At 48.0% G+C, this 56438-nt stretch carries 58 protein-coding genes, 1 tRNA gene, 1 pseudogene and 1 other annotated feature (1 of these 61 cut by a window edge); of the genes and pseudogenes, 25 read left to right on the top strand and 35 right to left on the bottom strand.

The genetic code is table 11. The features are described from left to right. Together S7335_RS11010 and S7335_RS11005 are read right to left on the bottom strand one after the other, a co-directional pair. A protein-coding gene (locus S7335_RS11010; RefSeq protein WP_006457454.1) for an FIST signal transduction protein crosses the window boundary here: on the bottom strand, positions 1-946 show its 5' portion. The gene continues 209 nt to the left of window position 1, outside the view; 946 of the gene's 1155 nt are visible here — the first part of the coding sequence; the start codon lies at positions 944-946; its stop codon lies beyond the left edge, outside the window. Positions 947-1255: 309 nt separating this feature from the next. Next, the gene (locus S7335_RS11005) at positions 1256-3883 is read right to left on the bottom strand and encodes a M1 family metallopeptidase (RefSeq protein WP_006453744.1); all 2628 of its coding nucleotides are present in this window, start codon (positions 3881-3883) and stop codon (positions 1256-1258) included. A gap of 201 nt (positions 3884-4084) precedes the next feature. Here S7335_RS11005 and S7335_RS10995 point away from each other — a divergent pair, with 201 nt between their 5' ends. Further along, positions 4085-5098, top strand: a complete 1014-nt coding sequence (locus S7335_RS10995; protein WP_038016107.1) for a class I SAM-dependent methyltransferase — start codon at positions 4085-4087, stop codon at positions 5096-5098. Positions 5099-5590: 492 nt separating this feature from the next. Here the strand turns inward: S7335_RS10995 and S7335_RS10990 are convergent, their stop codons facing one another. Beyond that, positions 5591-6730: a hypothetical protein gene (locus S7335_RS10990; protein WP_006456998.1), complete on the bottom strand. Its 1140-nt coding sequence runs from the start codon at positions 6728-6730 to the stop codon at positions 5591-5593. A gap of 400 nt (positions 6731-7130) precedes the next feature. On the opposite strand from S7335_RS10990, the gene S7335_RS10985 reads away from it, so the two are divergent. Next, on the top strand, positions 7131-7616 hold the full coding sequence (locus S7335_RS10985) for a hypothetical protein (protein WP_006456833.1): 486 nt from the start codon (positions 7131-7133) through the stop codon (positions 7614-7616). A gap of 472 nt (positions 7617-8088) precedes the next feature. On the opposite strand, the gene S7335_RS10980 is transcribed toward S7335_RS10985, so the two are convergent. Continuing rightward, positions 8089-8709: a class I SAM-dependent methyltransferase gene (locus S7335_RS10980; RefSeq protein WP_006455262.1), complete on the bottom strand. Its 621-nt coding sequence runs from the start codon at positions 8707-8709 to the stop codon at positions 8089-8091. Positions 8710-8934: 225 nt separating this feature from the next. On the opposite strand from S7335_RS10980, the gene argF reads away from it, so the two are divergent. Continuing rightward, positions 8935-9858, top strand: a complete 924-nt coding sequence (gene argF / locus S7335_RS10975; RefSeq protein ID WP_006453808.1) for an ornithine carbamoyltransferase — start codon at positions 8935-8937, stop codon at positions 9856-9858. A gap of 23 nt (positions 9859-9881) precedes the next feature. Here the strand turns inward: argF and S7335_RS10970 are convergent, their stop codons facing one another. Both S7335_RS10970 and clpS read right to left on the bottom strand, forming a co-directional pair. After that, positions 9882-10772 (bottom strand): CPBP family intramembrane glutamic endopeptidase, encoded by an 891-nt coding sequence (locus S7335_RS10970; protein WP_006457232.1) that lies wholly within the window; start codon positions 10770-10772, stop codon positions 9882-9884. A gap of 7 nt (positions 10773-10779) precedes the next feature. Beyond that, the gene (gene clpS / locus S7335_RS10965) at positions 10780-11073 is read right to left on the bottom strand and encodes an ATP-dependent Clp protease adapter ClpS (protein WP_006456131.1); all 294 of its coding nucleotides are present in this window, start codon (positions 11071-11073) and stop codon (positions 10780-10782) included. A 311-nt stretch (positions 11074-11384) separates the two neighbouring features. Between clpS and S7335_RS10960 the strand changes: the two genes are divergently transcribed. From S7335_RS10960 to S7335_RS10945, 4 genes are all read left to right on the top strand, one after another. Beyond that, a complete protein-coding gene (locus tag S7335_RS10960) occupies positions 11385-11810 on the top strand; it encodes a hypothetical protein (RefSeq protein ID WP_006454583.1) in 426 nt (141 codons plus the stop codon). Positions 11811-12366: 556 nt separating this feature from the next. After that, complete coding sequence (locus S7335_RS10955) at positions 12367-12690, top strand: STAS domain-containing protein (RefSeq protein ID WP_038016101.1); 324 nt, start codon at positions 12367-12369, stop codon at positions 12688-12690. Between the two features lie 133 nt (positions 12691-12823). Then, positions 12824-15574, top strand: a complete 2751-nt coding sequence (locus tag S7335_RS10950) for a TIGR03960 family B12-binding radical SAM protein (protein ID WP_006457097.1) — start codon at positions 12824-12826, stop codon at positions 15572-15574. Between the two features lie 143 nt (positions 15575-15717). Then, positions 15718-16431: a hypothetical protein gene (locus S7335_RS10945; RefSeq protein ID WP_157620180.1), complete on the top strand. Its 714-nt coding sequence runs from the start codon at positions 15718-15720 to the stop codon at positions 16429-16431. A gap of 249 nt (positions 16432-16680) precedes the next feature. On the opposite strand, the gene S7335_RS10935 is transcribed toward S7335_RS10945, so the two are convergent. From S7335_RS10935 to S7335_RS10915, 5 genes are all read right to left on the bottom strand, one after another. Continuing rightward, entirely contained in the window at positions 16681-18021 is a 1341-nt protein-coding gene (locus S7335_RS10935) for a four-carbon acid sugar kinase family protein (RefSeq protein ID WP_006453998.1), read from the bottom strand. A 3-nt stretch (positions 18022-18024) separates the two neighbouring features. Next, positions 18025-20229 (bottom strand): hypothetical protein, encoded by a 2205-nt coding sequence (locus S7335_RS10930; protein ID WP_006453772.1) that lies wholly within the window; start codon positions 20227-20229, stop codon positions 18025-18027. A gap of 136 nt (positions 20230-20365) precedes the next feature. Beyond that, positions 20366-21607 (bottom strand): Zn-dependent hydrolase, encoded by a 1242-nt coding sequence (locus S7335_RS10925; protein WP_006455445.1) that lies wholly within the window; start codon positions 21605-21607, stop codon positions 20366-20368. Positions 21608-21694: 87 nt separating this feature from the next. After that, positions 21695-23107: a uracil-xanthine permease family protein gene (locus S7335_RS10920; protein ID WP_006456109.1), complete on the bottom strand. Its 1413-nt coding sequence runs from the start codon at positions 23105-23107 to the stop codon at positions 21695-21697. A 254-nt stretch (positions 23108-23361) separates the two neighbouring features. Further along, on the bottom strand, positions 23362-23568 hold the full coding sequence (locus tag S7335_RS10915; protein WP_006455767.1) for a hypothetical protein: 207 nt from the start codon (positions 23566-23568) through the stop codon (positions 23362-23364). 156 nt (positions 23569-23724) lie between these two features. On the opposite strand from S7335_RS10915, the gene hpxO reads away from it, so the two are divergent. Together hpxO and uraH are read left to right on the top strand one after the other, a co-directional pair. After that, positions 23725-24888 (top strand): FAD-dependent urate hydroxylase HpxO, encoded by a 1164-nt coding sequence (gene hpxO, locus S7335_RS10910; RefSeq protein WP_006456147.1) that lies wholly within the window; start codon positions 23725-23727, stop codon positions 24886-24888. A 10-nt stretch (positions 24889-24898) separates the two neighbouring features. Further along, positions 24899-25255 (top strand): hydroxyisourate hydrolase, encoded by a 357-nt coding sequence (gene uraH / locus S7335_RS10905; protein ID WP_006453451.1) that lies wholly within the window; start codon positions 24899-24901, stop codon positions 25253-25255. A 309-nt stretch (positions 25256-25564) separates the two neighbouring features. On the opposite strand, the gene S7335_RS10895 is transcribed toward uraH, so the two are convergent. Next, a complete protein-coding gene (locus S7335_RS10895; protein WP_006454195.1) occupies positions 25565-26515 on the bottom strand; it encodes a LysR family transcriptional regulator in 951 nt (316 codons plus the stop codon). Positions 26516-26569: 54 nt separating this feature from the next. Continuing rightward, positions 26570-28531, bottom strand: coding sequence for a squalene--hopene cyclase (gene shc, locus S7335_RS10890; RefSeq protein ID WP_006454298.1), 1962 nt, complete (start codon positions 28529-28531; stop codon positions 26570-26572). Positions 28532-28601: 70 nt separating this feature from the next. On the opposite strand from shc, the gene S7335_RS10885 reads away from it, so the two are divergent. Together S7335_RS10885 and S7335_RS10880 are read left to right on the top strand one after the other, a co-directional pair. Further along, entirely contained in the window at positions 28602-29789 is a 1188-nt protein-coding gene (locus tag S7335_RS10885) for a glycosyltransferase (RefSeq protein WP_006454585.1), read from the top strand. 59 nt (positions 29790-29848) lie between these two features. After that, positions 29849-30328, top strand: coding sequence for a hypothetical protein (locus tag S7335_RS10880; protein WP_006456015.1), 480 nt, complete (start codon positions 29849-29851; stop codon positions 30326-30328). 28 nt (positions 30329-30356) lie between these two features. On the opposite strand, the gene rplL is transcribed toward S7335_RS10880, so the two are convergent. The 8 genes from rplL to rplS all read right to left on the bottom strand — a co-directional run bounded on the left by rplL (position 30357) and on the right by rplS (position 34992). Beyond that, complete coding sequence (gene rplL / locus S7335_RS10875; protein WP_006456793.1) at positions 30357-30740, bottom strand: 50S ribosomal protein L7/L12; 384 nt, start codon at positions 30738-30740, stop codon at positions 30357-30359. Positions 30741-30922: 182 nt separating this feature from the next. Next, positions 30923-31444, bottom strand: coding sequence for a 50S ribosomal protein L10 (gene rplJ / locus S7335_RS10870; RefSeq protein WP_006456500.1), 522 nt, complete (start codon positions 31442-31444; stop codon positions 30923-30925). Positions 31445-31484: 40 nt separating this feature from the next. Continuing rightward, positions 31485-31689 (bottom strand) — a sequence feature (ribosomal protein L10 leader region). Between the two features lie 182 nt (positions 31690-31871). Then, positions 31872-32600, bottom strand: coding sequence for a 50S ribosomal protein L1 (rplA, locus tag S7335_RS10865; RefSeq protein ID WP_038016093.1), 729 nt, complete (start codon positions 32598-32600; stop codon positions 31872-31874). A 187-nt stretch (positions 32601-32787) separates the two neighbouring features. Continuing rightward, entirely contained in the window at positions 32788-33213 is a 426-nt protein-coding gene (rplK, locus tag S7335_RS10860) for a 50S ribosomal protein L11 (RefSeq protein WP_006456636.1), read from the bottom strand. A 67-nt stretch (positions 33214-33280) separates the two neighbouring features. Then, a complete protein-coding gene (nusG, locus tag S7335_RS10855; protein WP_006457642.1) occupies positions 33281-33937 on the bottom strand; it encodes a transcription termination/antitermination protein NusG in 657 nt (218 codons plus the stop codon). A gap of 130 nt (positions 33938-34067) precedes the next feature. After that, positions 34068-34325: a preprotein translocase subunit SecE gene (gene secE / locus S7335_RS29480; protein WP_006454267.1), complete on the bottom strand. Its 258-nt coding sequence runs from the start codon at positions 34323-34325 to the stop codon at positions 34068-34070. Between the two features lie 93 nt (positions 34326-34418). Next, positions 34419-34491 (bottom strand) — tRNA-Trp (locus tag S7335_RS10845). A 138-nt stretch (positions 34492-34629) separates the two neighbouring features. Continuing rightward, complete coding sequence (gene rplS, locus S7335_RS10840; RefSeq protein WP_006456480.1) at positions 34630-34992, bottom strand: 50S ribosomal protein L19; 363 nt, start codon at positions 34990-34992, stop codon at positions 34630-34632. A gap of 285 nt (positions 34993-35277) precedes the next feature. On the opposite strand from rplS, the gene map reads away from it, so the two are divergent. Continuing rightward, entirely contained in the window at positions 35278-36108 is an 831-nt protein-coding gene (gene map / locus S7335_RS10835) for a type I methionyl aminopeptidase (protein ID WP_006456237.1), read from the top strand. A gap of 90 nt (positions 36109-36198) precedes the next feature. On the opposite strand, the gene S7335_RS10830 is transcribed toward map, so the two are convergent. Both S7335_RS10830 and rph read right to left on the bottom strand, forming a co-directional pair. Next, positions 36199-37293 carry an energy transducer TonB gene (locus S7335_RS10830; RefSeq protein ID WP_006454158.1) on the bottom strand — a complete coding sequence of 365 codons (1095 nt, stop codon included), beginning with the start codon at positions 37291-37293 and terminating at the stop codon, positions 36199-36201. 306 nt (positions 37294-37599) lie between these two features. Beyond that, positions 37600-38325 (bottom strand): ribonuclease PH, encoded by a 726-nt coding sequence (gene rph, locus S7335_RS10825; RefSeq protein WP_006453500.1) that lies wholly within the window; start codon positions 38323-38325, stop codon positions 37600-37602. 234 nt (positions 38326-38559) lie between these two features. Here rph and S7335_RS10820 point away from each other — a divergent pair, with 234 nt between their 5' ends. Further along, positions 38560-39138 (top strand): cob(I)yrinic acid a,c-diamide adenosyltransferase, encoded by a 579-nt coding sequence (locus S7335_RS10820; RefSeq protein ID WP_038016089.1) that lies wholly within the window; start codon positions 38560-38562, stop codon positions 39136-39138. A gap of 4 nt (positions 39139-39142) precedes the next feature. Further along, positions 39143-39742, top strand: a complete 600-nt coding sequence (gene dcd, locus S7335_RS10815) for a dCTP deaminase (protein WP_006456799.1) — start codon at positions 39143-39145, stop codon at positions 39740-39742. Between the two features lie 45 nt (positions 39743-39787). On the opposite strand, the gene fabG is transcribed toward dcd, so the two are convergent. Continuing rightward, positions 39788-40537 carry a 3-oxoacyl-[acyl-carrier-protein] reductase gene (gene fabG / locus S7335_RS10810; protein ID WP_006454579.1) on the bottom strand — a complete coding sequence of 250 codons (750 nt, stop codon included), beginning with the start codon at positions 40535-40537 and terminating at the stop codon, positions 39788-39790. A gap of 235 nt (positions 40538-40772) precedes the next feature. On the opposite strand from fabG, the gene trxA reads away from it, so the two are divergent. The 4 genes from trxA (at position 40773) to S7335_RS10790 (ending at position 43919) form a co-directional block, all read left to right on the top strand. After that, positions 40773-41102 (top strand): thioredoxin, encoded by a 330-nt coding sequence (gene trxA / locus S7335_RS10805; RefSeq protein WP_006457623.1) that lies wholly within the window; start codon positions 40773-40775, stop codon positions 41100-41102. Positions 41103-41169: 67 nt separating this feature from the next. Beyond that, positions 41170-41727: a 2-amino-4-hydroxy-6-hydroxymethyldihydropteridine diphosphokinase gene (gene folK, locus S7335_RS10800; RefSeq protein WP_006456325.1), complete on the top strand. Its 558-nt coding sequence runs from the start codon at positions 41170-41172 to the stop codon at positions 41725-41727. A 99-nt stretch (positions 41728-41826) separates the two neighbouring features. Further along, positions 41827-42378 (top strand): NUDIX hydrolase, encoded by a 552-nt coding sequence (locus S7335_RS10795; protein ID WP_006455481.1) that lies wholly within the window; start codon positions 41827-41829, stop codon positions 42376-42378. A gap of 98 nt (positions 42379-42476) precedes the next feature. After that, a complete protein-coding gene (locus S7335_RS10790; protein ID WP_006454715.1) occupies positions 42477-43919 on the top strand; it encodes an FAD-binding domain-containing protein in 1443 nt (480 codons plus the stop codon). Positions 43920-43924: 5 nt separating this feature from the next. On the opposite strand, the gene S7335_RS10785 is transcribed toward S7335_RS10790, so the two are convergent. Both S7335_RS10785 and S7335_RS10780 read right to left on the bottom strand, forming a co-directional pair. After that, positions 43925-45433 (bottom strand): hypothetical protein, encoded by a 1509-nt coding sequence (locus tag S7335_RS10785; RefSeq protein WP_006454269.1) that lies wholly within the window; start codon positions 45431-45433, stop codon positions 43925-43927. Between the two features lie 148 nt (positions 45434-45581). Further along, positions 45582-45836 (bottom strand): GlsB/YeaQ/YmgE family stress response membrane protein, encoded by a 255-nt coding sequence (locus tag S7335_RS10780; protein WP_006454358.1) that lies wholly within the window; start codon positions 45834-45836, stop codon positions 45582-45584. A 423-nt stretch (positions 45837-46259) separates the two neighbouring features. Between S7335_RS10780 and psaI the strand changes: the two genes are divergently transcribed. Continuing rightward, entirely contained in the window at positions 46260-46430 is a 171-nt protein-coding gene (psaI, locus tag S7335_RS29475; protein ID WP_006453433.1) for a photosystem I reaction center subunit VIII, read from the top strand. A gap of 152 nt (positions 46431-46582) precedes the next feature. Here the strand turns inward: psaI and S7335_RS10770 are convergent, their stop codons facing one another. The 6 genes from S7335_RS10770 to S7335_RS10750 all read right to left on the bottom strand — a co-directional run bounded on the left by S7335_RS10770 (position 46583) and on the right by S7335_RS10750 (position 49228). Further along, entirely contained in the window at positions 46583-46702 is a 120-nt protein-coding gene (locus S7335_RS10770; RefSeq protein WP_006454752.1) for a photosystem II reaction center protein J, read from the bottom strand. A gap of 84 nt (positions 46703-46786) precedes the next feature. Further along, the gene (locus tag S7335_RS26805) at positions 46787-46909 is read right to left on the bottom strand and encodes a photosystem II reaction center protein L (RefSeq protein ID WP_006453488.1); all 123 of its coding nucleotides are present in this window, start codon (positions 46907-46909) and stop codon (positions 46787-46789) included. 21 nt (positions 46910-46930) lie between these two features. Then, on the bottom strand, positions 46931-47065 hold the full coding sequence (gene psbF / locus S7335_RS10765) for a cytochrome b559 subunit beta (RefSeq protein WP_006455065.1): 135 nt from the start codon (positions 47063-47065) through the stop codon (positions 46931-46933). Positions 47066-47114: 49 nt separating this feature from the next. Continuing rightward, entirely contained in the window at positions 47115-47357 is a 243-nt protein-coding gene (gene psbE / locus S7335_RS10760) for a cytochrome b559 subunit alpha (protein WP_006455529.1), read from the bottom strand. A gap of 203 nt (positions 47358-47560) precedes the next feature. Then, the gene (locus tag S7335_RS10755) at positions 47561-48595 is read right to left on the bottom strand and encodes a photosynthesis system II assembly factor Ycf48 (RefSeq protein ID WP_050765832.1); all 1035 of its coding nucleotides are present in this window, start codon (positions 48593-48595) and stop codon (positions 47561-47563) included. A 192-nt stretch (positions 48596-48787) separates the two neighbouring features. Continuing rightward, positions 48788-49228: a rubredoxin gene (locus S7335_RS10750; RefSeq protein WP_083785069.1), complete on the bottom strand. Its 441-nt coding sequence runs from the start codon at positions 49226-49228 to the stop codon at positions 48788-48790. A 306-nt stretch (positions 49229-49534) separates the two neighbouring features. Between S7335_RS10750 and ndhC the strand changes: the two genes are divergently transcribed. The 4 genes from ndhC (at position 49535) to S7335_RS10730 (ending at position 52398) form a co-directional block, all read left to right on the top strand. Continuing rightward, positions 49535-49897, top strand: coding sequence for a photosynthetic/respiratory NAD(P)H-quinone oxidoreductase subunit C (ndhC, locus tag S7335_RS10745; protein WP_006456561.1), 363 nt, complete (start codon positions 49535-49537; stop codon positions 49895-49897). Between the two features lie 20 nt (positions 49898-49917). Continuing rightward, positions 49918-50646 carry an NADH-quinone oxidoreductase subunit NuoB gene (gene nuoB, locus S7335_RS10740; protein WP_006453827.1) on the top strand — a complete coding sequence of 243 codons (729 nt, stop codon included), beginning with the start codon at positions 49918-49920 and terminating at the stop codon, positions 50644-50646. 5 nt (positions 50647-50651) lie between these two features. Continuing rightward, entirely contained in the window at positions 50652-51185 is a 534-nt protein-coding gene (locus tag S7335_RS10735) for an NAD(P)H-quinone oxidoreductase subunit J (RefSeq protein ID WP_006455466.1), read from the top strand. A gap of 205 nt (positions 51186-51390) precedes the next feature. Continuing rightward, positions 51391-52398 (top strand): phosphodiester glycosidase family protein, encoded by a 1008-nt coding sequence (locus S7335_RS10730; RefSeq protein WP_006457048.1) that lies wholly within the window; start codon positions 51391-51393, stop codon positions 52396-52398. A 32-nt stretch (positions 52399-52430) separates the two neighbouring features. Here S7335_RS10730 and S7335_RS10725 read toward each other — a convergent pair whose 3' ends face one another. Then, complete coding sequence (locus S7335_RS10725) at positions 52431-53120, bottom strand: 4'-phosphopantetheinyl transferase superfamily protein (RefSeq protein ID WP_006454265.1); 690 nt, start codon at positions 53118-53120, stop codon at positions 52431-52433. Positions 53121-53228: 108 nt separating this feature from the next. On the opposite strand from S7335_RS10725, the gene S7335_RS10720 reads away from it, so the two are divergent. Next, complete coding sequence (locus S7335_RS10720) at positions 53229-54578, top strand: proton extrusion protein PcxA (RefSeq protein ID WP_006453377.1); 1350 nt, start codon at positions 53229-53231, stop codon at positions 54576-54578. An 80-nt stretch (positions 54579-54658) separates the two neighbouring features. On the opposite strand, the gene psbM is transcribed toward S7335_RS10720, so the two are convergent. Continuing rightward, on the bottom strand, positions 54659-54769 hold the full coding sequence (gene psbM, locus S7335_RS10715) for a photosystem II reaction center protein PsbM (RefSeq protein ID WP_038016085.1): 111 nt from the start codon (positions 54767-54769) through the stop codon (positions 54659-54661). A 132-nt stretch (positions 54770-54901) separates the two neighbouring features. Next, positions 54902-55321 carry a 2Fe-2S iron-sulfur cluster-binding protein gene (locus S7335_RS10710; protein WP_006454650.1) on the bottom strand — a complete coding sequence of 140 codons (420 nt, stop codon included), beginning with the start codon at positions 55319-55321 and terminating at the stop codon, positions 54902-54904. A 397-nt stretch (positions 55322-55718) separates the two neighbouring features. On the opposite strand from S7335_RS10710, the pseudogene S7335_RS10705 reads away from it, so the two are divergent. Beyond that, positions 55719-56438: pseudogene (locus tag S7335_RS10705) on the top strand (photosystem II chlorophyll-binding protein CP47); the annotation flags it as partial.

Raw genomic sequence — 56438 nt, 5'->3', positions numbered from 1 at the left:
CTGGAGCTTTCCCTGGATAGGAGGCTAAAGCCTGCTGAGTGGATTCTCTAGAGGCTCTAAGAATATCATCATGGCTTGTGTCAGTGATATGTACGATAGATTCTTTTGGAACATCTCCAAAAAAGGTGATGCTACCAGTTGTTGAATCGTATATTCCACTAGGAGCTCGCATATAGTAGCGATCGCTATCAGCATCCAGCAAAGCGAGCGGATATTCTGAAGACGGCGGCAAACTACCTAGATACCGCTGATAGAACGTTAGGGCCGGTTGATTGTCGATCTCATAGACTACGTTGTTCTGCGCTCTAGTGACCTTGCCGGCTTTACCGATAGGCTGCCAACCGCTAGCAACCCCATGAGAAAATAGAATCGGCCCTGAGAATAGTAAGATAGGCACTGCATCGCTGCATACTTCAGATTTGAAGAACTGATAAGTTTGTTGGGATCGCCACTGGTCAGCAGTCAATCCTCCGAAAATTGGCACTTGCGTTCCCAAAGATCCCTTTAAGCTTTCCAAAATCATCCAACTATCACTGGTCAAGCTTTCTGGAAGACTAATGCAAAATTGAATATCTTCTGTATGAGAGCTGCTAGCCTGCTGAACAGCATTTTGAGTCGCGGCGTTCACATCTTTTGAGACGTTACGACCCATACCCGCACTGATCGTAATCGTATCTGAGCAAAAGACAGCCAGTGTAAGTGAGTCCTGCTCAAATCCCAGCACAGAGGATATCTCTCCGTCGGTGGTACCGCCAATTAGTTCGATATCTGGAAAGGCCGCTGCAATCTCCTGAAGGACTCGAGTATGCTCAAAATTAATCGCGGCAAACAGTAAGCCTGCCAGTGGCAAGTCTCCAGCTAGCGCTACGTGTAGTTGCTCTAATATATCTGCGATCGCCGCTCGGGAATCAGGATCATTACTATGACCAACGACAAGTTTCAACATGGACCTTTAGATGGGCACTAATGAGGTTGGTCTGAGTATTCCCTCCATATCTAGTGGGGTAAACTAACGATCTGTTAGCCTGCAAAGATAGCGTTCCTTAGTTGCATACTCACAAAGAAGGCTATGCGGACGAGGAACGCTAGTCACCTGACCTATTGTTTCGAATGCTTGCAGACAGAGAACTATCCCCTAGCTAAGGTCTCTAGCTAAGGAACGAACGCTATAGAGACCCTTTTGCAGAGATGTCTATTGCTCGGTAAAGCCAAGATAGCTTCAGGTAAGCAGCGTGTTATCTCCAGTGCGCCTTCTTTAGTTCTTTGATTTTGCTTCTAGTGTTTCTAGTCGGCTCTTGAGATCCTTGTTAGTTTGTTTAACCTCATCAAGTTCTTGACGTAAGTCAGCGATCGCACCGTCCGAATCAATCTTCTTTTGCACTTTTTGCGCCGCTTCGTCTGCCCGCCGTTTTACCCGTCCATCGGGGCTATGGTCCGCCAGCGTACGTAAAATAGCAACCGCACCGCTTACTTCCATCTGAGCTAGTGCGCCCACCGTAGCTACTTGCGTAAGAAAGAAATCCTCTCTTGCTAGTGCCGCTAGTCTCTCTAGTATTTTTTCTGTTGCAATTTTTTCCTGGCCAGTAGAGATCGTGCCCAATGCTCGAATGGCCGCTAATCTCAGTGGCTGTGGAACACCTAGCTCAGTGTAAGGAAGCAACAGATCTAACGCTGCCTCAGAGCTTTTGAACTGGCTAAGTCCGGCGATCGCCCCGCTTCTGACCACTTCATTCCACCCGGCTCTCTCTTTTAGAACCATATCTAGCAGCTTCAAAGTCTTCTTTTCTTTGTCCTTGCCATCAAGCGTTGCCGTACCGACTTTGCCAAGCGATCGCACTGCACTAGCCTCTACGTAATAGCTTTCGTCCCCTTTTTCAACCACACTTTTCAATGCCTTGTAGCTATCTGTTGTTTTCACTTTGCCTAAAGCGGTGACTACTGCGCGTCGCACTTTTGGATGCTTGTCTTTTAACCCTTTGGTCAGCGCCGCTTCTGCTTGTGCTAGCTGCACCGAACCTAGCTGTTCAGCGACCTCTGCTCGCACCGCCCAAAACGGCTCATCCTTCAATGCCTGCTCTAGGCTAGCGACAGCCTCCAAGCTTCCTTTTTTCGCCAGTGCTTCGGCTGCCAACAGTCTAGAGATCGGGTCAGGATCAGCCTGCAGCTGTGCCTTCAGCTCTGCTATTGGGTAAGCCAATTCAACCGTTTTCAGCAGATGATTGCCGACATCAAAGCTCACAAAGTCGGGTTTCGCTTCCAGCGGGAAATACAGGGCCTGCTCTCGTTCGTGCACTCGCACCTTGAAAATCTTTAGCTCTGGCTTTGTGTCTTTTGCCCCCGCTTTTAGATAGCCAAATCCAATCGGCACCTTCAGATCAAACAGACCTTCTTGTACCTGCGACTTGCCATCTTCTACCTGAGTCTGAGTGACGGTTAGTTTGGCTAGATTACTATCGCTATCCCAGCTATAGCCAACCTTATAATCAGGATGACCTCCCCGATACACATATTGATCGAACAAAAACCTTAGATTGCGCCCGGTGGCCTTATCGATGGCCCGCAGCAGATCAACTGTTTCAACCGTACTGTGCGCATTGTCTTCTAACAGTGTCCGCATGGCTCTAGTGAATAATTCATCCCCTAGCTCCATCCGAATCATGTGATACACACAGGATCCTTTCTCGTAGATATGTCGATCGTACAGCTCAATTGCCTCGCGGTAGATATGAGTCACGAGGGGGCGGCGATAGCGACTCTTATCTTCACTCAGGTAGGCACGAGCGTGATTGAGATGGTAATAAAACGCCTCATCTTGTCCTTGGGTCTTTTCTATCCACAGTACTTCTGAATAAGTAGCAGCGCCCTCTTTCACCCATGCCTGTGACCAGTGATTAATCACAATCAAATCACCAAACCATTGATGAGCCAGTTCGTGAGCGACCAGAGTTTCAGCTCGCAGATTGTCAATCGCTGCTCTTTGATCGATTAGGCAGCGATCGGTTAGCAGCGTGGTAGTGGTGTTCTCCATACCACCAAAGATAAAGTCGCTAACGCACACCTGATCGTACTTGGAGAACGGGTAAGTGTAGCCGAACCAACTGCTAAGTGCATCTAGCATTTGAGGCGTTTTGCCCATCGTTAGCTTGGCCTCTACCTCGCGCCCTTGCTCAAAAAAGTAGCGAACAGGTCTGCCTTGCCATTCATCTTCAATCTCATCGAATTCGCCAATCGCTAGCGTCATCAGATAGCTAGGATGCGGCTTGTCTAGTTTCCAGTGATAGATCGTGTTGGTGCCTTTGCTCTTCGTAGAGACCAGTTCACCATTAGAAACTACTTTGAATTTCTGAGGGACCTGAGCGCGAATCTCAGAGGTAGCAAGCTGCCCTGGATAATCAAAGCAAGGGAACCAAAAACGGGAATCTTCATCTTCTCCTTGAGTCCAGATCTGAGTGGGTTTGTCAGGATAGTGCTGATCTGGACCGACAAAGTAGAGGCCACGCTGTGGATTTTCGACGGCGTAATCAATGGTCAATGTGAAGGATTTGTCTGCGGTTGTCGGGGTTTTAAGCACGACTTTTAGCTGCTGGCCGTCGTAGTCAAACGATTGCTTAATCTTGCCGACTTTGACGGACTTGATGTTGAGATCTACAGCGTCCATCGTGAGGCTGCTAACGCCATCAACAACTGGCTTGATAGTGACGCTGCAACTGCCACTGTAGCTCTTCTTTGGGACATCGAAGACAAGGTCTAGCGCAATATGTTCTACTTGACCAGGTCGATCAGGGTTGTAATGAGGGTAGGCACCGGGTAGCTCAAACGTTTTCCGACCAGCTTGATCGAGTAGGCGCTCGTAGATATTTTCCATGGTGAAGTCGTGAAGCATTATTAGCCTAAATTAACGTTTTCTTGAACGTTTATGGCTGAGAATTCTTTTTGTAAGGGTTTATTCCAGCTCGCTATCGACTGAACACCAAACTTGATAGGCTCGTAAAGATAATACGGGTGAGCTAGGCTGCTGCGTTTCTTCGAAAATTTGCTTACGGTCTTTTTACTTTCAATCTTTGCTGCTGATAGGTATTGCTCTATGAACACGGCTACGACATCTCTCTCGGATTCTTTGAAGATCTCTTTGGTCAATGGACTGTTGAGTGTGAAGCCTTTAGCAAAGTTTGCCAGGCAAAGAGCTCGCAAGATGATGATGGACCGAGCGGAAACAATCGGAGTGTATTGGCGAGATGAGGTCAAGGAACTAGAGAGGCGAAGTGATGAATCTGCGCAAAGCTCAAGCCCGCTACCAGCAGGCCAGCTAGCAAGGGAAAAGATCAATCCAATTTGGGAGGAAGAGCTAAGAGCGATCGCAGATCCGACTATTGACTACCCACCTTATTACACCACCAAGTTTCATGCCTATGACGAAGGTAATCTAGGATGGCTGCCGGCAATGGAAGTTGATGCGGCTGCGCGAGCTGTACATGCCCAAATTTGGACGGATGAACGCTCAGGCATCAACGGGGATAAAAGTTTACGAGCTAGCTATCACCAGATTTTGAAGGAGTATTTCGACGAGATATCAGCGGAAACTCCTAAAGACATTGTTGACTTGGGATGTGGTATTGGCATGAGCAGCGTAGCTATTGGAGAAGCCTTTCCGAACGCCCGGGTCACTGGGATTGAACTCTCGCCTTATTTCTTAGCGGTAGGCCAATACCGACTAAAGCAGCTAGAGAAGACTGGATCTGTTCATTGGAAGCACGCGGCGGCTGAAAATACAGGGCTAGATGCAAGTTCTGCAGACTTAGTTTCCGCGTTCCTAGTCTTTCATGAGCTGCCCAGCTCTGCGGCTAAAGACATCATCGCCGAAGCAAATCGGTTGGTTCGCCCAGGCGGGCACTTTGCCATCATGGATATGAATCCAGCCAGTAAAATCTATCGCGAGCTCCCACCCTATGTGTTTACGCTACTCAAAAGCACAGAACCCTACTTAGATCAGTATTTTTCCTTGGATATGAATCAAGTTTTTCAAGACGCTGGATTTTCTGCACCGCGTATCGTTGCCAATAGTCCTCGTCATCGGACGATCATCGCTCAAAAGGTTTAGATCAGAAGATCTAAGCCAGAAGGTTTAGGCCGGATAGCAGACAAAAAAGAAGCCCAGCAGTAGCTGAGCCCGAGGGTTCCATGAATGATTAAATGTTGTTTCTATAACGCCTTTAGAAGCTTCTGTTTAAAACCTTGGAAGAATGGCCTCTAGAACTATCTTCTATAAAGCTAATGTTCCAAGAGACGCATCGGCCAGAATGTGATTTTCACTAGCGTTGAACAGCGCTTTCTGGTCGTAACGTTGAGGTAAATATAGAAGGCTTAAAAACATGGTGCTGTGATCTAGACAACAGTTTGATAGGTTTTTAATTGTCGGTTGTCGTAGTTTAGGGTTGCCGTAAGAATATCGTAGCTTAGCGCTGCTGTGAGAATTGATTCTGTTTGCTCTTTTGTTGAACGCTCATATCAAACGCTCAATAGGACCTGAACATGATTTGAGGATGACTAATAGTTATATAGAAAGTTCTATCGAGGGGTTATATAGAAAGTTCTATCGAGGGGTTGTCGCTGCGTCAGTTGAGCCGATGGTGAGAAGAAAGTTAGGGTTTCTGGCAAGCTCTTGGCCAATTACAGCTGCTCCGTATCGATTGATATGACTAGGATCAGCAAACAACTCCGGCTGAGACAGCCATTGAGTTAGCAAATCTATCACCTGAAAGCGATAGCGATCGCTCTGCACTACCAAAAAATCTTGGAACTGGGTCTCATAATTGAGTCGATACGCATCTAGATAACTATCGCTGAGCGGCAGATTTACAAAAAATAGGTGCGAACCTCGCTGTTCTAAAAAAGTTGCGAGCTGACCTAGTGCGTCCGCTTGGCTTCCTTCTAGCACAAACGGAGAATAGGCTTCGTCATATTGTCCTTGAATATTGGTAAACTCCTGATAATAGACAACTGGATTGAAGCGATCGCTCACCGCAGAAAATCCAAAGCGGTCAATCTCACCTGTACTTATCCCTGTCCTTATCTTTGAGTCAGTAAGGCCTTGTCCATCGCTCTCTGGCTCAGTTTTCATTGTTTCTAGATCTAACGCTTGACCTGGTTCTAGATCTGAAGTAAGCGCTTCAGACTCATTCGCGATAGTCGGTTTTTCTCCGCTTTGTACAGCCTGGTAGCCAGGGGAGGCGATTAGACTTTCCCAAGTGCGATCGCGTCTACCATCATTAAAAGCTCTCGATCCGTCTCCCCAGACAATCATCTTAGGCAGCGCTCCTGGCAATAGCTCACTTACCACAAAATTCACAACTTGCGCCGTCGCCCCGTTCACACTGAAGTTATACACTTTTACATCGTCAGCGCCCTGCAGAGACAGCTGATAGCGGAGCTCTGTTGGATCGATTCCCTGCAGGGATCGTGAACTACCCACAATCAGAATATCTGGCGTTCCTATTGTTTCTAGATAAGAGCGATAGCCAGCTAGCTGTGCATCAAACACTGTGCTGCCCAGCGAGGGAAAACTGCTCAATGCTCCAGATCTAGGCACTGCAGGTATAGCTCGGACATCTCCTGGCGATCGCGGCTGTAGATCTAAAGCAGGTGTTTGCTTGATAGTAGAAGGTGATCCTATCTGAGCAATTGCTGCGGTCATCAACCCGATGCCGCATAGGCCAGCACTCAATAAAATCATCCCGAATTTCCTTAGCAAACGCGTAGAATGCATATTATTCGACGCAACTGAATTGGCCATAACCAGACACATATCGAAGACAACAAAAGATCAGCAGCAGAACTGAGTAGATGTATCTAGTTATCTTCTAGATAGCCCAGCCAGCTTTTTGTAACATCATCTTTGAACAGAAAAACGATCAGAAAAAAGTGGCTAAGGCATTCCTAGACAATTCTTGTGCAAAATGTGCCCGGCAACCTGAACGTTTTTTAAACGGACTGCTTGCATATCAGCGCGAAAAGGCGTACTAAGTATCACCATGGCCAATCGCTTGATAGCAGCCAATCAAGCTAGAAAATCTAGTTCATGACTTTTAACCTCATCCGCTAAAATAACAGTACAAGATTACTACCTGGGAATTATGGTTCAATATACGCTTGCTCAAAGTCCAGAAGTCTTAATCGATGTTCCTGGTCGCGACTCAAACAAAGCTCGTGAAAAGGCCATGGATCAGCTTATAGCACTTCTTGATGAAGGAGAACTTCCCACCGAGCTTGACGACGGTTTCAACCCAAAGGAATTTATCGAAGTGAAAGAACCTAAGACCGAACCTACCGACGAAGAAAATGCAGTTGTCGATGCAGTGCAAACCCTCAGCAACCTGTCTAAGCTAAAGGTAAAAGTGCAGGGGTCTCGCGAAGAAGCACTCAAAGTGCGCGAGCTAATCGATCTACTCTTTACTGATGAGGTGATAGAAGAAGAGCAAATCGAGGAACTCAACAGCGGGTTCAAGACGCTCAAGACATTTGCCCAGACAAATCTAAAGTATCGCGATGCTAAGGACGAAGCTGAATCAGCTCGCGAAGTACTAGATAATGCGCTTAATCCGCCTAGCAAGAAAAAGTAAGCAGTGCTACCCCTGGCAAATATTGTTTGCGATCGCTGTGTTGGCTGAGCTAATCGAGCTGAGTTTATCGAACTCAGCTGCTCGAACTAAGCTAATTGACCTAAACAGCGAATGGCAGCATCGAACATAGCGTTGCTGCTAGATTCTAAGCAACCTACGCAGGGTCAGGGCAAATGCTAACGAGCCGCAGAATTAGGGTCATATAGACAGTATTGGAATCAAGAACAGGCCCATTGCTTGTAGCAGCAGCGACACAGCAAACACAATTAGAAGCAGACCACCTGTATACAGACCGATGGTTGTGATCGTGTTCGGTTTTCTATGTCTCAGGCTTGTACCTATTCAAGTTGGATGATTATCAAAGTACTCTTATTCAAATAGCCCATCATCTTCAAACAGCCCATCGTCACCGCAAAGATACAGGCTAAGCAGCGATTATACAGATGCGTAGAACTCAAGAAAATTCATCGCTTCACGATTGTTTTTTGGTAGCTATGCCCTGATAGAAATAGCCCATTATCTTCGGTAAATTGTCTGCATAAAATTCTTCAACAGCGACCTCATCAAAGACGTCAGCAACTAGCTGATCAATTTTGCGATTGAGACGGCAGCCACTGCCGACGATTCTCTGAATAGGCGTTAGTCTGTTTTGCCAGGTCTGGATGGTCTGCTCATCGCTGAGCCCATGCTCAATAAAGAAAAATTTGCCACCTGATTTGAGTACTCGGTAAACCTCGCTGAGTGCTTTTTCAGCGTTGGGAATGCTGCACAGTGTCCAAGTGCAAACGACATTGTCAAAGCTTTCGTCGGGTAAGCAAAGGGCTTCACCATTCAGCGAAGTAGTGTTGACGTTGATTGGGCTAGCCTCGATTCTTTTTTGTGCGATCGCATTCATACCTTCATTCGGCTCCACTGTCGTCAAAGCATTTACCGTCTCTGGATAGTGGGGCAAATTCAGTCCTGTCCCAAAGCCAATTTCTAGAACATTTCCCGATACCTTGGCCAAGAGCTGCTGTCGATAGCCCGTCATTGACTCCGACGACATCGATAGCTCCATCAGCCGAGGAAAAATCACGCTCGAATACACGCCCACTGCAACCTCTCCTACTTATCACTGACTAGTCCTCATTGAGCACACAAATTTATCACTCAATTGATCACTCATCATTCCTCATTCATCGTTCCTGACCCCTTTCCCTCTCACAAAACATCTGATAGTTTTTTACTTTGCGCAAACTCACTAACCCCACCCGCTAAAGTAATACATTCAAAAGCTCACAATACCAATAGCCCACATCACACACCGAAGGAAACCTCCATGGCAGCACTCCAGGGTAGAAATCTTCTCAGCCTCACAGATCTCACACCAGATGAAATGCAGTATCTGCTGACCACTGCTGCCAAAATAAAATCTAGAGAAATCACCCCACAGTGCCCCCAAAGAATTCTAGGACTTGTTTTTAGAAAAGCTTCCACTAGAACCCGTGTCAGCTTTACTGCTGCTATGTATAAGCTAGGTGGACAGGTGATTGATCTCAATGCCAACCTCACGCAAATCGGCAGAGGCGAACCCACCGCTGACACTGCTCGCGTGCTCGATCGCTATCTAGATGTGCTTGCTATTCGTACCTTCGACCAAGCTGAAGTAGAAGAATTTGCTCATCATGCTGATATCCCCATCATTAATGCCCTTACTGATCTAGAGCATCCTTGCCAAATATTGGCAGATCTACAAACTGTCCAAGAAGAGTTTAAGCAGCTAGCCGGGCTGACGATGACATATCTAGGGGATGGCAACAACGTTGCACATTCATTGATCCTGGGTTGCGCGCTTGTCGGGATGAACATTCGGGTCGCCACGCCAGCAGGCTATGAACCAGATGAAACCATCGTGAAAAAGGCTGAAGCGATCGCCCAGGGCCGTAGCGAAGTTATCGTCACTAGCGATCCTAGAGCGGCAGCTGAAGGAGCCCATGCGCTCTATACCGATGTTTGGGCCAGTATGGGACAAGAAGACTTGGCCGAAACGCGCATTCCTGCGTTTGAGCCTTATCAGATAAACGAATCTGCTTTGGCGATCGCCGATAAGAGTGCAATCGTGCTGCACTGTCTGCCGGCTCATCGGGGTGAAGAGATCACTGAAGCCGTGATGGAAGGCAAACAATCACGCATTTGGAACGAAGCGGAAAATCGAATGCACGCCCAGCAGGCACTACTAGCCTCTGTACTAGGTGCTGTCTAAGGACGCTGTTCGTGTCTTCCTCTCTATGCTGTGTCTTCCTTGGCGGTTTTAGCAAACTCTCTAGCAATCAATCCCAGTAAAATCAGACCCATTAACCCGGCAAGCGGGTTGCGATCAATTCCTGTGATCCATTCTGGGACGCGGTTTGTATATTCGCTTAGACCACCCACATTCACGATGTAGTATCCCCAGATCAATCCAGCATGTAGGCCGATTGGATAGCCTAAGCGAGTTGTCTGCTGCCCTTTGACACCCGTGGGCGATCGCCTTGCCCATACCAAAGCCATACCCAATAACACCAACCCCAAAAACTGCGGAAGCGTCCGCATAATCTCAGTCCATGGCTTGATAAAATGCGTCGCTGCAAAGAAAAGAGCACTCATCCACAGCGCACTCGATGAGCTGTAATCTTTCTCTAGCTCAGCGAGTACCCACCCTCGAAACAGCATCTCTTCTGCAAAACCGACTAGCAGCGCCATTCCTAGGCCTTCAAAAATAAATCTCACTAGTCGTGGACTGGGCGAGCTAGGCACAGCCCAACCCAAAAGCGTCTCTATTCCGAACAGACCAAAGACACCCAGCACTCCAATAGCCAAAGCCACCAGCAAATCGCGACCAGTTTGTGCCTGAATGATTAGACCGCAGCGCTGAAATGGATGCTGCCAAGCATGAATGCGCCTGCCCCAAGGAGACAGACCCAGCAAAAAGCCGATATATAGCAGTGCTAGGACCGCAATCTCAGCAGTATCTGATCCCCATAGCCAGCTATTAGGGAGATAAACAACGGCGCCGAAAGGCAACCAAACTAACCCTAGTACAAAAAGAAAAAAGCCAATACGTAGCCACGCATCCCTTTTCTTCGCCCAATTTTCTACTTTGCCCTCTAGAAGCGCGATCACACGCAACCCAGCCACCTATCCTCTATTCTTCAGGTTCGATCGTACTGGTCAACCCCTTACCCTTGAGTCCCTCACAGTAAAACTCAGCATGTTCCATCTCGCAGACGATCACTAGACCGATCCCCGTATTGTGCGTCTGCATCATAATATCTATCGCTTGAGGTGCGGTGAGCGAAGGGACTGTTTCAATCAAGGCCTCTACCACATACTCCATGCTGTTGAAATCGTCGTTGTGCAAAAGCACCCGGTAACGAGGGGCAATTTTACGAACAGTTGAAACCGACGGTTTTTCGATTGTGCTAATAGAAGTAGACATATCATCCAATCTGAAACTTTGCTACTGAAACTTTGCCACTGAAGTAAAGCTGACTCTCATTATTGTGAGTGATCGCGCTAGAACCGCCCAGCAAAGAGAAAAATCTCCACAATTTGCTAGCTCTTTCTCTGCTACACAGATCTGAACTCAAGAGATGCGAGAGCACTTGTAAGATGGTAGTGTGTAGGTATTTCAAAAATATTAATATATCTTAGCCAAAGAAAATAAGTCGATACGAATTGAGATTAATACTTCACTTCGGTTCTTTGGTGAATCCTTTTAGATTGCATCCTTCAAACCCCCTTATTCTCATGAGCGTTGTTCCCTCTCAAATTCTCTACTTAGAGCATGGCTCATCTCGACTATATGTCGAAGCAATTCAGATTGTCAGTCAAAGGCGGCTGTGTTGGGCACGTCCTACACTCTTGATTCGAGGACTGCCAGAAGGTGCTACATCGGCTAAACGTCAAGATATGATCTCAGACGCAGTCCAATCTCCCGAACAGTCCAGTCTGAAACTATATGACCTAGAAGGTTGTCCAGATATAATTTGGCCGCTTACGCCCTTTCAACTCACCTACGATCTCGATTTTTTCTCGCTGATTGTTCAGCTCAAACTAACGCCAAATAGTGATACTCAGCATAGCAGTCGTCAGCTTAGCGAATTTATCCACAGCTTTTGGAAAACGCACACTGATATTTTCCGTTTCACTTCAGCCAGCGAGCTATCTTCGTGAACCATCGCTATCTGCCACAGCTTAATTTGTCATTTAATTTGTCATAGGGATCTCATCTGCCAAAAGGGTCTCTAGAGCGTTTGTAGCCAGTGAGACTGAAAATTCTGAAAATTCTAGGAAAACTAGCTTTAAGTAGTCTTACTGAAAACTTTAGAGGAACGGCAAAGTAGAACAAGATTCAGACAAATATACCATTGTCTTCTAGTCTGCTTGAGCCTAAGTCATTAAGTTAGTAGGCAGGTTCCAAAGTCTTAGGCTCAAAGTAAATAAGGAACAGGTAGATCAGGTGCTCAATGGCACCTTAGTCTCGATTAGCACTTAACTCCCTATTAATACTGAGGTCATTAGTACTGAGGTAGTGTACTTTGCTGACTGCTCTATTGGACATCTTTTGGTGTTCCGGTTTGAGTATCTAGCTATTGACAGGTGACTATGGTTTACCTACTTACTAGCGACCTAAGTACCAAGTAGCTCATTGTCAAAATCGTCAGTTCTGAGCCCACAAAAGTGGTTGCTTCGAGCCATTTAATCAAAGTCAATTGAGGAAAAGATAAAGATGTCCAGCCTGAATAGCCCTGTTACGGTTATCTGCCCAACTGGTGTACTTAATGCGGAGAGTGCACTTAGTTTGCAGCAACAGTTGACTGATGCAATGGCCTTAGATCATGCCAGCGAATTAGTTGTGGATATGAGTAAGGTAGAGTCAATGGATAATGCCGGACTCGTTTCGCTAATGGCTGCTCTTAACGAAGCTAAGCCTTTCTACGACCGTTTAAGTATCTACTCTGCGCCTCCTTCTATTCGCATTGTTCTAGAACTCACTCAGCTCGATCGTCTCTTTACCATGGTTGATCAAGAACCTGTACCTATGGCGGCATAGAATAAGTCGGTTTAGCAAGTTAGCAGTAGATCGCCAGATAACCGCTGGGGAAAAAGGTCAACTAGCGATATGGGGTTTGCAATACGGGGTTTGCGATATAGTTAAGGCCCTAGTATCTTTTGCTGTAACTGCTGTGCTTCCTGCATTCACCCCTATATCGTTCTCTGAGACTGTCACTGATCTACTCAAAGCTGATATTTCTCGTCCGGCTAGGTACTTGGGCAATGAACGAGGCGCTATCCATAAGTCTTGGTCTACGGCGGCGGTGCGATGGGTACTGACCTATCCAGAGATATATGAAGTAGGCGCGTCCAATCTAGGTCACATTATTCTGTACAGCATCTTGAATGCTCAGCCTCGGCAGCTCTGCGATCGCGCCTACCTTCCAGCACCAGATCTCACTCAGAAGCTGCGCGATCGCCAGATTCCACTGTTTGCTGTAGAATCTCGCCGCTCTCTCACAGATTTCGACATTCTCGGCTTTAGTCTCAGCTACGAGCTAGGCGCTACTAACATCCTTGAGATGCTTTCTCTAGCTCAAATACCGCTGACTTGGAAAGAGCGCGATCGCCTGCAATCCGATGGTCAGTGGAATGTAGCAGATGGTAGCTGGCCATTGATCTTTGCGGGCGGAGGAACGGCCACATCTAACCCCGAACCGTATGCCGATTTCTTTGATTTTATCGCCCTGGGCGATGGCGAAGAGCTATTGCCAGAAGTAGGGCTAGTGCTAGAAGAAGGCAAGGCTGCAGGACTTAGTCGTGAGGAGATTCTACTAGACTTAGCGCAGGTCCCGGGTGTCTATGTGCCTCGGTTTTACGACATGGTAACAGATGGCTCAGTGCATCCCAACCGACCGGATGTTCCTAATAGAATACTGCGCCGGGTCGCACCGCCGATGCCAGAGTATTCTATTGGGCTAGTTCCCTACGTAGAAACGGTTCATGATCGCCTAACGGTAGAGATTCGTCGGGGCTGCACTCGGGGCTGTCGCTTTTGTCAGCCCGGGATGCTGACCCGTCCGGCTAGAGACGTTCCGCCAGAGCAGGTCATCGATACCATCGAGAAAGGCATGCGCGAGACCGGGTATAACGAGTTCTCGCTACTATCTTTGAGCTGTTCGGACTACCTAGCGCTGCCTGCAGTCGGTTTGGAGATCAAGAATCGACTGCAGAATGACAATATCAACCTGTCGTTGCCCAGTCAGCGGGTTGACCGGTTTGACGAGAATATTGCCAATATCGTAGGCGGCCTGCGACAGACAGGACTGACCTTTGCGCCAGAAGCTGGTACACAGCGAATGCGCGATATTATCAATAAGGGGCTGACCAATGAGGAGCTGCTGCGCGGTGTAAAGACTGCCTACGAGCAGGGCTGGGAGCGCGTAAAGCTGTACTTTATGATTGGCTTACCAGGCGAGACGGACGTAGACGTGCTGGGTGTTGCCGAGACGGTACGATGGCTGCGTCGAGAGTGCTTTATTAAAGGCCGTCGGGCGCTAAAGTTCAATATCACGATCTCTAATCTAACTCCAAAGCCGCATACGCCGTTTCAGTGGCACTCGGTATCGACAGAAGAATTTAGGCGTAAGCAGGCGTTGCTAAAATCTGAGCTGGACGCTATTCGGGGTGTAAAGGCAAACTTTACCGACGTACGCATCTCGGCAATGGAGAATTTTGTGGGTCGCGGCGATCGCCGGCTCTCCTTAGTCGTTCGCCGGGCCTGGGAGCTAGGCGCTGGAATGGATGCCTGGTGGGAGAGTTTGGAGAATGCTTTCGGCGCTTGGACGCAGGCCATTGCAGAGGCAGGCCTAGACTGGCAGTATCGTCAGGTCGAAAGTGGCGAATGGAACCTAGATGAAAACATCGCCACGACAGAGGGTAAAGGTCAAGATGTCAGCGACGCGATGCTGGCCGTTCTTGAAAAACCGTTGCCATGGGATCATATCGATACTGGCATTGAGAAATCCTGGCTACAAGACGATCTCAAGCGGGCACTAGAAGCTGCGGTAGTTCCAGACTGCTCTTTTGAAGGCTGTTCTCATTGCGGTATCTGCGGTCCTGATTTTGGTCATAATATCGTCGTCCCTCCCCTAGAAATTCCGCAGTTCGTTGGTCATTTCCGGCCCAATCAGGACAGAGCCCAGCGGATTAGAATTCAAGCGGGCAAGCTAGGGGACATAGCGTTGATCGGCCATCTAGATTTTGCGCGGCTGATGGACCGGGCGATTCGGCGAGCTGCCTTGCCGATTGCGTTCACTGGTGGCTTTCATCCGGGGCCCCGCATTTCTTTAGCAAATGCACTGCCTTTGGGAATAACTAGCACAGGCGAGATCATTGATTTCGAACTGACAGAGCGAGTGGACCCAGCTGAATTTCAAGCGCGGCTACAGGCGCAGCTGCCTGTGGACGTGCCATTGTACGCAGTAGAGGAGGTTTCGTTACAGATGCCCTCTGCAACCAAAAGCTTAGCCCTGGCGGAATACTTACTCGCGATATCGGTTGAAGCGGTAGACAATTTGAATGACCCAGCAAACTGGCAAATGTGGATAGCACAAGTGCTAGGAGCTGAGGAAATTATGCAGACAAAGACAACTAAATCAGGAAAGACCAAGCAGGTAAATTTGCGATCGCATCTCTACGAGCTTGAAATTGTAGAACCTGCTTTGCTGACATCATTACCAAACAGCGCTCAACAGAAACTAACGGCTACTGGTCAGGTTACTGTGCGCTACGTAGGCAGCTGTCGAAACGACGGCACTTTACTACGCCCGAAAGGAATTGTCACGATGATGGAGTCGGTGAGTGCTCAGTCCTTGGTCCTTGGTCATATTCACCGATCTCAGCTGATCTTGAACCTACCAGTTTTATCTAAACCTATCTAGAGTCAAGCTAATCTAATTAGAACAGCTCAGAAAACACAATGGAGGATGTACCGGAGTGGCTTAAAAGAAAGCACAAGCGCTTAGCTAGCATACTGCTAGGTGTAATTAGCTGCGCTCTCGTAATATCTACTAGGGCCTCTGCTATGGCTTTCGTTGAACCTCATTCAGAAACTTTCTATAAACCTTTCCATGAACATCCAAATATTCTTACTCGGTCTTCTATAGCCCAACTCGAACCGGATGGAATTCCTACTGTCCCAGATAATCTTCCTACTGTTCCTGATAGTTATTTAGATCCGCCTCAGGGGGTTGCGCCGATAGGAGGCTTAAGCGCAGAGCTAGCAGAACTACAATCTAGACTAGCTAATATGCAAGCGCTTCCTCTCTTTCTTCCAAAGGATCGAGGAGAGTTGATTTCTGCTAGTACCCGACTCTCGGATACTCAGCTTAGCGAGCCATCCTTCGCCTGGATAGAAGATCAGCTCAATGAACGCTATGGTCCTAATAAGAGAGGCCAAAACGAAGCCGCAATTACACAGTGGAGTACCTACAGAACAAACGATGGGCTCAGATACGTAGACGTCATCATCGATGCTGGTTTATGGTCTCAGTTCACTTACTTTGATCGCTATGCGTTTGTTCGGCAATTTGGCTCAGCAGCAATTGTCGAAGGCTATCAGCTCAGAGTCTTTCATACCGAAGATGTGGATAACTATATCGAGGCGTTAGCACTAGAAGAAAACGGACGCGATCCTTCGATTGTTCGTCCTGTTTTCTTACGTGGTAGCTACTTCTGTAAGGAGTTAAGTTCTGAATCAGCAGAGCCATACATATGTGAGCTGATTGTTTCTAGATAGAGATCTTCGAGATAGAAAGTTTTTAGATAGAAATCATTTCAGTGAAGTTACCAGAAGAACAAGTTCCCAAGGCCTTCTACCCAAGGTCTTCTAACGGAGTATCCATACCACAAGAAAGGAACAACGTTGATGACTATAGCGTCTTTAAACGCATCCATGAAACGCTAGTCACTCAGCCTGTTGTTTTAAAAGACTTTCAGCTAAAAACTGCGACTTCAGCCAAGTGACAAACATTGTCATTCGCCAGTACTATTTTATGTTAGCCAATCGTTTGTAAGCTAGCGCTAAAGCAGAATCATCACCTACATTGCCAGGAAAAACAACAACTGGCAAATCAACAAACTCAGGATGGTCCGCAGGCGTTATCACCACAGACACACCTGGAATTACTTGCCCAAGTAGTTTAGCAGAGGTCAACTCTAGACCTTTGCTCAGCGTGTTATTTGAAGTGATCCCACCTTTACTAATTAAAAAGCCAATATCCCTTGGCAAAGCCTGAACTACCTCCACAAGTAGGGCTGAAATTTCATCGCCGAAGGCCAGCCGAGTCTGCGGATTATCAAAAGTCAGCTCTGTTCGGCTAGTGTAGATAACGGGCGTCTTACCTTGAGCGTGAGCGTCTTCTATCTCTTTAAGAAGAGAACTCAACAGCTGCTGGTGTCCCGTATCTGGATTATCTCTTAGCTGTAACACATCCACTTCTACACCTACCGTATTGGGCGCATCTAGAAGGGCCTCTAGCTGACGAGTTGTTTTTTTGACATGAGAGCCGACGACAACTGCGCCCGCTAAGGAATGGGTGAGCTGATACATCTGTTCAGGCGCAGTAGGCTGCGGGGGTAAATTCGCCAGAGAGGTCAGCAGACTAGCGGCACTACGGAACAAAAACTTTTTGCCTTGAGCAGCAGCGGCAAGTAGATCTTTAGCGAATTTATCTAAGTCGCTTTGCGTTTCTCCATCGACTGCCACGCATCGATTTCCTTTCAGCATGAGCAGTCTATCTAAGCTGCCCCGACGAATATCTTTTAAGGTGAACTGCTCTACTTCACTAGCCGGTATTCTACCCTTTGTTTTTTCTTCTACATAGTCGGGTAGGTAGCTAGTGCTATAGCCAAACACAGAGTCTTTAGCAAATTCTGTATCATGGGTAGGAACCCGCTGACCATTGGACTCAATATAGTGAGTACCCTCTACAGTTACTCTACCCGCTTCGAAGAAAGTCGGTGTAAGAAAGTGTGCATCAAAGGGGCCTAGATGCTCTGCAATAACGTCGGTTTCGACTGGATAATGTCCCCGTAAGGTAGAGTCTGATCGACTAACCAGTAGGAAATTAGTGGTGTTGGTTTTAGTAAGGGCCTGCTTGAGATTGTCACAAACCTCGGCCGTGACAGCAGCAGCGGTTTCTGGCGTGAGCGATCGCGTATTCGTCAGCACAAAGAAGATCGGCGACTCATCCTCTAATCCCGTTAGCAGCGTTTCCACATCCCACTTCAGCAGCAGCAGACAGCTGTGCACCGTCTGCGAACCCGTCGGATCGTCATCTAGAACAATTATCTTTGGCTGATCTTGATTCGTTGTATCTTCTGCCATGACCTAAGCCTCCAAGAGAGCTTGTGCTCGTTGAGCTAGAGCATTCGCCGTTAGACCATTTAGGGAAAAGAGCTGACGGGCACTCGCAGCCGTCTCTCCGCGCTTCCAAGAGAATACGTCACGTGGTGCGTTGCTTCTGAGCATGAGCGGCTCTACCATCGCGCTCGATCCGCCAGTTACGCCAATCAGTGCATCCCCGTCAAACAGTTCTTCAAACTCTGCATCGCTCAAAAAACCTCCATCAGCCTGAGCACAGCTCTCCCAAGCGACATCGCTAGGGCGATACAGCCTTCTTGGGTTGACAATGCTGATGACTTTACTGCCAATGCCGCGTTCGTTTAATGCTGTTACGGCTTCTAAAACAGGAATTAGCATCATATCGCCAACCACGCCAAAGACAACTGTTCTTTCTCCGGGTGTTTCTTGTAGCTCAATTGCACCTTTTTCTAAGGCAGTGCGAGTTTGATCAAAGGTGGTGCGAATGGGTAAAGGAGATTTGCTAGCGGTAATAGGAATGCCTTTGTTCTTAGTTGTCACAGCCCAGTCATAGCAAACCTGAATGCTGTTGGCATCAATCGGAAATAGCGGAAAGATATTTCCATTCTTCATCATTGCTGCAAAGTAATTCTCGATCTCTGGCCGTTGATGAGTCCAGCCGTTGCGTCCTTGCTCTAATGAGCCAGCAGTAAACAAGCAAATCGTAGACGGCGTTGGTCTACGCAATTCGGCCATTGCCTGAGTTGTTGTCTGCCAAATCGGTAGGCCGTTGATTGCAAAAGATTCGTAAGAACACCACAGGCTACGGGCACCCATCAAAGCCTGAGCTGCCGCTAGCCCAGCGCAGGCGTCTTCACTGAGCGGCTCGTAAACCTGACCCTTTGGCCCCTGAAAATAAGTGTCGTCTGTTGTCGGATGAATAATCTTCAGCGCCTGGTTAATATTGTTGATACCAGAAGCCGCGTTACCATCAGCGTTAGTAACAACAAAGTTTGGATCTTGTTGACCAACATGGGCAACCAAGGTGCCCATCGCTGTCGTAGCAACCTGCTTGTTATCCTCTCCTAGATCAAATTCACTCAGTGGAAGCGAGCCTAAATCAGATAGCGGCAGCTCAGATTCAGTGACAGCAGTTTTAGCGGCAGGTCCACCATGAGAGCGAGAGAAGTTCTCTCTAACTAGTGCCCAGCCCTCAGGGGGCAGCGCTCTTGCTTTCAAAGCACTGACGATATAATCTTTGTCCAAGCTATCACCAGCGTACAGGTTGTGAGACTGTGAGCCTCTTTTGTGAACGCCTGCCCCTTTTAGCTGCTTTACGATCAAAACGGTTTGGGTACCGCCTAGCGCCGACTTCGCCGCTGCGTCCGTAGCTTCTAGAATCGCTTGGGTAAAGACGGTGCGCTGCTTGTCAGAAAAGTTGGTGCTATCTACATAAGCACCCTCTTGGTTGGCATCATCGTACGCTTTAGCATCAACTAGGATGACTTTGGCAAAGCCATTTCCTTCCCAAAAGGCAATCATCTGCTCGTTTGTGTAGGTCGAGACAATGCTGTGGTGCTCTTGGGAAAAGCCGTTCCAAACTAGGATTGGTAGGTAGTTCGTGATATTTGGATAGATGGTGTTGAAATGGCCAAAGCTGCTCATAATGTAAGGTTCACCTAAGCCTCCATCTCCAATAGTGACTGGAAAGAGCTGATCGGGATGAAGTTTGGCCGCAGCCATCGCGAAGTGCTGACCCTGACCAAGTGGACCTGCCGGACTGAGCAACCCCGGAATCTGACCGGAGAGGTGACCGAGCAAGCCGTGAGTTTCTCGAAAGCGATCGCCCATTTGCTGAACGGTCTTAATCCCCATTTGTTCTAAAGACGTATCTAGAAAAACGGTGCTGTAGAAGCCAGGGGCATGGTGACCGACTTCGGTGATTAGGTTTTTGTAGCCCAACATGATCAGTGAAGCAATCACATCGGCGATGCTGGCAAAGCCACCAGGGTGACCAGACTGCTTGCTAGCGGTGGTGTGCAGTGTCAGATAGCGCAGAGCATCGGCAGCTAAGCGGGTTTGGTAAACGGCAGCAGGATCTGTAGGGGAGGCGATCGCCTGCTGATCGGGGGCGATCACCGCTGTTTTTCCATATTGCTCAAAATCAGGGGTGGAAGATCCGAAATGTTGGATGCCTTCACAGAAATTGGGGATAGAAACAGCTACCGTCATGAGAACGTCCTTGACCTACACAGCTATGATACCGGTCAGCACACCGGCTGGAGAAAGAGAAAACTCTATGTTTTTCTAGCTTCTGTATAGACTATTAAGGTTGGTTCATCTGTCTCACTCGCTTTATCAGCAGAGCCTATCGGTAGAGCTGATCGAGCTTTAATAGCGATCGCAGCAAGACATTAGCGCCTTTAATACATTGTTCTGGCGACGTATATTCATCACCCGAATGGCTAATGCCCTCTTTACTGGGCACAAAGATCATGCCCATATCGGTAAAGCGCCCAATCTCTTGAGCGTCATGACTAGCACGGCTAGGAAGATGGGTATAGCTCAAGTCCAGTTCTTTGCAGCTTTCTACAATAATGGCCTGCACCTTGTCTGCAGCCAGCGTCGGCTCTACCTGTAGCTCGGGTCGAATGCGAATGCGGGTACGAGTTGCCACTGCAACAGTTTCGATCTTGCGACGCAGTTGTTCACTCATATGAGTAATCACATCTTGAGATAGATCCCGCATATCTAGGCTCAGTTTGACTGAACCGGGCACCGTATTGATCGAATTTGGCCAGATCTCAAGCGTGCCGACCGTCGCTACTGGGTCACCCGGAAAATGCTTGGCAATATCTTCAATCGCCAAAATCAAATGAGAAGCCGTAGTCAGCGCATCGCGGCGCATATTCATCGGCGTAGTCCCAGCGTGGTTAGTGCGGCCCTCAATTGTGATTCGATATCGCTGCTGACCGACGATTCCTTCGACAACTCCAATCTCGCATTCTACCGCCTCTAATATGCCGCCTTGCTCTACGTGCAGTTCCACAAAGCAGGCAATATCTTCGCGAGAGCGACGAGCAGATTGAAGATTGTTCCAATCACCGCCTGCTCTTTCTAAACAGGACTGAATAGGCTCATTATCGACTGTGTCATAACGATCGGGGTCTGTCACTGCTGTGCCGGCGATCGCCTTAGCACCGATCATGGTCCGCTCTTCATCGGCAAAGGCAATCACCTCAAAAGGATGGAAGAGCTGGAGGTCATTCTCGGCTAGTACTCGCACCACTTCTAAGCCAGCAATCACCCCGAGCGAACCGTCAAAGCGACCACCAGAAAACACCGTATCGATATGGGAGCCAGTCGCTAAGACTCTTGCTTCAGGATCTTGTCCCGGATAGCGCCCAATCACATTACCACCCGCATCAATTCGTACTGACATTCCGGCCGCCTCCATCCAGTCAGATAGCTGCTGCCTAGCCGCTAGATCTTCAGGAGAAAATGCTAGACGTCTGATAGTATTGTCGGCCTGTTTACCAATGCTAGCTAGGTCTTCGAGCGTCTGGTTGAGGCGATCGCCATTCACCGTCAGAGATAGCGTTTTAGTCATATTAGGGTTGAGCCAATTTTTGGACCGGATGAATCTTCGTGACTCATTCTATTGCGATACTCGCTATATCTCACAGCCTAGAAACGGTTATCGACGCTCACCAGGTAGAAGAATATTGAGCACCAGGGCGCAAATTCCACCGGTTGAGATGCCAGAAGCAAAGATATTTTGCGCCAAGGGCGGCAGACCCACTAGAAAGTCTGGATCAAAGGTTACGCCTAGCCCTAGACCAAGAGAAGTCGCCAGAATTAAAGTCTCTCGTCTGCCTAGCTCAATCGTAGAGATGATTTTCATTCCGGCTGCGGCTACGCTGCCAAACATCAAAATTGTGGCACCGCCTAGCACAGGCTGCGGAATCGCCTGTAACACGCCGCCGACAATTGGGAACAAACCTAACAAAGCAAAAATAGCTGCGATGAAGTAGCCAACGTAGCGGCTGCCGATGCCCGTGAGCTGAATGACGCCGTTGTTTTGACTAAAGGTGGTGTTAGGAAAGCAGTTGAATGCACCTGCGATCGCAGAGTTAATCCCATCGCCTAGCACACCGCCACGAATTCGATTGAAGTAAACCTTTCCCTTGATGGGCTGTCCCGTTACTACAGAGGTAGCTGTCAAATCACCAATCGATTCAATCGTAGTGATCAAATAGAGAAAAGCGAATGGAATAAAGGCGGCAAAGTCAAATCCAAAGCCATAGCGAAAAGGCTGAGGTAGCGCAAACAAAGATAGAGATCCTAGGCTACTAAGATCAACAATGCCTAAGAAGATGCCAAGAATGTAGCCAACAATCAAACCAATGGCGATAGAAGCCATCCGCAAAAAAGTGTTGCTACTACTGTTAAGAATAAGGATAATAGCGAGCACAAACAAAGAGAGAAAGATATTCTGAGCGCTGCCAAACGTCTCATTGTTCTTAGCTAGTGCGCCGCCGCCCATAGCTAATATGCCAGCGTTAGTCAGCGTTAAACCGATCAGCATGACCACTGTGCCAGTGACTAGCGGCGTAATAATTCGGCTAATAACCTCTAAGAACTGACTGAAGATCATTTCAATAAACGCGCCGACAAAGCACAGTCCAAAGATGAGTCCTAGAGCTTCGGTCGGCGTTGCCCCCCCTGCTGTTGCCGCTAGCCCAGCGCCGATAATCGGTCCGATAAAAGCAAAGCTCGTTCCTTGAATACTCAGCAAACCAGAGCCAACAGGTCCGATCTTCTTTGCCTGAATAAAGGTGGCAATGCCTGAGATAAATAGAGACATACTAATGATGTAGGCTCTATCTTCTGGGGGTAGGTCCAGAGCGCCCCCGATGATTAGAGAGGGTGTGATGATACCAATAAAGCTGGCTAAAACGTGCTGAACGGCGGCAAAGATTGCCTCCCTAAGCGGCGGTCTATCTTCTAAGCCGTAGATTAAGTCTGTTGGGACTGCAATTACGGGTGCGGGTGGCAAATCAGCGACAGTCTCATCTGGAGTTTCGACAAATCTGTTAGGTTGGCTCATTAGATACCTTTCCTGCTTTCCCAGGCTAATCTACCTAGTGCATTCGCTCAGCAAAATGAATTAGGTAAAGCGCCGACTACAGGACCATTATGAGGAAAACGCAAAACCGAAACGTGACAGAAGATACATAATGCTGCAGAAGAAATAGGGAAGTAACGGTGCTGATTGCCTTCGCAAAGAGCAGTTTTATCTGCCGTTAGAGAAAATGAAGTACAAAAAACGCATGCACCGCTCTACCAAACGCCTGAAAAGAACTAAATCACCTGTGGCTCAGGTCCCCTATCGATAGTAGTATTACCGGGAACTGCCGCGTTTTGGTCTTCTTCAAAATGCTCTTCAATCTGTTTATGGCTACCGCCGCCTGCCACCTCTTCTAGCTGCTCGTCTGTGAGCGTAACTTCTGTCTTAGGCTGCTCGTCTGCTGGATTTAGTTGTTCAGCGATTGCTTTATTCTCTTCCATGATCACCTTGCAAAAATTAGCTCACGTAAAATTAGCTTACTTTAGGTATCTATGCATGCGGACAATCTATCCGCTCTCATTCAAGATAATTAAAATACAGTACAAACATTGCAGTCTGTTTACTTCTTTTTACTTTACGGAGTCTGATATTTTCATATGGAAAATCTGAAGGTTGTTGTGGTCGGTGCAGGCATGGGGGGGTTAACAAGTGCGATCGCAATGCAAAGGGCTGGCTATGAGGTAGAAATCTATGATCGGGTCAAAGAATTGCGTCCAGCAGGCGCTGGAATCTCGCTGTGGTCCAACGGAGTCAAGGTACTCAATCGGCTGGGGCTAGGGCCAGAGATTTCCCGGATAGGGGGACCAATGAAGCAGATGGCTTACTATGCCAAATCGGGCAAATTGCTCACCAGGTTTAGTCTATCGCCGTTGATAGAAGAGGTAGGTCAGCCACCTTACCCAGTCTCTAGAACAGACTTGCAGATGATGCTGCTAAAAGCAGTGGGTGAAGAGAATGTACAGCTAAACAAACGCTGCGTTGCAGTAGAACAAACCGCTGACGGGGCAACGGCTATCTTTGAAGATGGGCACAAAGCGATCGCTGACATTGTGGTCGGTGCGGATGGCACCCATTCTATTATTCGCACCCACGTATTGGGCCATCCGTCTGAACGGCGATATGTGGGCTATGTAAACTGGAACGGGCTAGTCCCTGCCAGTGAGGACCTCGCCCCGCTCGATAGCTGGGATATCTATGTAGGCAACGGTCAGCGGGCTTCTGTAATGCCAGTAGGGAGCGATCGCTTCTATTTCTTTTTTGATGTGCCCTTACCAAAGGGGACTGAAAGAGAGCCCAACCGCTTTAAACAAGAACTATCCAAACACTTCGAAGGCTGGGCTGAACCCGTACAAAATCTGATTCAACAACTTGATCCTGACAAGACCAACCGAGTGGAAATTCACGATATCGAACCTTTGGAGGCACTCGTCAAAGGTCGGGTGGCGCTCATTGGTGATGCAGCTCACAGCACCTCACCAGATCTAGGTCAAGGCGGCTGTCAGGCAATGGAAGATGCTTGGGCACTGGCCAACTGTTTGTTAACAACTAACTTGAGCGTAGAAGATGCGCTAATGCGCTACGAAGCGAGCCGAAAGGAGAGAGTCGCAGGAATTGTCTTAGGCGCTAGGAAGCGATCTAATATGACACATGCGAAAGAACCTGAGAAAACAGAGCAGTGGTACGCTGAGCTTGCTCAAGAAGATGGCAAAAAGATTATGGATGCAATTTCTAGAACGATTCTAGCAGGACCTATGGGGTAAACAAAGCGTTATGGAAGGTAAACTCACTACCCACGTACTAGATACTGCAAACGGCTGTCCGGCAGCAGGCATGACGATAGAGTTATGGAAATTAGAAGAGAACAGATATCAAAAAGTCTCTAGTCACACGACTAACGCGGATGGTCGAACAGACAGTCCTTTGTTGATAGCTGAAGCAATGATAACGGGCAACTATGAGCTGCTATTCATGGCAGGAGATTACTTTGCTCAGCAAACGGATGTCTTACCTACTCCCCCCTTTCTAGATATTATTCCCATTCGATTTGGAATTGCCGAGGCGACGAGCCACTATCATGTACCGTTGCTGGCATCGCCTTGGTCTTACAGTACTTACCGAGGTAGTTAGTAGTAGGTGATAGCGTGTGGTGCTACCATCTAAGCTTCTTATGGATAAGACAACGACAGCTTTTGGTATATTCCAATACAGTTTCCTATAATTGTGGCGTAGGTCATTAGGCTGGCTTTGCAGCTTTCACGCGATGAAACAAACTTTCTTAAAAAATATAAAATCTAATAGTTGGTCGAATACTCAACTAGTGCATCTTTCCAAGAGTTTAGAACAAGCTTACGGAGCGGGCAAAACTAGCGCTTCCTTGAAAAAGGATGGCAAAGGCTGGCACCATCAACAGCTACTAGATATGTCGGCAGCAATGGCTCATCCCTTCATATAAAGGGGTTGGGTTTTATGAGTTGTCTGGGTCGCGACATTACTGGTAGCAATCTCTTTTAACGTTTCGAGTAGGGCGTAGACCGGTGGAGGCTGTAATGTCTCTGTGGCGATCGCCACCCCAATCATTCTCATCAAAGGTTCAGGCAAAGAGAAAACCTGAACCGCTTCAGGAATAGGCTCAGCTGCTAGCTTCGGTAGGATAGTGCCACCTAGTCCCTGTTCTACTAGATTGACAATAGCAGCATCCGTTTCGACTTCATTAACAACATTTAGCCAGTAGCCCAGTGCATTAATATGTTCGTACACTGGGCGCATCGCCGGATAATCTATCGGCGACATGATCAAAGGTTGCTCAGATAGTTCGCGCCAGGTAAGACTGTTGCCTTCAAGGTGAGTATCGGGTGATAAAAGAACAACAAACTCGTCCTGTAGCAGCTCCCAAGCGGTGAGTCCCTCCCCAGCCGGCATTAACACAATTCCAATATCTGCTCGACCTTCTTTGAGTGCTTGCTCAACGGCTTTGTTAGTGTCGTGTTCAGTTAAGCTGATCGTAATTCCTGGCAGCTTTTGATGAAACGTTTTAATTGCTTTAGGTAAGATATGAGTCGAAATACTGCGAAAGCTCGCAATACGGACCTGGCCTTTCTCTAATCCTTTAGCAGCGGCCGCTTCTTGCAGTATCGCATCTGTGCTGTTGGTAATAGTCTTGGCATGCATAAGAATGCGATCGCCAACTGGCGTAAGGATTGCTCCATGCCTTCCTCGATTAAATAGAACAATGCCTAGGTAGTTCTCAAGCGAGGCGATCGCATGACTTACCGCCGACTGAGAAATCCCTAGACTCAGCGCTGCTTCACTAAAGTTTCCATACTCAGCTACTGCTACTAAGATCTGTAGCTGCGATAGTTTAACCCTGTTTTGAGCATTGCTTTTCATCCCATCATTATATCCGGCATAAATCTGAGAATCTGTGAAGCAAAGTCGCGAACGTTATATTCCTGCGCTTGAATTGATCACCCGCTGATATCGACCCAAAGCCATCAGTGGAAAATAATGGCAGTACAGCCGATAGCGTAGGTAGAAGTGCTGAGGAAAGCCAGTGCCAGTAAACGATTCCTCTTGCCAGGTGCCTTCTGATTGCGTGCTTACTAGATACTGTATGCCTCTATCCACAGCAATCTTAGCAGCTGGATCTAAGCAAAAGCTAACATCCAGCAGCCCTAAAAGAGCCCAAGCGGTTTGTGAGGCAGTGCTAATGCCCTTTCCTTTCAAGCTTTTATCTTTGTAGCTTTCACAGGTCTCGCCCCAGCCGCCATCTGCATTTTGCACACTGACAAACCACGCGATACCGCGCTCTATTTGAATGCGACAGCGCTCGGGTGCAATCAGCGCCAAAGCGGACAGCGCTTGTCCAGTGCCATAGATATAATTAACGCCCCAACGACCAAACCAGCTGCCATCTAGCTCCTGCTCTTTGATTAGATAGTTGAGTCCCCTAGAGAGACGATAGGGACTTAGATCTGCTGCATAGCTATTGGCTAGATCTAAGTCAGCAGCGAATCGACCGTGCATCTCTAACACTCGGCCAGTAATATCAGCCGTGCTTGGATCGATCATGGCTCGCAAGTCGCCGTAGGGGATATCGTTGAGCCAGTCTTGGTCGTTATTGATATCAAAGGCTGCCCACCCCCCGGTTTTGCACTGCATAGTGGCAATCCAACGAACAGCTCGGGCGATCGCTCGTCTCTTTAGCGGTTCATTGGGTAGCGTAATGTCTTGCAGCGCCATTGCCACTACCGCCGTATCATCGACATCAGGATAGAAGCTGTTCTCAAACTCAAACGCCCAGCCTCCGGGCTGACCCTGAGGATTTTTGACGGACCAATCACCATAGCTCAAAATCTGTTTGTCAAGGAGCCATTCGCCTGCTTTCACCAAAGCCGGATGGTTGGGTGAAAGTCCAGAATCAGTGAGCGATCGCACTGCTAGACCGGTATCCCAAACTGGTGAGATACAAGGCTGCGCCCAGCATTCTGTCTCAGATTCCACCATGAAGTTATCAATGGCCTGAAATCCACGACGCACCACCGGATCGCTGACACTATAGCCTAGCGCTCGCAGCGCCAGCATCGAATTTAGCATAGCCGGAATGATACCGCCCCAATCCCCAGACGGTTCCTGTCGTTCTAGAACCCACTTTTCCGCTTTGCGAATACTTTCTTCTCTAAAAGGAACAAGATCAACAGATTCAGCTAGCTTAAAGGCTTTATCCAACCATAGGAAAGCATCACTCCAGTCTCCTTTCTCTTCGAGTTCCCAACGAACATTCTCTGCACTTTCTGTGAAGAGTTCATCGAGAGTGGGGCTAGGTTGCAGGGGGTAAACAGGCTTTTTGTCGAAGACAATCAGCAGTGGTACCGTACTTCCTCTTGCCCAGCTAGACAGCTCATAAATGCTAAACGGGAACGGCGACTCTAACTGCATCACCCAGGCTGGCAAAGAAGGGAGTCCTTGCCAACGATAGCAACCAATCAGGGCTAGATGAAACTTAGTGAAAATACGAGTCTTGCTAACACCGCCTCGATGCAAGATAAATTGCTTTGCTTTGACTAGGGCCGGATCGCTAGCGGGTACCCCTAACAACCTCAGTCCCATGTACGCTTCAACAGAAGTACTCAGCTCGCCTCCATCATTCCAATAAAGCTCCCACCCGCCGTGCGTTTTTTGCTGAGCGCGAAGGTAGTTTTCTAGTTTGGCTAAGGGCTGGCTGTCTAAAGTCCCCCATATCTTATGTAGTAGGACAACTTCGGCGGTGATACTAGCATTCGATTCGAGATTGGCCCACCAATAGCCTTCTGGGTTTTGGATGGAAAGCAGATGTTGCTGAGCTGCCACGACGGATTGAGTCAGCGTCTGTGAAAGACGATCTGTTTGTAGAGCTGAGATTGACATGCTTTAGGATTTTGTTGACATCGCCGGAGGCGGCATTGAGATAGCATAGTGCAAATTCTTCAACGATAAAATGGAAACTGCTTTCTTCTGGTCGACTACTCTAGCTGTAATTATTTGGGTAGTGCTACTACTGCTATGGGGACAGTTTTGGCGAGCAGACCAACAGCTTAGTCGCGAAACGTCATCAATCAATGACCTACAGGGGATGTGGCCTTCGGTCGCAGTCGTAATCCCGGCTAGGAATGAGGCGGCTTTGATCGAGAAAGTAGTGCGATCGCATCTCACCCAAACCTACCCTGGAACACTTTCCATTCTGCTGATCGACGACAAAAGTACGGACAAAACTGCTCAAATTGCAATTCAAACCGCACAGAAGCTAGATAGAACAGAAATTCTCACCGTTCTTTCAGGAACAGCTTTACCGACTGGCTGGACGGGCAAACTATGGGCATTAGAACAGGGCTTTCAATACTTAAGGCGGCAATCAAATCAACCAGATTATGTCCTATTTACCGATGCCGATATTGAACATTCATCTGATAATTTGCAGCGGCTAGTCACGAAGGCAGAATCTGAAAAGCTAGACCTAGTTTCTTTGATGGTGCAGCTACGAACTCAAAGTTTCTGGGAAGACCTGTTGATTCCTGCTTTTATCTTCTTCTTTCAGCTACTCTACCCGTTTCCATGGGTGAACAATCCTCAGAAGAAAACAGCCGCAGCAGCAGGAGGATGTGTCCTATTACGGTTCGACGCACTTTCAAGAATTAACGGTTTACAGGTCATTCGAAAAGCGCTGATTGATGACTGTGCGCTAGGCGCAGCGGTAAAAAAGAACGGCCCTATCTGGCTAGGTCTAAGCAACGAAGTAAAAAGTCTCCGCCCCTATCCTAGCCTGGAAAGCCTGTGGCAGATGGTAGCGCGAAGTGCCTATACACAATTGCACTACTCTCCTTTTTTGTTAGTAGGAACAGTTATTGGCATGGCGTTGGTGTACTGGGGGCCACCGTTGGGATTTTTGGTGGGTTTGGTAGTAGGCTCTAGAGTGATCGCGCTCTTAGGCTTACTCGGTTGGCTAATGATGGCGTTTGCTTACTGGCCAACGCTACGCTTATACAAAAGACCCGCCTGGATGGCATTTTTACTGCCTATCATCGCACTGCTCTATACGCTGATGACAATAGATTCGGCGCTGCAATACTGGACCGGTAAGGGTAGCGAATGGAAAGGGCGAATGTATAGCGATAGTCGTGTTAGCTAGCAAAGGCAACTATGGATCGGGACAACTATGGGTTGAGGTAACTATGGATTGGGGTAACTATGGATTGGCTTGAGATCAGCGCCCAACTTTCGCAAATTGCCGGCGTTATCTCCGTTATCTTTGCGGCGCTTTCTATTCGCTCCAACACTAAACTTAGCAAGAGGCAATGGAACGTCGATACGTTCAATCTCTACTTTGAGCGGCATCAGAATGCGGTAGATAGCTTTCCTCACAATGCCTTCTACAACCGCTTTGACGACGATAAACTGCCACCTCGCACCCCCGAACTCACCGCCGCTGTTCGCCGGTACTTATTTGTTATCCAAGCTGTAGACTATCTTGCTTATCAGGAATATCTCGATGATTCTATCTGGGACGTTTGGCGTAAAGACATGCAAAGAACATTAGGCTGCCAACTTATCTACCGAGAGTGGCCAGAGCTAAAACAAGACTTTATCGACTTTGAATCGTTTACTCAGTTTGTTGAACAGGCATTCAAGAATGCGCAAAAGGGAGACAGCAACGCTGACTCCCCTTAGTTATCGCTAGTACTAGGTGTTTTCGAACCTATTTAACAGTAACTTTAGCGCCTGCGTCTTCCAAAGTCTTCTTAGCTTCTTCAGCGGCGTCTTTAGCAACTGCTTCCTTAACAGTGACTGGCGCAGATTCCACCATTCCTTTGGCTTCTTTTAGACCTAAGCCCGTCATCGAGCGAACCGCCTTCAGAATAGCAATCTTCTTATCACCTGGAACCTCATCGAGGACAACGTCGAACTCAGTCTTTTCTTCGACTTCTTCAGCCGCGGCTGCACCACCGCCACCACCGGCAACTGCAACAGGTGCAGCCGCGCTTACGCCAAAAGCTTCTTCAATCTGAGAAACCAACTCAGAGGCTTCTAGTAGCGATAGAGTTTTCAGCTTTTCCAAAATTTCGTCAGTTGCAGTAGACATGACTGTCTCTCCTTTAGTTAGTTGTTAGTTATATCGCTAGCGCCGAGTACATCCGTACGCCAGCCGACCACTTTTACGCTCTCGAAGCAAAACGTTCACTGATTGATAACGTATAAGGCAAAGTGGCGAACCTATATGCGCTTTTGAACATGCTCTGTTGAAAGCATGCGCTCTGTTGAAAGCTATTCTTTCTCGGCGTAGGCTTTGATACCCCGACCAATCGAAGCGGGAACTTCCTTGATCCCGAGTGCTAGCTTTGTCGCGACAGCATTGATGCCAACCGCGATCTTTGCGTACAGCTCGTCCTTTGTAGGTAGATCAGCAAGTGCTTCAGCATCTTTCTGGCTCAGCAGTTTGCCTTCTAAGACACCGCCGCGTAGCTCAGTTTTCTTAGTATCTTTCTGAAACTTCTTGTATGCTTTGACCGCAGAACCAATATCTTCTTTGGTCAACAGAACAGCTGACGTTCCTGTTAGCAAAGATTCTAGCTCTTGCCACTGGTCTTGGTCAGCGATCGCCCGTTTGAGCAACGTGTTCTTAGAGATCTTGCAGGTCGCACCAGACTCACGTAGACGACCACGCAAATCGCTAATCTGGGCTACTGATAGCCCCTTGTAGTCAATTACAAAAGCCGATTCTGACGCTTCTAAAAGATCTTTCATCTCAGCGACGAGCGCCTGCTTATTCGCTAGAGTTCTTCCCATTCTATGTCACCTCCTTTTTTGTTTAGATTTTTCGTATATTCCTCACACACATAAACCCCAATCTAGAAACCAGATTGGGGCATACGTATCGAAGCAGTCTCGCGCAGTCTTGCATAGAGCTTAGCTATCAATCGCAAACCTCGGTAGGAGATTAAGTCTCAGTCTCTAAAACAACTAACCGCAAAAAGCCGATAGTTAAAATAGCTAGTGACACCTACTGTCTCTGGTCGCTATATTCGATTGTTGAAGGTTGTGAGCTATACACTATCGGAATCCGTGTTAGATTCCAGGACTAATTTTCTTCCATCTGCATCGCATTACCCGCAATGCCAACGTACTTATGCGCATCGAATGCTTAGCCTAACTAAGAACTCTATCCACAAAAGCGCAGCAAAGCGGTGGTATTTCTCTCACAAACGAAGTTCGATCAGCTTTCGCTGGAAACTAGCTCGCCTAGCTTTAGATCGCGTAAGGCCGAGACATCTACAGAAATAGATGGACCCATAGTCGACGATACAGATACCGAGCGCCAGAAGCGCCCCTTAGCTCCGGAAGGACGGTTGCGATCAATCGTCTCCTGCAGTGCCTTTAAGTTCTCTAGTAGATCTTCTGCTGAAAAATCAACCTTTCCAAACTTAACATGAACGATGCCAGTTTTGTCAGCACGAAATTCAAGCTTACCTGCTTTAAATTCTTCAATCGCGCTAGCAAGCTCGAAAGTGACGGTCCCACCTTTGGGTGAAGGCATTAGCCCGCGGGGGCCTAGCACCCGACCAAGCTTAGCGACTTTTGGCATCATGTCTGGCGTAGCAACCAGCACATCAAAATCCATCATGCCTTTGCTGATATCCTCAATTAGCTCCTCAGAACCAGCAATGGTTGCACCTGCTTCACTAGCTTCGTTCACCTTTTCGCCACGAGCAACAACAGCGACGCGCACATCTTGGCCAGTTCCTTTTGGTAAGGCAACGGTTGTTCGTAGCTGCTGATCGGTGTACTTAGGATCGATTCCCAATCGAATGTGAGCTTCTGCTGTTTCAGTGAATTTTGCAGTTGCCGTTTCCTTCAGGAGATTGACGGCTTCTAAAGGTTGATAGTCAAGCTCCGCATCTACCTTTTCATAGAGCGCCTGCATACGCTTAGATATCTTTGCCATAGTTCCTTTTGGGGTCAATAGCGAGACAACTGCCTCTCCCCCGGTAGTATTTACTGAATTGCTGCAAGCGATCCTTATCTATGATCTTTGTCTATAGATACAAGATCTTAAAGCTTGCAGGCTTTGAAATGGGAAAAACTGTGAAATTAAGATCGTGAAATTAAAGCCGTGGATTTAGGACCAAAATCTAGCCTGCAACCTCTACGCCCATATTTCGCGCAGTGCCTTCGATAATATTCATCGCCATCTCAATGTCGTTAGCATTAAGATCAGGCATCTTCGTTTCAGCAATTTCTTGCAATTGAGCACGAGTAATCGAACCGACTTTCTCAGTTCTAGGATTACCCGATCCCTTTTCGATCTTAGCCGCCTTTTTGATCAAAACAGAGGCAGGCGGGGTTTTAAGAATAAAGGTGAAACTTCTATCTTCAAAGACAGAAATTTCAACTGGGACAATTAACCCTGCTTTATCAGCCGTCCTGGAATTGTAATCTTTACAAAACGCCATGATATTCACACCGTGCTGACCCAAAGCGGGACCAATCGGTGGGGCAGGGTTCGCCTTACCGGCGGGAATAGCCAGTTTGATGAGCGCAACTACCTTTTTTGCCATTGATTAACTCTTACTTACTTAACGGTCGTGAAACTAGGTCACTTCTAAAGAGCATGATGATCGAAGATCAGCTCTCTTTTTTCACTTGATTGAACTCAAGCTCTACGGGCGTATCGCGGCCAAAGATAGAGAGCAAAGCCTTCAGCTTACTGCGCTCTGGGCTCACTTCAACCACCTCGCCCTCAAAGTCTTTAAACGGACCCGAGAGCACGGTGATTTTATCACCTGCTGCCATATCGATTTTGACAACGGGTGCTTGCTCTTGAGTCTGCTTAAAGATTCTTTTGACTTCGCCAGCACTTAGAGGCATCGGTTTTACATGGCCTCTACCGCGGCCTTGCGCTCTGCGCTGCTCTGCGCCCACAAAGTTGATGACGTGAGGCGTGTTCTTTACTACCTGCCACGCGTCGTCATCTAGGGCCATACGAATAAGCACATATCCTGGAAAAACTTTTTCCTCGATGCTGTGACGGCTACCGTCTTTTCGCATCTTGACAGCAGGCGTTTGAGGGATTTCTACCTCCAAAATCACATTGGATAGATCAAAAGTTTTCACACGTTGCTCTAGAGTGAGTTTGACTTTTTTCTCACATCCAGAAGCGACTTGGACCGCATACCATCGAGGCCTTTGGGTCCGTACAGTGACTTTTTCCTCTACTTGTCCGTCAGACTCTTTCTCCTCAAGGGCTTGAGACTCGTCGTAGTTAAGATCGTCGACAGCCATAATCAGACTCGCTCAAAGTTCGCTAAAAAACCTAAATAATACTGTGAAGGGGAATGTATTAGCTGCAGTAATGTCCTATAGCTGATAAGTGTCCAATACAGCACCTAAGACTACAGCACCAAAACCTGCCTTAAAAGATCTGGCGCGAGGCCCAACCAAATAGCTTGTCTACGAAGTAGATTAGCGTTGCGGATAGGCCAACCATCAGAATCACCGCAGCCGACTCACTGATCAACTGCTGACGTGTTGGCCAGATTACCTTAGTTAACTCTTCACGAGTGCCTTGGGCAAAAGCGTTAGCACTAAAGCTATCGCTTTTTTCTAGCTCGACGGATTTCTTACTGGCCTTAGCTTTGTTCTCAGCCTGCTTAGTATCTTTCTTAGCCACTGGTTATGATTCCTTGCCTACCCACAACAGTAAGCACTTAACTTGAGCACTTTAATCAATTAAAGCGCGTAAAACACATAGAAGGATGGGAAACACGCCCTGAGGGACTCGAACCCCCGACATTCGGTTTTGGAGACCGACGTTCTACCAACTGAACTAAGGACGCATACGTCGGTTGGCTACAAGTCGCACCCAACCCAAAAGACTCAGCCGATCAGTTCCAACTAGCAAGCTTTAAGCAGTAGAACGTAGGTCACCTAAGGCTGTCGTTCATTAGCATAGAGCTTCAAGCTAGCCACGTAAGCTAGAGAGAGCGGTCAAAGCGCTGTTTCAGACGAGTTGCTTTACCGATGCGATCACGCAAATAATACAGCTTAGCCCGACGCGCCTTCCCTCGGCGAATCACCTTAATACTAGCAACTCTTGGAGCATGGAGCAAAAATACCCGCTCCACGCCTACACCCTGGAAGATGCGACGAACGGTGATGGTTTCGTTGATGCCACCATTACGCATAGCAATGACAGTCCCTTCATAGGGCTGGACGCGCTCTTTGCCGCCCTCGACAATTCGCACACCGACACGAATCGTGTCCCCAACATAGATCTTGGGTAGATCGTCTTTAATTTGTTCCGCCTCAATCGAGCGAATTATTGCTTCAGCGTTCATCTCAGCCTTTGTAAAAGCGCACAGTCTTTAAGGATATAGCATAAACGCAGAAGTTCGAGATCTTTTTTGAAAAAGCAAGCATAGGGTTCAAGTTCTAGCGCCTGGAAGATAGCTGCTTTAAGCTATTGAAGAATACCTACCTACAACCGCCTACCTACGAAATACCTTTTTTATGACGGTTGAGTTGATGACGGTTGAGAGTTTGTTCTGTTTTCACACTTCACTCTATTGGAACCGTTACGATATATCTACACCACATTTGCCTTTCCTAAAGTGATCGTTTCCATGAATTTTCTGACTAGCCTATTACCCAAAATCTCTTTTCCGCCTGCGCTCCAAGGGATCTCTGGTAGACGCATCGAATTAAAATCAGCGATGGAAATTGAGACGATGAGAGTGGCTTCTAAAATTGTGGCAACGGTGCTAAAAGAGATCAATGATCTGACTCAAGCGGGAATGACAACTGCTGATCTAGATGACTATGCTGAGAAGCGGATTCGTGAGATGGGCGCGACACCTAGCTTCAAGGGCTATCATGGCTTTCCAGCATCTATCTGTGCGAGCGTGAACAATGAGGTGGTACACGGCATTCCTCGCAAGCGAAAGAAAATCAACGATGGCGATCTCGTCAAAATTGACACCGGTGCCTACTTTGATGGATTCCATGGCGACTCTTGCATCACGATTGCAGTAGGAAAGGTAAAACCCGAGGCACAGCGGCTAGCAGCGGCAGCCGAAGCAGCACTGTATGCTGGGATTGAGCAGGTAAAGCCAGGAAATACGCTATTAGATATTGCTGGAGCTATAGAGGATTCGGTGAAGGCGAATCGGTTTAGCGTTGTCGAAGAATTTACCGGCCATGGCGTGGGCCACAATTTACACGAAGAGCCAGCCGTGTTTAACTTTCGCACTAATCAAGCACCGAATGTGACCTTAAAAGCAGGTATGACGCTGGCGATTGAGCCCATCTTAAATGCGGGAAGTCAGCACACTCGAACTTTGAGCGATCGCTGGACAGTTGTAACACGTGATCGCGCTTGGTCGGCGCAGTGGGAGCACACGGTGCTAGTCACAGAGAGTGGATATGAGATTCTGACGGACCGCACCAAAGTTTGATTTCAGTCTGACTGTAGGAGTATAGCTTTAAGGAAGCGAACGCTAGAGGATTCAAGCTTGGCAGTTGAGTACTGGTAGTTTGACGTTCACCTATTCTTTCAATTCTTCTAAGCTGACACAGGCTTCAGCATCGTAATCAACCTTGAATTCCAAGAGATAGGCTTTGGAATGACGGCTAGGTGGAAAATCTTGGTAGCTTGCGACGGTAGCAATGATCTCATCGTTGAGCGCGCTATAGCCCGTACTGCGGATCAAAAAGGGCTCGTCTGCAACGTTGCCTTGCGAATCGAATCGAACACCGACTTCAGCGTCATGAGGCTCTTCTTCTAAACAAAGACTGAGCGATCGCGCTTGCATACCCGCTTGTTTAGGGGACTCAATCGGATAGGTGACCTCGGTTAGATCCGCAATTTCAGTTGGAGTGATGCTCTCTACCGCACCGACATTGGCTTGCTTTTGAATATCGGCCTTCCAACTGGCTCGATTTTGATTAGCGCTACTATCGTCTGTATTCTCCTCACTATAGGTTAATGATTTAGCCAGATCGCTGATTTGATCTAGTAAAGAGTTTAGCCGCGAGTCTGATATGGGATTTGTCAGTTTTGCCACTAAGTCTGCTACTGAAGGCGAATTGTCTACATCGACCGATGTAGCTGATTGACTGTCGTTCAACAGACTGTTGCTCACGGTCTCAGAGAGATCTGGAATATTGTTAGTAGGAGGGCGACGGGGTCTCGTAGTGTTGGCTATCGGTGTCTGAGTAGCGGTGATATTCGCTGAGCCGTCCTCACTACTTTGCGAATCATTAGCAGCTGATTCAGCGCTGCGACTACTGGCTCTGTTAGCGACGCTATTAGGTGAGCGATTAGGCGATGGACTGGGGCGACGAACAGCGGTCTGAGTAGGGACAGATGCACGAGTGGTATTGGGTTGTGCAGCAGCTTTCCTACTGGCGATCACTAGTGCATCGGGATTGCTGATGGGTAGCTGCTCCGGGGCTTGAGGACTCGACTGACTCTCCAGCAAGTTATCTGAAGCAGACTCTAATAGGTCCGGTTCCTCAGAGAAAGATAGATCGTCTACGATAGCGACTTCTGATTCCTCACCCAACGGCAAGAACAATATCAGCCCATGCAGACCAAGAGCCACTAAAAAAAGAGGGCGAATGAATTGAATGAGCTTCATAGGAAAATGTAGGAGCTTCGTAGTATCCAGAATAGCGAAGCCGCATAAGCTTTAAGAACATATAGGTTCACTATTCTAAGGAAAATGTCAGATCTGGGTAGCCAGTTACAGTCGAAGCTGCGTCCGATGCGATCACTTTGCGCCTCAACCTTGCTTGAGCAGCCTGATGGAATAATGCTTCCAATACCTCAGCCCCTTCTACGAACCGTTCCTTACAGTACCTAGAAGATGATATCTGTCGGGACTTCGATAGAAAGGTTGATAGATAACCAACGCCAAGTCAAGACTTTGAGCCGGTGCTAAAAACTACAAACTTTCACTTAAGGTCGCTTTTTGTATTTGCATCAGCTGCGAAATTCCTTTCTCGGCGTACTCAAGCATGGCATTGAGCTGTGATCGCGTAAAACTTCCCGCCTCAGCCGTGCCCTGTACCTCTATAAATTCGAGCTTTTCGTTCATCACTACATTGAAATCGATATCGGCAGCGAAATCTTCAGGATAGTTAAGGTCAAGAAAAGGATCGCCTTCTATCAAGCCGACTGATGTAGCCGCAATTTGGTGGCGTAGGGGCGAGGTAGTGAGCTCGTTGGTTTTGATGAGGTGAGCGATCGCATCTTCCAAAGCCACATATGCCCCTGTAATAGAGGTTGTCCTAGTCCCGCCATCAGCCTGCAACACGTCCGCATCGATAGTGATGGTCCGCTCGCCTAGCGCCTCCATATCTAGAGCCGCTCGCAAACTTCGTCCGATTAGTCGCTGAATTTCCTGCGTTCGCCCAGAGAGCTTCATAAACTCTCTGGACTTCCGAGTCTGTGTCGAACCCGGTAGCATTCGATACTCTGCCGTCAGCCATCCCTGTCCAGAATCCTTTAGGAAACGAGGCACCCCTTCTAAAACAGATGCCGTACACAGCACCCTCGTATTACCGCAATGAGCTAGTACAGAGCCAGCTGAATACTGAGTAAACTGTCGTTCAAACTTGAAAGGACGCAGCTGATCGGGCTGTCGTTGGTCAGGGCGTTGCCAAGGCATAGGTAATCTAAGGGAATAGGGACATTAAAGGGGTCGTGCTGAATCATACTCCGAGATAACCTCGGTCTTGAATGACACCTAGCCTCTAATAGTGTTCAATTTCGATAGATATTCGACATATAGCGTATTGTTTCCATAAAAGAACATCAACTACGCTATATTTGGGTGGTCGAAGCTATGCTGTCGTGCGACTGCTTTTTACTTCGCCGCCTGTTATTTCGCTGCCATCGCTTCATGGTTTCCCCGCTTAGAGTACTTCCTAACCCGCTCGATAATCCTCCAGTGCCCATTCCGGCCCAGGGCCGTCCGCTACGCCATCCACTACTTAGCGCTATCGAAGGAACCGTGCAGGTGTTTACCTCACAACACCGAACCTTCTTTACCAACGTAATGGTGCAGGCGATGCGAGTAGCTGAGCAAGGGATACCCGTCCTAATTATGCAGTTCTTAAAAGGGGGTATTGACCAGGGTCCTGAGAATCCTATGAGTATGGGTCAAAACCTAGACTGGGTTCGTTGTGGGAGCCCAACTTGTATAAAAGATCCAGAGGTAGATGATCAGACAAGAGCGGCGGTGCAAGCACTGTGGGCACATGCCCAGCTTGCCGTACGAGGAGGTGTATACGGACTAATCGTGCTTGATGAGCTCAGTCTAGCGATTGATTTTGGTCTGGTCTTAGAAAACGAGGTGCTAACGCTCATAAAAGATCGGCCCTCTCATGTAGAAGTCATCTTCACTGGCGCACAAATGCCAGAATCCCTGTTGGATGTGGCCGATCAAGTCACCCAGTTCCGCCGTAACTACTTGGTGTAAATCAATGATTAAAAACGATACATGGATCAAGCATGCTGCTCGTGAAGGCATGATCTCTCCCTTTGAAGCTTCGCTCATTCGTCGCGTAGAGCTGTCTACTCAAGGCCGTGAAACACCCGTCATCAGCTACGGGCTTTCTTCTTACGGCTATGACATTCGCCTTTCACCTAACGAATTTCGAATCTTCCGCCATGTTCCTGGTACCGTTATCGATCCTAAGAACTTCAACCCCGAGAATTTAGAGCCTACACAGCTCAGAACAGACAAAAACGGCAGCTATTTCATTTTGCCAGCCCATTCCTATGGGTTAGGGGTTGCTTTAGAGAGGCTACAGATACCTGACAACATCACCACCATCTGCATTGGTAAGAGCACCTACGCCCGCTGCGGTATTATCGCCAATCTCACACCTGCTGAAGCCGGCTGGCGCGGCTATCTAACCTTAGAATTTTCTAATTCCTCTAGCGCCGACTGTCGTATCTATGCAAACGAAGGCGTTGTCCAACTCTTGTTCTTAGAGGGGGAGCCTTGTCAGGTCAGCTATGACACAAGACGAGGAAAGTACCAAGATCAGCCCGAAGTAGTCACTATCGCCAGAGTGTAGAACCGTATTGTAGGCCCACACTGTAGGCCACACTGTAGGACCGTACTAATGCATCACCATACCGCCATCTACGTTCATCACTTGGCCGGTAATGTAAGCCGCTGCCGGATCAGCAGCTAGGAATCGAATTAGACCCGCCACTTCTTCCGGCTGCCCGTAGCGGCCCAGCGGGATGTATTTGAGAATTTCCTCTGTATTTTTTAGATCGCCTGTCATATCCGTCGCAATGAAGCCAGGTGCGACCACGTTGGCAGTGACACCTCGTGGGGCAAGCTCTTTGGCAATGGTTTTGGTAAAGCCAATAACGCCCGCTTTCGCAGCGCTGTAGTTCGCCTGACCAGGATTACCCATCAGCCCAGCCACAGAGGAAATGTTGATGATCCGGCCTGAACGCTGCTTCAACATGATTTTGCTGACTGCGCGGGTGCAGAGAAAAACGCCTGTAAGGTTGAGATCGATAACGGCCTGCCAGTCTTCGGGCTTCATTCGTAGAAGCAAGGTATCGCGGGTGATACCGGCATTGTTGACGAGCACATCAATCTGACCGAATTTGTCTATAGTGGCTTTGATCAAGGCATCGACTTCGTCCACTTTGGATACGTCGGCTTGGAGGGCGATCGCCTCTCCTCCCATCCCCTCAACTTGAGCGACTACCTCATCTGCCGCATTACTAAATCGAGCATAGTTCACTACGACTTTGGCTCCTTGCTGAGCTAAAGCCAAAACCGCCGCCTTGCCAATTCCTCTAGATGAACCTGTAACGATGGCGACCTTCCCATCTAGCGCTCCAGTCATAGTAATGTTACTTCCTTAAAATACGTGTCAGCCCAATCACTGTAAGCCGCCAGGGGGGAGCGAAGCAATTGCCCTGCGGTTGTGCTGCTCTAGTCGTGCTGCTCTATTGGAGTTAGGTCAACTATTACGCTTATCAATTGATTGAACAGTCTTAAAACATTACGTTACAAAGACCTTGTCGCTGAGGTAGGCGTCTAGCATAGAAGGGTTCTTTTTCTAGGTTTTATTAAAGTCTATGGCAGTCAAACAAGAATTCAAGAGCTTTGAGGATTTGGTGGGTAGCGCTGAGCAGCCAGTCTTGGTTGATTTCTATGCTGACTGGTGTGGTCCTTGCCAAATGATGGCGAAGATCTTGGTCGATGTCGGCGCCCAGATGAAGGGCGAGGTCAAGATTGCCAAGATTGATACTGAGAAATATCCTCAAATTGCCTCTGAGCACAACATTCACGCCCTGCCGACGTTGGTCTTGTTTAAAGGAGGTCAACCTTTAGATCGTATAGAGGGAGTCTTAACTGCAGATCAGCTAATTAGCAGAGTCAGAGGTGCTTTAAGCGGAGATGCTTAGCTTGATTTAGCCTTGTGAAGCTAGGGAGAGTAGTCTTTCCCTAGCGCTTTCAATCTTTCTCGCTTCAATGAATCATCCATCTAAAACCGATAGTGATCGCACTTCCTGGCTACCAGCAGCTATTGGCTTAGGAAGTAACCTTGGTGAGTCGCAGAAGATTCTGTTGGCGGCAATTGAGGTCATTGATAGCGCTGTGCATACCACTGTGGTAGGGCGATCGCACTTCTACAAAACTGCCGCCATCGGCCCGCCGCAGCCTGACTACATCAATGCCTGTATCACTATCGAGACAGAGCTATCGGCGCAACAACTCCTTAGCTATTTGCTAGCCGTAGAGCAGCAGTTTGGCAGAGTACGTAGAGAAAGATGGGGACCTAGGTCATTAGATCTTGACTTACTCTTATACGGCAGTTACGGCAGCCATATCATCAATAGACCGGGGCTTACGATTCCTCATCCTCGCCTACATGAAAGGCTTTTTGTTTTAGTGCCCCTTACAGACGTTGCCCCAAAGTGGCAACACCCCATTGTTCAAATCACCGTAGAAGCGTGCTTAGCCAAGCTTTTACAGCAACCAATAGGTCAGGTCATAGACCAGGTTAGTTTCGAGCAACTTGCAGGGTGAGCAAGGTGAGCGTCGCAAACATGGTCGCAAACACGACAGAGAAGCGTTCCGAAAGACACTAAACTAGCAATCAATCTAGCCCTGCATACCCTGATTGCTATGACCTTTGGACAAGAACCCCCTCAGCTATTGAAGCATCGCCTGTTCTATGAAGGCAAAAAGTTCAACTTTGAGGTTGCAAGGTTTCGACTACCGAATCAGTCAGTCGGTGATTGGGAGTGTATCAGGCATCCAGGCGGCTCGATGGCTGTCCCAGTAACCAGCAGTAATCAATTTGTCTTAGTCCGTCAGTATCGCTTTGCCTTGCAAACGCGTTTGCTAGAGTTTCCAGCAGGTACAGTCGAAATTGACGAAAAACCACTAGTCACAATCCAAAGAGAGATCCAGGAAGAAACTGGCTATAAAGCCGCTACCTGGAAACATCTTGGTAAGTTTCCAAACGCACCCGGTTATTCTGACGAAATCATTCATGCATACCTGGCCACCGATCTAGAAAAGCTGCCTGATGGTCCTCAGCTAGAAGAAGACGAAGATCTTGAAGTCTTGCTGATGGACGCAGAGGCTTTAGAAAAAGAGATTCTAGCTGGCACGCCCATAGATGCTAAGTCTATTGCCGCATTCTATATGGCTAGAGCGATCCTAAGAATCTAGCTGCTGTCTAGTTCCTTCATTCCAGCCCACAGGCCGAACAGAGTCAAAGCTTAATCTCGCTATACTAAGTCCCGATACTTTTTCATTAAATGCAGGTTATGGCAGACGATTTGGTGCTGTTTTGGCATCGACGGGATTTGCGAATTCGAGACAATTTAGGACTAGCCGCCGCACGAAAGCGCACACCAAAGGTCGTTGGGGTCTTCTGCCTAGACCCTGGAATCTTGAATGGGGACGACATTGCACCAGCTCGGGTGAGCTACATGATCGGCTCGCTGGCTGAGCTTCAAGAAAACTATCAGTCGGCGGGTAGTGAACTGCTTATCCTCAAGGGCAAACCCGAAGAAGCAATACCCAACCTCGCAAGCGCCTTGGGTGCTGCGGCTGTCTACTGGAACCGTGATGTGGAACCCTATGCTAGAGAACGCGATCCGAACGTCGCTAGCGCCTTGAAAGACAGAGATATTGAAAGCTCTACTCAATACTGGGACCAGCTTCTTCTTCCGCCTGACGCACTAAAAACCGGAGCTGGTGAGCCGTATAAGGTTTATACACCCTTCTGGCGTAAATGGATTAGACAAGAGAAGCAGCCGCCTGCTTCGACGTTTGCCGCAGCGACTGGCCTTAGCCCGCACGAAAAGTCCTTGGCGAATAAAGCTGGAAATATTGACTTGCCCACAGCTAAGGCGCTGGGATACGAGTGGGAAAACGAGCTTCTATTGCAGCCTGGAGAAGCTGCTGCGCTGGCACAGTTGGAAAAGTTTTGCGACGACAGACGGGTGATCGCAGAGTACGATCAGCAGCGTGACTATCCGTCTATTGCGGGTACTTCTACCCTCAGCGCTGCGCTCAAGTTTGGCACTCTAGGCATCCGCACTGTTTGGGAAGCCGCTAGCGATGCCTACAGCCGGGCTCGCAGCGAAGAAACTCATCGTAATATTCGCACCTGGCAGCAGGAACTAGCTTGGAGAGAGTTTTATCAAAGCGTCATGTACACCTTTCCAAACTTAGCTGAAGGCCCCTATCGTGAACCGCTCAAAGATTTTCCTTGGGACAATGACGAAGATCTTTTTCAAGCCTGGTGTGAGGGCAAAACTGGCTACCCAATTGTGGACGCTGCTATGCGCCAGCTTAACCAAACTGGCTGGATGCACAACCGCTGTCGGATGATAGTTGCTAGTTTCTTGACCAAAGATCTGATTATCGATTGGCGCTGGGGCGAGAAGTACTTCATGCAGCATTTGTTCGATGGCGATCTATCTGCTAACAACGGCGGTTGGCAGTGGAGCGCCTCTAGCGGCATGGATCCTAAACCGTTAAGAATTTTCAACCCAGCTAGCCAAGCCAAAAAATACGACCCAGAAGCTGAGTATATCCGTGAGTGGCTACCTGAAATTCGTCATCTCGATACGGGAGCGCTTGTTAGCGGCAAGATCGATTCAAATGATTTAGAAGGGACTGGCTATCCTTGCAAAGTTGTTGATCACAAAGAGCAGCAAGCTATCTTTAAAGAAAGGTACAAAGCCCAGAAAGCCAGCTGATAGGGTTAGCCGAACCCTCCTTTCTTCTGTCTTGTTTTTTTCGCGGACTTCTTTTTCGCAGACTTTTCCTGGCCTGCGCTTTTCCCGACCTTTTTCAAGGCATCTTGAAAGAGATTGTGCAGGTGGATCGGGACGTTGGCGCTTTCGGGCAGCGTGGGTGTTAGCAGCTTATCGTAGGACGCCAGCATCTTCTCAAAGTCTGTTTGAATATTGAGTTTGGGCGATGCCATCAGCTCTTGGACTAGGGGCTCGACGGTCTCACCAAAGTTCGCTTGAATGTGCTGCCAAACGTGGGCATTGGCCTGCTCGCCTTCTAGGTATTTCAGCACGAGCGATCGCAACTCTGCTGTGTTCTCTTCAGTGCGATCACTCTTGGCTATATTCGCTAGAGTCTCCAGCCTATGATAGTCCGGTAAAAACGACTGCCCCCAGCGGGGATGAGAAAATACCGTCACCGACTGAGCCTTGCGTAAATTGTCAGGCAGCTCTACTTTTGGCATCACCATTTTGAGTGATTGCTTACTCGTCAATATCGCCTTTGCTGCCTTGTTGTCATCACCTACCGCCGCCAGCGCTTCGTCGATTTCTGCGTCTGACAGATTTTGTGCTTTCGCCATCTCTAAGAAGGATTTATCACTATCTATACCAGCGCTCGCTAGCTGCTTTTCTGCAGATTCCTGCTGATAAGTCTGCAGCTTTTCATTCAGTTCCTTACCTGGCAGTGTCACAGGCGTCGGTCCGAAAATATCGATGAAATCCTCGTACTGCTGCTTTACCGAGTCCCACGCAGCCTCTTTGAGTTCAGGGGCATCGCCATAGAGCTGTTCTGGAAACCATTTTTTGAAGTTGCCAATCGCTACTGCTAGCTTAGGCTTGCCCAGCTTTCCTAGCAGTGTGATTGATCCTGCGAATGTCCATTCGTCAGCGGTCAGCGGCACCAATCTAGCTAGCACAATTTCACCTATCTTGAGGCGCTTTAGCATGTCAGTAGACTGCAGAGTGTTTGGGTAGACGCTATAGCTTTTCTCCGTCAGCCAGTTCATCAGTTGGTAGCGATCGCCGATTCCGCCGACTTCTTCGTCTGCCGAGTCCACACCAGTTACTTCAAAGAGTCCGGTAAAGCTATCTGTCCACTGACTTAGCCAGGCTTGAACCTCGCTTGCCAGCACCGAATCAGTGGCTAGAAACTGCTGAATAACGGGCTGACCTCTTATCTGCCCCTCGGTGATAAACATGTCTGTGGCTAGCTCTGCCCGGTCAAGGCCCACCAGCTTCGGTGATGCCCAGCGGGAGAGCTGTTTTGCTGAAAATTTTTCTAGTGAAACGGCTATCTCATCTTCCGCATCAAAAACAAAGTCGACAACCTGTTCTTTAAGAGCAGGATAATTCTGAAGTTTTTCTACCCAATGCTGCGAATCTTCATCGGAACGGGCGATGGACTGAGTTTCTTTCATTAGCGAGAGCAAGCTATTGGGATAAAAGTCACCACAGTATTCTAAAGCCGAAAAGGCCAACCAGACATCCGTCCGATTGACCCTCTCTCAAGCGTATTTAGTTCAAGTGTGTTTGGTATAGAAAAGAAACGAGAACGCTTGGCTCACAGCTTCAATTCATCACCGATGCTTAGCGATTATGCACGACATCTGTTGATGTTATTAATGATCATGCAGTACGCTTTGTAACCGCGTAGTAGATGAACAAAGTAAGGATAGCACCCAGCACGGCGACAATGACGCCAGGGATAGATAAGCCTGCTCCGACGCCAACTACAGCGTTAGCAATAAAACCACCAACAACCGCACCGATGATACCTAAAACCATAGTTCCAAGAATACCCAAACCCTGATGGCCAGGGTAAATAGCGCGAGCGATCGCACCAGCCAATAACCCTAAAATAACCCAAGCAAGAATGCCCATAATAAAAATCTCCAGTGAGTAATTGTAAAGGGATTTAGCAGTTGATCCCCCCTTGTGACCCCACTGTAACCTAGGGTATAAGCTGATCCTGCCTCTCGTAGGAGAGACATTGGATCTATCTTTCAGAAGATGTATCAGTATCAAGCTCGATTGATTATATTATCGACTTCCTATCACTCATCGCTTGTTGACCAGGATCTATCCAGCTTCAGGATCCTATTTAGCTTGTTGGTTTAGCCATTATTAGTAGAGGCCACATAGCTGTAGGGGCCACATGGATGTGCCAAAAGGATTACTTGCCAGAAGTGTCGGTATAGGGCATCAGCAATAAAACTTTAACTTCAACTAAGGAAAGATGATTGCGCTCCAGATTCAGAGTAAGGTAATGATGTTCAGTTAGTTTCAAAACGAGGATCAGTGAACATGTCGGCTTCTTTTCTGCCCACTATTTTAGTGCCTACTGTTGGTTTGGTATTCCCTGCGATCGCGATGGCTGCCCTCTTTCTATACATCGAACGGGGTCAGGCGACAACTGGTGGTGAGTCTGCACCTTGGGGTCAGGTGTCCGAAGATAGCCAAACAGATGTCGTGTAGTTCATAAAGTAGTTCAGTGCGAATGCAAGACCTACATCTCGCATAGCCTCGCTATGTAGCTACTTACAAAACAGCTAAGAGTCAGACTATTAAAAAGGCCATCCGATTAATCTAATCGGATGGCCTTTTTTGAAGCCACTCAAATGTCATAGTTAGACAGCAGAGCCAGTACCTACGTAGGAACCGTAGAAGAAGATGCCAACGACACCGAGAACACCAATGCCAGCGACAGTCGCGACGATCCAAAGAGGAATCTTACCGTTTTGAAACATGGAACCTAATCCTACTCACAACAAAAGAAAACGTCTCTAGGTAGCTTGTTTACCAAATACCTAGTTTTTGAACTTAGCTCAAACCTAGTTAAAGAAGTAGCTAGAAAACAGCAATCCGGTTACAAAGACAACGAGCAAACCTAAGTATAAGGACGTTCGGTTTAGCTCTACGGGCTGCTTATTTGGGTTAGTGGGTCTATCTGCCATGGGAATGTATCTCCTTTAGGGCTAGCGTTGAATGAACTGCATGGCTGCGATCGCGCCTAGGAAGAATACTGAAGGCACAGCTAAAGCATGTACAGACAGCCAGCGCACGGTAAAAATCGGATAGGAAATGGGTTCGTTAGGGTTGCCACTTGTCATGGAAAGTCTCCGGGGGAAATCGTCTTGATCAGGAATTCAATGCAGCGAACTAGTCTTGGTATTTCAATGTGCGATCAGGGTTGTAGCGATCGTCCACGATCGGTAGCTCCATCTGATTGCTTGGATAGTATTCATTAGGACGAGGGGTGCCAAATGCGTCGTAAGCAAGCCCAGTCGAAACAAACAACCAACCAGCAATGAACAGAGCTGGAATAGTGATGCTATGAATAATCCAGTAGCGGACACTAGTGACTATGTCACCAAAAGGTCTTTCGCCGGTAACGCCAGCCATATCTTTTAGATCTCCTAACTAAATCTTTTCGAAAAATGTGCGGTATGTATAGTTATCATACGTAACTCTCAGCCATACTCACAAGCAAGTGATGGAAAAATATTCAAGAATCTCCTTTCTCCATCACTTCTCCATTTTTGCTGATGCTACATATAGCTGAAATTCTCAACTGAAGGTTGAAAATCGCAGCGCCAGTGCCTCGCTCAAGCTGGGAGATCATCTCCGACATAGCGCAGCAAATAGCCTCGCTGGCCCAAAATATAACCACGGTCAGGACCTAGGAACTTAGCTCGATAAAAGTTCGTCGGGACATTCTCAACCGCCTTATCCTTGGCCCAAGTCTCCCCTCCGTCTGTGCTGACTAGCAAATTGCCACTACCCCCGGTTACCCAAAGCTCTTCGGGCGTGCGATAGGCAATATCCAACAGCCCCCAGCTAGAAGCGAACTCAGGGTTGATTGGATCGCTCCAGTCCTCATACTCGACCTGCTCAGTCCCAAACTGAATCTGCCCACCTCTGGCGATCAGCCACAACAAGCCGTCTTTTGTGAAGCCCATATTCTGCAGTCGTTTTGAGTTCTCTCGGTTATGCGGCTGCCAAGCTTCCTGCCCAGGTAGCCAGGTTGAGTAGAAATTACCTCTAGACGAGACCGCCACATAGCGACCGTCCGAGTTTCTAGTCATATTTCTAACCACGCCTACCGCAGACTGAACCAAACCCTTCCACTGCTGGCCGCCATCTTCAGTCACGTAGATAGCACCAATATCAGTCGCTAGCTCAGCCGAATTCTCACCCGTTGCAGTCACTAATAGAGGCTGACCTGGCAACTTAGGATCGAGAGGAATATTAGACCATGACGTGCCGCCATCGGTAGTGTGCAGCATGATGCTAGGCTGACCAACTAGCCAACCCTCATCACCTTCAAAGTCAATCGAAGTAAAAGTGTAATTCTGATCGCCTAACTCCAAGATGCGAGTATCCCAGGTCTTACCTGCATCAGTTGATTCCAGCAGCGTTGTGCGACTACCGACGAGCCAACCGTGTTCTCCATCACTCGCAAAAGCAACATCGGAGATAGAAGCCTCAGTTGGCAGCGCAATGACATCCCAAGGGTTAGTCTCTGTCCCCGAGAGGAATACACTGCTACAGCTAGTCGCTAGCACCGCAACTAAAGCTAACATCGTCCCTTTTCTTATAGCTCCTTTCACAGCCGTAGAAGCAGTTATAAGAAAGGACATTAAAACCGTTTGCATGACAACTCCAGCAAAAAATCAATCCGAAAGAACATAGTCGTACACTCAATATATGGACATAACATATATGGACACCGGACAATCAACACAATCAACTCAGTCAGCCGCTATCTATCATAAGCAACAGAACACTAGCTGACAGAACCTAGATACTTGCTCTACAAGCTAACTGGAGCGCTATCGCAATCCATACAGACTCAAGAAAAACAGCACAGCTAATCCCAAAGCGCCAAATATCAGCACGTTTTTCTGTCCAGGTGTCAGCGTGTTTACGCCAAATCCATAGCTCAAGTTTTCTTTGAAGCCAGAAGCAGTACCTGCCCGACCGATGTTACTGAACTGCGATTTACTAGAGCCACAAACGCTGCAGCGCCAGTCCAAGGGCAGTTCTCTAAACGGAACGCCCCGCGGGGTGTCGCTGCGGCTATCGCCTTTAGTAGGTTCGTAGGTATAGCCACAAGAGCGACACTCAAATCGATCCATCTCCTCAGGAGTAGGAGGCCCTTCTTCGGACCCTTCAGGCTTTTCTTCTTTAGATCCTTCGGGCTTTACCAACGGAATTATTTCCTCGACTGGAGATGATTCCGAGTCAGGATTAGCGGTCGGCTCAGTAGTCATGGGATTAAAACACTTGCCCGGTGTAGCGAACTGAAAAAATATGAAATATTTGTAAACTATTATTGCATAGAGTGGTTTTCTCTCAGCGGGCGATGTGAGGCAAACGAGCTCTTTTTTGCAGGCCACCAGGTGTTACTAGCGTTGCGATCGCTGATGTGATCGCTTAGTAACTACGTTATGTACATAGATTTCTGTCAATCCTGTTTTGGCGCAGATTTTTTGATAACAGTAGCAAAGTAAGCCACTGCGGTAGACTTAGGCCGCTACAATGAAAAAGATATTTGTCAACGGTTCAAGGCGCACGCTGTGTTTGTTTTAAGTGGATACGAGTACTTTCTAGGCTTTCTAATTATCAGCTCTCTCGTACCAGTAGTCGCTTTAGGCGCTTCCAAGCTATTGCGCCCGGCAAGTGCTGGTCCTGCGAGCCGGACGACCTACGAGTCAGGCTGTGAGCCTATCGGTGGCGCATGGATTCAGTTCAACATTCGCTACTACATGTTTGCATTGGTCTTTGTGATCTTCGATGTAGAGACGGTCTTTTTGTATCCCTGGGCGGTTGCATTTCACACGTTAGGACTTTTAGCGTTTGTAGAAGCGCTCATCTTTATCGCCATTCTGGTGGTTGGGTTGGTCTACGCATGGCGTAAAGGAGCTTTGGAGTGGTCATAGGAAAAGGTATGAGATCAGATATGCAAAATCCCTTGGTAGATCCAGGCGAGCGGATTATGAATCCTGCTGCCAAAACAGGTGTCACGCAGGATCTATCCGAGAACGTCATTTTGACAACAGTCGATGACCTCTATAACTGGACTAGGCTTTCGAGCTTGTTTCCCTTGCTGTACGGCACGGCCTGTTGTTTCATTGAATTTGCGGCGCTGTTGGGCTCCAGGTTTGATTTTGACCGCTTTGGTCTAGCCCCTCGGGCTAGTCCCCGTCAGGCCGATTTGATCATCGTGGCAGGTACAGTAACGATGAAGATGGCACCCGCTCTCGTCCGGCTATACGAACAGATGCCCAAGCCTGCTTATGTGATGGCAATGGGCGCCTGTACGATTACTGGCGGTATGTTCAGCGCTGATTCTCCAACTGCTTTGCGCGGCGTAGACAAGATCATCCCAGTTGATGTGTATATTCCTGGCTGTCCGCCTAGACCAGAGGCAATCTTTGATGCGGTAATCAAGCTGCGTAAGAAGATCGCGAACGAGTCTATGCAGGAGCGCGCAGAGTTCCAAGAGACACATCGTTTCTATACTCGCTCTCACGAAATGAAGGTAGTTGCACCTATTTTGACCGGGGAATATCTGGCTTCTAGTAAGCGGGATACGCCGCCGAAAGAGCTGATGGAAGCGATGGGAATGCCCGTTGAGAAATCGGCAGCCGAATTAGAAGGTGCAAACGTTAAGCAGGAAAAGGCGTGAGGTAGATGGCTGATACAGAGAAGAAAGATGCGGCTACAGAGTCAGAAGAGTCTGCTATTGTCGAGGCCGGGGAGGTCTCTACCTGGCTGAGTGAGCAAGGCTTTGGTCATGAGGTGATGGAGCGCGATCATGCAGGGATAGAAGTTCTTAAGGTTGATCCTCAGTTTCTGCTACCCTTTGCGACTGCGCTCTATGCCTATGGCTTCAACTATCTGCGCTGTCAATGTGCATACGATTCTGGTCCAGGGCAAGACCTAGTCAGCGTCTATGATCTAACAAAGCTAAGTGACGATGCGGATGCGCCAGCTGAGGTACGAATTAAGTGCTTCCTGCCCAGAGAAGATCCCCGAATTCCATCTGTATACTGGATCTGGAAGTCAGCTGACTGGCAAGAGCGCGAATGCTATGACCTGTTTGGCATCATCTATGAAGGGCATCCGAATCTAAAACGTCTATTGATGCCAGAAGACTGGGAAGGTTGGCCACTACGGAAGGACTATATCTCCCCTGATTTCTACGAGCTGCAAGATGCTTATTAGAGTATTCGGTTAGAACAAGAAAAGCTTGCTCCTAGGGTCTTCTGCGCTATGTAGAGGCCCTTTTTATAGGATTTTGGGGCTCTATTGCGAGAGCTAACTGCTAACTTATTAGCTTGTTTCAATCAAAGTGGTGACTCATGATGGTGAGCTAGGTGCAGACTACGATACATCTATCAAGGCAGCTAGAACAGTAAGAAAGTGAGAAATGTCACCGCGTAATTCGTGGCTAGTGTTGGCGCTACTGATCTTGGGATTAGGTAGTGTTTGGCTACTAGCTAGGGGAGTATCTACAGCCTGGATTGATGTTGAAGAACACGAAGCGGCTTCAGCTGAACTTAGTCGATCTGAACTTAAAAAGAACAAGCTAGATAGACTTGGCGCGGATAGCGTGGATAGCGCTTACGGCTACCAAAAGCGCTATTTCAAAGGTGCGATTGCCCACGTAGTCACCCAACCACCGACCGTCCAACTATCGATCGCTGTTGCACAAGAGCTTGCCACGATAGAAGCCTTTGCCGAGCGAACAAATGCCGACTACATTATCAACGGTGGATTTTTCGATCCTCATAATGGCAAAACGACCTCTCACCTTATCTCCCAAGAACAGACCGTTAGCGATCCGGCTGATAACGAACGCTTGATCAATAATTCAAACCTGGGTCAGTACATGGCTCAAATTCTCAATCGGTCAGAGTTTCGTGTCTATCGCTGTCGTCAAGCAAGCGTCGTTGAGCGCGGTGGTCTCGAAGGTAGCCTCACCGAGGAAGCTGTTGTTTACGACATCACTTTCCACAACGCGCCGCCGCCCGATGGCTGCGAGATAGACACTGCCATTGGTGCCGGTCCACAGCTTCTCCCTGCCGATACTTCTTGGGTAGAAGGCTTCATAGACTACGACGATGGGATTCTATTTCGCGATGCCATTGGTAGCCGACAGCCCAATGCTCGAAGTGCAATTGGGCTTTATCCAGATGGGGCGATCGCGCTAATCATGGTCGAAAAGTCTGCCAGTTCTATCGGTATGACGCTACTAGAGCTAGCAGACTTTGCTAAGTCTCTAGGTATCACCAAGCTATTGAATCTAGACGGTGGGAGTTCCTCAGCGTTGTCCGTAGCAGAAAGGCAAACTTACTTTGGCCTTGTCGATGCCGCAGATAATCCCATTCGACGGCCTATTAAATCTGTCATCTTACTCACAAGAGCTGATCGCTAATCAAATCGCTTATAGCTTACTGATTAGAACCGCTAACTTGGGTGCTGCCAGCATCTAACTTGTACGGCCCCCTCTCCAGCAACCACTAGAGCTGCGACATAATCCTCAGGGACTTCTATGTCGTGTAGCTGCCAGCTAGCCGCACATCCATCCGGCCCACGCACGAACCGAGGAGGATTTAGATCGACTTCTACCGTTGTCATCGATTGTGACAGTCCTAAACCGATCGCTTTTAGGTAGGCTTCTTTACAGGTCCAATACTGCAAGAAGGCGAAAGGCTGCTTTTCCGTAGCAAAAGACTCTACCACCGCCTTTTCTCGTGCTACTAAGCAGCGCTCTAACATCCCTTCAAGGCGTTGAATAGGTTTTACCTTTTCAATATCGACACCTACCACGTGATCGCCGCCTAGCGCACATAAGGCTATTTCCCCTGAGTGAGAGAGATTGAAGTGGAAAGGGCGATCGCCCTTTGAGGCAGTCCTCATTTCTGGTTTGCCATATTTGCTGTAGCCAAATGCGATCGCGCCTGCCCTACATCTAAACCGCGCGCCCAGCAAGTAACGCAGCGTTCCTCTTGCTACCACAAACTTTCGGCGATCAGAGTTGAAATGAAACCGAGCCGCCCTCGAGATCTCATCTTCAGACAAACATTTCGTATACCGCACGAGCGTATCGTTTGATACCTGCAGCGGCACTTGCCAAACTTGAACAGCCTCGCCCATACAAAACAGCAGCTAGAATGCTAATTTTGTCCACAATAAACTAAGATGACTTGTCATCCCCGTAAGATATAAGCACTAATCACCCATGGGCTGCAGCTTTAGCTGGCAATGACAAATTCTTCGCAGCAACTAGGAATTGTTGGTCGACTTCGACAGTGGTTCTTTGGAACACCTGATAGATCGCTAGACCAAGCTTACGAGGCCGCTCTCAAGATCCGTCAAATCGAAGAAAATTACTTTGGTGGCAATCCCATTACACCAGAGAATGGCATCTACAGCGCTAGCTCCTATCGCATTCTCCAGAAAGATCGCCGTAGATATCTATCTATTGTTCGGCGGCGAATGGCAGAATTTCGTACCAGTAGCGACGCGCTACAGCTCTCTAGCATTAGTCGCCGCGCTGTTTCGCTTCCCGATGACCTACCTCTCGATCAAATTAACGGTCCTGCAGTCTTTTTCAAAAAGCTCCAGCTCATCGATGAAGTCTTAGAACGATACGAACAAGCTTCTGTTCTCTCTCTTACTCAGCTTCAGGCAACCGCTGCTAGTCCACTCTCCCCACGTTCCTCTCAAAGAGGGAGCGATCAACTTTCTAGTGGTCTTTCTAATCAAAAAAAAGGTAGCTCAGTCTCCACAGATGAGACCCAGAACGAAGCGCTTAGCCGTAGCAGTAGCGTTCTACCGCGCTCTATCTTGCGTACTGTTGATCGCATCAAACAAGATCTTGATCCTGATGCTGAAGTCGAAGTTGTTCGCAACTTTCGCAGTTCTAAGGCTCAAACCACTATCGCTATCACCTTCGTCTTACAGCTGATTATAGTACCGCTACTAGCTCAATATCTGAGCAAAAACTTCCTAGTGGCTCCGCTTGTAGAATACACTCGCGATGCCACTCAAGCGGAGGTCTTTCTTAACGTAGCGATGGAAGAGGAAGCTCTCCATGAGCTCCAGCGGTACGAAGAACGTTTTCGATTTGAAGTCCTAATCGGCAAAGCACCTAGCCTTAGTGAACTAGAGATCGAAGAGCGTGTTAGGCAAAAAGCTTTCGAGATTGAGGAAGACTATCGCCAGCGCAGTGCCGACGCCGTAGAAAATGTCTTTGCCGACATAATCGCGGTTCTCAGTTTCTCCCTGCTACTGAGTAACTGTCGTGAGCAAGTTGCTACACTTAAAGGCTTCATCGACGAAATTGTCTACGGCCTTAGCGACAGCGCCAAAGCTTTTATCATCATTCTTTTCACTGATATATTCGTTGGCTTTCACTCACCTCACGGATGGGAAGTGCTATTAGAAGGTATGGCCGCACACCTCGGCTTACCCGCCAACCGCAACTTTATCTTCCTTTTTATCGCCACCTTTCCAGTCATCCTCGACACTGTCTTTAAATACTGGATCTTCCGGTATCTCAACCGCATTTCTCCTTCTGCGGTTGCTACCTATAAAAATATGAACGAGTAAAAAAGCCCCTTGGATATATGAATATCTAAAGCGCTTTTATTCGTACGGTTTGAGCCGTTTCAATGATATGTATCGACAGTCTAGGTACCTGTTTTCTTGCTCGCAGTTTGAATATACAAAATCAACAGAAATACCGTTGGAACAAAGACAAACAAAACGCTAGCAACAAAGCCTAGCTTGTTAGTTTCCATAAGACCCTACCTACTCCTAAAATATTTGTAGCCAATGATTTCAGCATACCATTTCAAGCTCTGTCAGCTTGCCTTCCACCTAAACAGCAAGGCACTGATCGGGAAGCTACTCTTAACCTCATCCAAAAAGGTTTAATCGACTGAAGCCGTAGTTCTATCGGAAGAAGCACCTTTGTCTACAGTACGTTGATCGACAGCGTCAGCAGATTGACCTGCCGCCTGCTCCGCCTTTAGTTTTTTCAAACTTTCCTTTTTATCAGGCTTCGTAACAACGCTAATCGGACCGTTCACAACCGTTTGACAAGCCAACCGGCAGGTTGAAGGACGCTTCTTAAGCATGCGCTCTTCCACTGCATTTCGGGGAGACAAATTATGCCCACCTTCTATAACGTCTACAACACAGGTACCGCACTGACCATAGCCACCACACTGAGCGAGCTTCCCCATAAAGGTGTAAATGTCAATGCCATTTTCCTGAGCCTTGAACCTCAGGTTTGAGCCAATAGCTGCATCAATTTCCTTATTTTCTTTAACAAACTTAATACTAACCATGAGCTATATCCCACCTGTTTTTTGCCGCACCATTACTAATTGAGCCGACTGTAATTAAGTCAAATCGCTTGCCTCAAAGGTTGAGGAATAGTTACACTTCTTTATACACCTTCATTTTTACATTTTTGTGTACAAACCTGGGTAGACAGGTCCAATTTCTTACTTTTTCTTTGGCAAAAAGAAGAGATAGTCGCCGCATAGTCGCCACTTTACAGGTTTGGAGAGGTTCTATATCTGGTAGCCTTAGTAATATCTGAAGTCTTTTTAGCAGGACATCAAATTTTTATTAGCCGGCTTCGCCTTACAAAGGCTTAAGTTTGGACTCAACTTTTGATGTTCACGCAAGTTTAAGTAGGCGATCAACATTTTTTTAGTTAAACAAGGAGGAGCGTAGTCAATGGGTCTACCTTGGTACCGAGTACATACAGTCGTCCTGAATGACCCGGGACGTTTGATTTCTGTACATTTGATGCATACGGCACTCGTGGCAGGCTGGGCCGGTTCTATGGCCCTATTCGAGTTAGCCACTTTTGATCCAAGCGATCCAGTGCTCAACCCCATGTGGCGGCAGGGCATGTTCGTACTTCCGTTTATGACCCGTTTGGGTGTAACAGGATCTTGGGGCGGCTGGGACGTAACAGGAGCAACGGGTATAAGTCCTGGTTTTTGGTCTTTTGAGGGTGTAGCACTGGCTCACATCGTATTGTCTGGTCTGCTGTTCTTGGCGGCCTGCTGGCATTGGGTTTTCTGGGATCTAGAGCTTTTCCGTGACCCCCGTACGGGTGAGCCGGCTCTAGACTTGCCTAAGATGTTTGGCATTCACCTATTTCTCTCTGGTCTACTTTGCTTCGGTTTCGGAGCGTTTCATCTCACAGGTCTTTGGGGTCCTGGCATGTGGGTTTCTGACCCGTACGGCTTAACCGGGCATGTTCAAGGGGTCGCCCCTGAATGGGGGCCGGCTGGCTTCAACCCGTTTAATCCAGGCGGCGTAGTTGCTCACCATATCGCGGCAGGTATTGTGGGTATCGTCGCGGGCTTGTTTCACCTTACGGTTCGACCACCGCAGCGGCTGTACAAAGCGCTGCGTATGGGTAATATCGAGACTGTACTGTCGAGT

Origin of the sequence: Synechococcus sp. PCC 7335, assembly GCF_000155595.1 — a bacterium.
Lineage (GTDB): Bacteria > Cyanobacteriota > Cyanobacteriia > Phormidesmidales > Phormidesmidaceae > Phormidesmis.
Note: the sequence above shows the minus strand (reverse complement) of the source record. Positions and strands in the feature narration are given on the sequence as shown.

What these genes read in the sequence shown, in the direction of transcription:
- S7335_RS10750 (WP_083785069.1), bottom strand. Translation starts at nt 49,228, where the DNA reads ATGACTACTGAGCCGACCGCTAATCCTGACTCGGAATCATCTCCAGTC.
- S7335_RS10725 (WP_006454265.1), bottom strand. Translation starts at nt 53,120, where the DNA reads ATGGGCGAGGCTGTTCAAGTTTGGCAAGTGCCGCTGCAGGTATCAAAC.
- psbM (WP_038016085.1), bottom strand. Translation starts at nt 54,769, where the DNA reads ATGGAAACTAACAAGCTAGGCTTTGTTGCTAGCGTTTTGTTTGTCTTT.
- rplL (WP_006456793.1), bottom strand. Translation starts at nt 30,740, where the DNA reads ATGTCTACTGCAACTGACGAAATTTTGGAAAAGCTGAAAACTCTATCG.
- S7335_RS10945 (WP_157620180.1), top strand. Translation starts at nt 15,718, where the DNA reads ATGGCTTTCGTTGAACCTCATTCAGAAACTTTCTATAAACCTTTCCAT.
- S7335_RS10720 (WP_006453377.1), top strand. Translation starts at nt 53,229, where the DNA reads ATGACAAATTCTTCGCAGCAACTAGGAATTGTTGGTCGACTTCGACAG.
- fabG (WP_006454579.1), bottom strand. Translation starts at nt 40,537, where the DNA reads ATGACTGGAGCGCTAGATGGGAAGGTCGCCATCGTTACAGGTTCATCT.
- S7335_RS10770 (WP_006454752.1), bottom strand. Translation starts at nt 46,702, where the DNA reads ATGTTTCAAAACGGTAAGATTCCTCTTTGGATCGTCGCGACTGTCGCT.
- psbE (WP_006455529.1), bottom strand. Translation starts at nt 47,357, where the DNA reads ATGGCTGGCGTTACCGGCGAAAGACCTTTTGGTGACATAGTCACTAGT.
- psaI (WP_006453433.1), top strand. Translation starts at nt 46,260, where the DNA reads ATGTCGGCTTCTTTTCTGCCCACTATTTTAGTGCCTACTGTTGGTTTG.
- S7335_RS10790 (WP_006454715.1), top strand. Translation starts at nt 42,477, where the DNA reads ATGGCAGACGATTTGGTGCTGTTTTGGCATCGACGGGATTTGCGAATT.
- argF (WP_006453808.1), top strand. Translation starts at nt 8,935, where the DNA reads ATGGCAGCACTCCAGGGTAGAAATCTTCTCAGCCTCACAGATCTCACA.
- psbF (WP_006455065.1), bottom strand. Translation starts at nt 47,065, where the DNA reads ATGACAAGTGGCAACCCTAACGAACCCATTTCCTATCCGATTTTTACC.
- uraH (WP_006453451.1), top strand. Translation starts at nt 24,899, where the DNA reads ATGGAAGGTAAACTCACTACCCACGTACTAGATACTGCAAACGGCTGT.
- rplJ (WP_006456500.1), bottom strand. Translation starts at nt 31,444, where the DNA reads ATGGGAAGAACTCTAGCGAATAAGCAGGCGCTCGTCGCTGAGATGAAA.
- S7335_RS26805 (WP_006453488.1), bottom strand. Translation starts at nt 46,909, where the DNA reads ATGGCAGATAGACCCACTAACCCAAATAAGCAGCCCGTAGAGCTAAAC.
- S7335_RS10795 (WP_006455481.1), top strand. Translation starts at nt 41,827, where the DNA reads ATGACCTTTGGACAAGAACCCCCTCAGCTATTGAAGCATCGCCTGTTC.
- S7335_RS10710 (WP_006454650.1), bottom strand. Translation starts at nt 55,321, where the DNA reads ATGGTTAGTATTAAGTTTGTTAAAGAAAATAAGGAAATTGATGCAGCT.
- rplS (WP_006456480.1), bottom strand. Translation starts at nt 34,992, where the DNA reads ATGAACGCTGAAGCAATAATTCGCTCGATTGAGGCGGAACAAATTAAA.
- folK (WP_006456325.1), top strand. Translation starts at nt 41,170, where the DNA reads ATGAATCATCCATCTAAAACCGATAGTGATCGCACTTCCTGGCTACCA.
- S7335_RS10990 (WP_006456998.1), bottom strand. Translation starts at nt 6,730, where the DNA reads ATGATTTTATTGAGTGCTGGCCTATGCGGCATCGGGTTGATGACCGCA.
- S7335_RS11005 (WP_006453744.1), bottom strand. Translation starts at nt 3,883, where the DNA reads ATGCTTCACGACTTCACCATGGAAAATATCTACGAGCGCCTACTCGAT.
- S7335_RS10830 (WP_006454158.1), bottom strand. Translation starts at nt 37,293, where the DNA reads ATGAAGCTCATTCAATTCATTCGCCCTCTTTTTTTAGTGGCTCTTGGT.
- S7335_RS10930 (WP_006453772.1), bottom strand. Translation starts at nt 20,229, where the DNA reads ATGACGGTAGCTGTTTCTATCCCCAATTTCTGTGAAGGCATCCAACAT.
- dcd (WP_006456799.1), top strand. Translation starts at nt 39,143, where the DNA reads ATGATTAAAAACGATACATGGATCAAGCATGCTGCTCGTGAAGGCATG.
- S7335_RS10915 (WP_006455767.1), bottom strand. Translation starts at nt 23,568, where the DNA reads ATGGAAGAGAATAAAGCAATCGCTGAACAACTAAATCCAGCAGACGAG.
- map (WP_006456237.1), top strand. Translation starts at nt 35,278, where the DNA reads ATGAATTTTCTGACTAGCCTATTACCCAAAATCTCTTTTCCGCCTGCG.
- S7335_RS10925 (WP_006455445.1), bottom strand. Translation starts at nt 21,607, where the DNA reads ATGACTAAAACGCTATCTCTGACGGTGAATGGCGATCGCCTCAACCAG.
- rph (WP_006453500.1), bottom strand. Translation starts at nt 38,325, where the DNA reads ATGCCTTGGCAACGCCCTGACCAACGACAGCCCGATCAGCTGCGTCCT.
- S7335_RS10985 (WP_006456833.1), top strand. Translation starts at nt 7,131, where the DNA reads ATGGTTCAATATACGCTTGCTCAAAGTCCAGAAGTCTTAATCGATGTT.
- S7335_RS10820 (WP_038016089.1), top strand. Translation starts at nt 38,560, where the DNA reads ATGGTTTCCCCGCTTAGAGTACTTCCTAACCCGCTCGATAATCCTCCA.
- S7335_RS10885 (WP_006454585.1), top strand. Translation starts at nt 28,602, where the DNA reads ATGGAAACTGCTTTCTTCTGGTCGACTACTCTAGCTGTAATTATTTGG.
- S7335_RS10995 (WP_038016107.1), top strand. Translation starts at nt 4,085, where the DNA reads ATGAACACGGCTACGACATCTCTCTCGGATTCTTTGAAGATCTCTTTG.
- trxA (WP_006457623.1), top strand. Translation starts at nt 40,773, where the DNA reads ATGGCAGTCAAACAAGAATTCAAGAGCTTTGAGGATTTGGTGGGTAGC.
- S7335_RS10935 (WP_006453998.1), bottom strand. Translation starts at nt 18,021, where the DNA reads ATGGCAGAAGATACAACGAATCAAGATCAGCCAAAGATAATTGTTCTA.
- shc (WP_006454298.1), bottom strand. Translation starts at nt 28,531, where the DNA reads ATGTCAATCTCAGCTCTACAAACAGATCGTCTTTCACAGACGCTGACT.
- S7335_RS10755 (WP_050765832.1), bottom strand. Translation starts at nt 48,595, where the DNA reads ATGTCCTTTCTTATAACTGCTTCTACGGCTGTGAAAGGAGCTATAAGA.
- rplK (WP_006456636.1), bottom strand. Translation starts at nt 33,213, where the DNA reads ATGGCAAAAAAGGTAGTTGCGCTCATCAAACTGGCTATTCCCGCCGGT.
- nuoB (WP_006453827.1), top strand. Translation starts at nt 49,918, where the DNA reads ATGCAAAATCCCTTGGTAGATCCAGGCGAGCGGATTATGAATCCTGCT.
- S7335_RS10735 (WP_006455466.1), top strand. Translation starts at nt 50,652, where the DNA reads ATGGCTGATACAGAGAAGAAAGATGCGGCTACAGAGTCAGAAGAGTCT.
- rplA (WP_038016093.1), bottom strand. Translation starts at nt 32,600, where the DNA reads ATGGCAAAGATATCTAAGCGTATGCAGGCGCTCTATGAAAAGGTAGAT.
- clpS (WP_006456131.1), bottom strand. Translation starts at nt 11,073, where the DNA reads ATGTCTACTTCTATTAGCACAATCGAAAAACCGTCGGTTTCAACTGTT.
- nusG (WP_006457642.1), bottom strand. Translation starts at nt 33,937, where the DNA reads ATGGCTGTCGACGATCTTAACTACGACGAGTCTCAAGCCCTTGAGGAG.
- S7335_RS10960 (WP_006454583.1), top strand. Translation starts at nt 11,385, where the DNA reads ATGAGCGTTGTTCCCTCTCAAATTCTCTACTTAGAGCATGGCTCATCT.
- S7335_RS10920 (WP_006456109.1), bottom strand. Translation starts at nt 23,107, where the DNA reads ATGAGCCAACCTAACAGATTTGTCGAAACTCCAGATGAGACTGTCGCT.
- S7335_RS10780 (WP_006454358.1), bottom strand. Translation starts at nt 45,836, where the DNA reads ATGGGCATTCTTGCTTGGGTTATTTTAGGGTTATTGGCTGGTGCGATC.
- hpxO (WP_006456147.1), top strand. Translation starts at nt 23,725, where the DNA reads ATGGAAAATCTGAAGGTTGTTGTGGTCGGTGCAGGCATGGGGGGGTTA.
- S7335_RS10880 (WP_006456015.1), top strand. Translation starts at nt 29,849, where the DNA reads ATGGATTGGCTTGAGATCAGCGCCCAACTTTCGCAAATTGCCGGCGTT.
- S7335_RS10730 (WP_006457048.1), top strand. Translation starts at nt 51,391, where the DNA reads ATGTCACCGCGTAATTCGTGGCTAGTGTTGGCGCTACTGATCTTGGGA.
- S7335_RS10895 (WP_006454195.1), bottom strand. Translation starts at nt 26,515, where the DNA reads ATGAAAAGCAATGCTCAAAACAGGGTTAAACTATCGCAGCTACAGATC.
- S7335_RS10955 (WP_038016101.1), top strand. Translation starts at nt 12,367, where the DNA reads ATGTCCAGCCTGAATAGCCCTGTTACGGTTATCTGCCCAACTGGTGTA.